The following is a 57,244-nucleotide window of genomic DNA, read 5'->3' on the forward strand; positions in this document are numbered from 1 at the left end:
TCCAGTCGAGCACGATCAAGTCGTAATCGACGGCGTAGCTTTCGTCCTCGCCTTCCTCGGCGCTATGCGCCACGTCGACCACAAAGCCTTCTTCCTGCAAGCCGCGCGCCAGCAGGCGCGCCGCCTTGCGGTCGTCTTCCACCAGGAGGATTCTCATGCCTGCCTTTCGTCGCGCCGTGCGTTTTCCATGCGCGCATTTTAACGCGCCGGGCCACGCTGCGACCGAACCTGAAGAATGATTCAGGCGTTCTTGGGAACTTCTTCAGGGCGACATTGCTATGCTTTCGGGGCGCTGCAACGACACCGCCGCAGCGCCCCTCTTACTGCCCGCTTGGGCACGGCATCCACGCATGCCCCTATCTACATCGACAAGAAGGAATCACAGGATGAACTCGACCACCCCTCTCAAGCGGGGCGCCTGCTGCGTCCTCGCTTTCGCCTGCACCGCCTTCGCGGGCTGTGCCAGACAGACCGAAGCGGCCGCACCCGCCGCCCAATCGACGCACCAGGACGACGGCACCATCACGGTGTCGAAAACGTCGCCGCTGCGCCAGCGCCTGCAGGTGGCCGCCGTGGCCGAGCAGCAGATTGCCGTGCAGACCAGCGCGCCGGGCAGCATCGAAGCCATGCCGGAAAAGCTGGTCAAGGTCACGCCGCCGCTACCGGGACGCATCACGCGCCTGCGGCGACAGCTGGGCGACAGCGTCAAGGCGGGCGAGGTGTTGTTCACGCTGGACTCGGCTGAACTGAGCGCCGCGCATGCGGACGACAGCAAGGCCAGGTCCGCCCTGCTGCAAGCACGCCAGGAACTTGAGCGCCAGAAGACCCTGTTCGAGGCGGACATCGCCGCGCGCAAGGATTACGAGGCGGCGCAGGCGGCCTTCGACCAGGCCGGCAGCGATGCGCATGCCAGCGCCGACAAGCTGGCCCAGTACGGTGCCGGCGCCGGCGCCGGCCGATCGCGCCGCGAGTATGCGCTGCGTTCGCCGATCGCCGGCACGGTGATCGAGATGAATGGCGCACAAGGCGGCTACTGGAACGATATCAACGAGCCTGTCATGACGGTGGCGGACCTGTCCAGCGTGTGGCTGTCTGCCAGCGTGGCCGAAAAAGACCTGGCGCAAATGGCCGTCGGCCAGCTTGCCCGTATCACGCTCGACGCCTGGCCTGGCCAGGCATTCGAGGGCAAGGTCGCCTACATCGGCGCCGTGCTCGATGGCGAGACACGCACGGTCAAGGTGCGCGTGGCCATCGACAACCGCAGCGGCAAGTTCAAGCCCGGCATGTTCGCGCACGCGGGCTTTGCCGGTGCCACCCGGCGCGCCGTGATGGTGCCGGCCACGGCCCTTCTGCAAAGCGGCCTGTCTACGAAAGTGATGGTCGAGCGCAGCCCGCTGCGCTTCGAGCCGCGCGTGGTGCAGGTCGGCGCCAGCCTGCAGGACCAGGTGGAAATCATCTCCGGCCTGAAGGCGGGCGAACGCATCATCGTCAAGGAAGGAGTGCTGCTCAATGATTGACCGTTTCATCGCCACCTGCTTCAAGCGCCGCGGCATCGTCTGGCTGGTGCTGCTGTTCGTCACCTTGTACGGCATCCATAGCTGGAGGCAGCTGCCCATCGAAGCGTACCCCGACATCGCCGACGTCACTTCGCAGATCGTCACGCAGGTGCCGGGCCTGGGCGCGGAAGAAATCGAGCAGCAGATCACGATTCCGCTGGAACGGGCCCTGCTCGGCACGCCCGGCATGCACGTGCTGCGCACGCGCAGCCTGTTCGCGCTGTCGCTGATCACCGTGGTCTTCGAGGACGGCAGCGACGGCTATTTCACGCGCGAGCGGCTGCAGGAACGCCTCGCCAGCGTGACCCTGCCGTACCAGGCCAAACCGGGGCTCGATCCCTACACTTCGCCCACGGGCGAGATCTACCGCTACACGCTGGAATCGAAAACGCGCAGCCTGCGCGAACTGTCCGAGCTGCAGTTCTGGACCGTCATCCCGCGCCTGCAGAAAGTGCGCGGCGTGGCCGACGTCAGCAATTTCGGCGGCCTGACGACGCAATTCATGCTGGAACTCGAGCCCGCAAAGCTGGACAGCTATGGCCTGTCGCTGGCGCAGGTGAAGGATGCCATCAACGCCAACAACGTCAGCGGCGGCGGCAGCATGATCGACCGCGGCCAGCAATCGTACGTGGTGCGCGGCGTGGGCCTGCTGCATACGCTCGACGACATGGGCAACGTGGTGGTGACGGCGAAGAATGGCGTGCCGGTGCTGGTGAAGGACCTGGGCAGGCTCGATTACGGCAACGTGGAGCGGCGCGGCATCCTCGGCAAGGACAGCAACCCCGACACCATCGAAGGCATCACCCTGCTGCTGAAGGATTTCAATCCGTCCGAGGCGCTGGCCGGCATCCATGCGGCCGTCAAGGAGCTGAACGAGAACCTGCTGCCGCAGGACGTCAAGGTGGTGCCCTACCTGGACCGCAGCTCGCTGATCGACGCCACCCTGCACACGGTCGGATTTACCCTCGGCGAAGGCATGCTGCTCGTCGCCCTGGTGCTGCTGCTGTTCCTGGGCAGCCCGCGCGCGGCCGCCATCGTCGCGCTGACGATCCCGCTGGCCCTGCTGATCGCCTTCATCTTCATGCACCATTTTAAAATTCCCGCCAATCTGCTGTCGCTGGGGGCGATCGACTTCGGCATCCTCGTCGACGGTTCCGTGGTGGTGCTGGAAAACATACTGCGCCGCCGCGAACGCGAGCAGGAGCGCCCGCTGAGCATGCACGACGCCATCGAGGCGACCCTGCAGGTGGCACGCCCCATCATGTTCGGCATGGCCGTCATCATCGCCGCCTACCTGCCCCTGTTCGCCTTCCAGCGCATCGAATACAAGCTGTTCTCGCCGATGGCCTATGCGGTGGGCGCGGCGCTGGCGGGGGCGCTGGTGGTGGCCCTGGTGCTGATACCGGGCCTGGCCTGGCTGGCCTTGCGCAAGCCGCGCCGCACCTTCCATAACCGCGCGCTGGACAAGCTGGCGGGCGCGTACGGCCGCTTCCTCGAGCGCATGGTGGGCAGGAAGCGCTGGGTGGCGATGGTGTGCGCCGCCTCGCTGGCGGGCCTGGCCCTGCTGGGCGGCAGCATCGGCCGCGATTTTTTACCCTACCTCGACGAGGGCTCGCTGTGGCTGCAGGTGCAGATGCCACCCGGCATCACGCTGGAAAAGGCGTCCGAGATGGCCAGCGACTTGCGCCGCGCCGCGCTGGAATTCCCGGAAGTGTCGACCATCGTCACGCAGACGGGGCGCAACGACGACGGCACCGACTACTGGACGCCATCGCACATCGAGGCCAGCGTGGGCCTGCATCCCTATGCAAGCTGGAAATCGGGCATGAACAAGCAGCAGCTGATCGCGAAAATGAACGCGCGCTTCGCGCGCATGCCCGGCCTCACGGTCGCCTTCATGCAGCCGATGATCGACGGCGTGCAGGATAAATTGTCGGGCGCACACAGCGACCTGACGGTAAAAGTGTTCGGCGACGACCTCGATGAAGTGCGGCGCATTGCCGGCAAGGTGGCGAATGTTCTGAAGACTGTCCCCGGCGCCTCCGACGTGGCGGTGGACGTCGAGCCGCCCCTGCCGAACCTGAAGGTGGAGCTGGACAGGGCCAAGGCGGCCCGCTACGGCATCAACGCGGCCGACGTGGCCGACCTGATTTCCACCGGCATCGGCGGCGCGCCCATCGGCCAGGTGTACGTGGGCGAGAAAAGCTACGACATCGCCGTGCGCTTCCCACATGAAGTGCGCTCCAGCCCGGATGCCATCGCCAACCTGATGCTGACGGCCGCCAACGGCGCCAAAGTGCCGCTGGCGCAGGTGGCGGCCATCAGCACCACCTCGGGCGAAAGCGTGATCGTGCGCGAGATGGGCCGGCGCCACATCATCGTGCGCCTGAATGCCAGGGGCCGCGACCTGGCCGGCTTCCTGGCCGAGGCGCGCCCGCTGCTGGAAGAGAAGGTCGGCTATGACCACCAGCGCATCGCCGTCGAATGGGGCGGCCAGTTCGAAAACCTGCAGCGCGCGCAAAGCCGATTGGCCCTGATCCTGCCGATGACCCTGGGCGCCATGTTTTTGCTGCTGTTCGGCCAGTTCCGCAACCTGCGCCAGCCCGCCCTGGTGCTGCTGGCCGTGCCGCTGGCCATGCTGGGCGGATTGGCGGCGCTGCACCTGCGCGGCATGACCCTGAACGTGTCGAGCGCGGTAGGCTTCATCGCCCTGTTCGGCGTGGCGGTGCTGAACGCCGTGCTGATGCTGGCGCAGATCAACCGCCTGCGCGCTGCGGAGGGCCGGAGCTTGCGCGACGCGGTGTTCGAAGGCGCGCGCGACCGCATGCGCCCCGTGCTGATGACGGCCACCGTCGCCGCCCTGGGCCTGACGCCGGCCATGCTGGCGACGGGCCTGGGCAGCGACGTGCAGCGCCCGCTCGCCACCGTCGTGGTGGGCGGGCTGGTCACGGCCACGGCGCTCACCCTGCTGCTGCTGCCGGCCCTGTATTACCTGATCGAGGCGCGCCAGGCCGCGCGCCGTGGCCCCCTGGATGGAGAAGCACATGACACGTTTTAATTTGTTCCTGGCGGCCTGGCTGCTTGCCCCATGCGCCATCGCCGCGCCCCTGAGCTTCGACGCCTACCTGGCTGCCGTGGAAACGCACAGCCTGGAACTGCAGGCGCAGCAGGAAAACATCGGTTCGGCCAAGGCCGGCATCGGCATCGCCGGCCTGCGCCCCGATCCCGAATTCACCTTGGGTGCCGCGCGCGAGACGCCGCGCTCGATCGAGCACCGCCCCGTCACCTGGACCCCGGCCATCAGCATGGCCATCGAGACGGGCGGCAAGCGCGCCGCACGGTTAAAAGCCGCGCACAGCAATGTCACGCTGGTCGAGGAAACCGTGGCAGGCTTCAGGAGCGAACTATATGGCGCCGCCGCGGCCGCGTTCACGCAAGCGTGCCGCACGCGCGAAGTCGTGCGGCGCAAGGAGCAGACCATGGCGGCCCTGTCGAAGGTGGTCGAGGCGAATGCCGTGCGGCGCAAGGCGGGCGACGTGGGCGGCATCGAACTGCTGCAGTCGCGCGTCGAACGCGACCAGTTCCAGGCCGAACTGGCGCAGGCGCGCAGCGAGGCCGACAGCGCCATGCTGGCGCTGTCGCCGCCGCTGGGACGCCAGTTCGACGCGCTGTTCCCCGACGCGCAGCTGGCCTGCGACCTGCGCGCCTTGGCGGGCGGCGACACGAGCATGCTGGTACCGCAGGCGCTGCGCGAGCGCAGCGACGTGCGCATCGCCCGCGCCACGCTGGACAATCTGCGCGACGGCGCCGCGCTGGTGCGCGCCAACCGCGCCGTCGATCCCACGGTCACGCTGGGCTTGTCCGCCGCGCGCGGCTACCGCGATGGCATCGATGCCCATGGCGACCCGGTGGATGGCTCGCCCCGGTCGCGCGCGCTCTCGATCTCGCTGGCCATCCCGCTTCCGCTGTCGCGGCGCGACCAGGGCGACGTGGTGCAGGCGGAAGCGGGCGTGACGCAGGCGATGCTGGCCTTGCGCCAGGCGGAACTGAAGGCGGAAACGGAAGTGCGCACGGCACAGTTGCAGCTGCGCTCGGCGCAGGAGCGGCTGGCGCGCTACCGCGACGGCGTGCTGGTCGATGCGCAAAAGGTGGTCGACGGCATGCGCCTGTCCTACGTCAAAGGCAATGCCTCGCTGCTGGAATGGCTGGCGGCGCAGCGTTCGGCCGACGACGCGTATCAGGGCTATCTGCAGGCGCGCGCCGATGTGGCGCTGGCCAGCACGCAGCTGCAACTGGCCATCGGCCAACGGCCGAGCTTATAAGGGGGAAGGTCAAATGAGGCAATGCCGGCGCGGCGAGGCCGCACCGGTCGTCAGGAACGGGGAACTACTGCGGCTGGGCAGGCGCGTCGCCTTCGGCGGCCGCATCAGGGTCGGCGTCGTCCGCTTCCGGCTCATCGCCCTCGCTGCCATCGGCCGGCTTGGGATTGTTCTTCGCTTCCAGCTTGCGCCTGGCTTTCTCTTCGGCCTTCTTCTTCTTTTCCAGCTCTTTTTGCCGTTTTTCGTATTGGAAATTTGTCTTGGCCATTAACTACCTCTTCAGTTTTTTGATGTTACAGATAAACGCATAACACATATTATGACGCAGTTGCGGCAAACGCCCTATGTTTAGCCTCGCGGATGGTGCTGTGCATGCAGCAATTTCAAGCGCTCGCGCGCCACATGCGTGTAGATCTGCGTGGTAGAGATATCTGAATGCCCAAGCAAAAGTTGCACGACACGCAAGTCCGCCCCATGGTTGAGCAAATGCGTGGCGAACGCATGGCGCAGGGTGTGCGGCGACAAGGGCGCCGTAATGCCCGCCTGCAGCGCGTGTTTCTTGATGATGACCCAGAACATTTGCCGCGTCATGGCGCCGCCGCGCCGCGTGACGAACAGCGCGTCATCCATCTGGCCGTCGAGGATGACGCCGCGCGCCTCCTTCAGGTAGCGTTCTATCCACAGCCGCGCCTGCTCGCCGAACGGCACCAGGCGCGTCTTGCTGCCCTTGCCCGTGATGCGCAGCACGCCGTCGTTCAGGCTCAGCTCCACGGATTGCAAGTCCACCAGTTCCGACACGCGCAAGCCGCTCGCATACATGAGTTCCAGCATCGTGCGCTCGCGCAGGCCCAGCGGCGTGCTTACGTCGGGCGCCGCCAGCAGCGCCTCCACCTGCGCCTCGCTCAGGGTGTGCACGAAGCGCGCCGGCTGCCTGGCCGAGACCATCTTCAGGCACGGGTCCGCCGCGATATGCCGGTGCCGCAAAGCCAGCTGGTAAAAGCGCTTGAGCACGGACAGCCGCCGGTTCGACGACGTCGCCTTGCTCTCGTCGTGGCGGGCCGCGAAATATGCTTCGATGTCGGCCGTGGACACCTCGTACAGGCCGTCGCGCCCGGGCCGCGCCACTTCCAGCCAGCGGGCGAACAATCGCATGTCGCGCCGGTAGGCATCGAGCGAGTTTTTCGACAGGCCGTCTTCCAGCCACAGGCTGTCGCAGAATTCATCGATCAGGGTCGCGTTGTCGGGCGCCAGCAGGCTGTTCATCATCGGTAGGCCGCCACGCCTTCATGCGCCAGCAGCCAGCGCTTGACGCCCAGGTGGAAACCGGTGGCGTCGTCGTGGTGGGCAAAGCCGCCCAGCCCGCCGGCGGCCGTCACGCGATGGCAGGGTATGAGCACCGGAAACCAGTTGGCGCCGCAGGCCTGGCCCACGGCGCGCGGCGCCGAGCCGATCAAGCGCGCCACGTCGCCATACGTACGCACCTGGCCGCGCGGGATGGCGGCGATCGCCGCCCATACGCGTTGCTGGAAGGCGCTGCCCGCTTCGGCCAGCGGCAAGTCGAATCGCGCGTCGGGATCGCGGAAATAGCGCGCCAGTTGCTGGCACGCTAGCTCGGAGACGGCATCCTGCGGCGCCTTCTCGTCGAAGTGCGGCGGCAGGTAGACCAGTTCGCATACCTGCCCGCCCTGCACGCGCACGCCCATGGCGCCGAACGGCGCGGCCACGATGGCACTGAACAGTTCACTGCCCTGTTGTTTTTTCATCAGCTAATCAATACTCAAGTGTGGCAAATATACAACCAGGAAGCGGCACCAGGGCGCTCCGGGAGGATTATGCACCGTCTGCCGGGTCGTCGGCGGACGTTTCGCGCGCACGAAAAAAAAGCGCACCAAGCGGTGCGCTTCAAATATTGCTTCACGTTCCCGGTCGTTTGGGTCCGCCGGTACCGGCTTGTGGCCGCACGCAGCGATGACTCAACAACTTCTGTGAAACGTGTGTCTCCTCAATATATCCCCGGTATCAATACCGTTTTTATGGACCACTCCCCCACCAACTCTGCAGCCAATCCGGTGTTTCAGCCTTGCTACCGGAGCACATATGCTTATGCGCGTTTCCCCGCAAGGCCGCCCATCATAGCGCATTTAATCGGCAGGATCGATTTTTTTTGCGCCATGACGGGGCCAGATACTTTAACTGTAAATTAAATTTGGCAGCCACAGCGAGATCTGTGGTACGTAGGTGATCAGGCCCAGGAAAGCGAGCATCGTCAGCAGCCATGGCATGACGGCCACGGTCAGTTCGGAAATGCCCATCTTCGTGATGCCGGACGCCACGTACAGGTTCAAACCCACGGGCGGATGGCACATGCCGACCTCCATGTTGACCACGATCAAGATGCCGAAGTGCACAGGGTCGATGCCCAGCTTCATGGCGACGGGGAACAAAATCGGTGCCATGATCAGCACGATGGACGATGGTTCCATGACGTTACCAGCCAACAACAACAGCACGTTGACCACCAGCAAGAAACTGATCACGCCCAGGCCCTTGCCCGTGATCCATTCGGCCATCGCTTGCGGGATGTTTTCACTGGTCATCAGGAACGAGAACAGCACGGCATTCGTGATGATGTACAACAGCATCGCCGACATGGCGGCCGAATCGAGCAAGACCTTGCCCACTTGCTTGATCTTCAAGTCCTTGTAGACGAAGACGGCGATGAAGAAGGCGTACACGGCAGCCATGGCGGCCGCTTCCGTGGGCGTGAAGGCGCCCGAATAGATGCCGCCCATGACGATGACGATCAGCAGCAGGCCCCAGGCGCTTTTCTTGAACGTGACGAAGCGCTCGCCCCAGCTGGCCTTCTGCATGCGCGGATAGTTGTGCTTGCGCGCCAGGAACCAGGTGGTCAGGCCCAGCAGCATGGCCAGCATCATGCCGGGAATCACGCCCGCCATGAACAGCTTGCCCACGGACGTATTCGTGCTGACGGAATACATCACCATCACGATCGACGGCGGAATCAAAATGCCCAGCGCGCCCGAAGTCGTGATGACGCCGGCGCCGAAACCGCGCGGATAGCCCTGCTTGACCATGGCCGGCAAGATGATGGAGCCGATCGCCACCACGGTGGCGGGGCTGGAGCCGGAAACGGCGGCAAACAGCGCGCACGCCATCACGCCGGCCAGCGCCAGGCCGCCATGCCAGTGGCCGACCATGGAGCTGGCGAAGTTGATCATGCGCCGCGCCACCCCGCCATGCGTGAGGAAGTTGCCCGCCAGAATGAAAAACGGGATGGCCATGATCTCGAATTTCTCGATGCCCGTGAATATCTTCAGGGCCACCGATTCGATGGGCACGCTGGTCATGGTGAACAGGAAGGTCAGTACCGTCAGGCCCAGCGAGATGGAGATCGGCATGCCGGTCAGCATCAGCGCCAGCAGCAGCACAAAAATAATCAGCGCGTTCATGCCTTGGCTCCTTTTTCTTCCGCCGTCAGTTCGTCTTCCAGGCCCTCGACGTGCGAGTGGTCGTGTTTTGGCAAGGCGCCCGTCTTGATGAAATGCACCATCACCTGCAGGAAACGGAAGCACATCAGGTAGGAACCGAGCGGCACGGCCAGATAGACCAGCCACATCGGCACTTCCATGTCGGCCGAGGTCTGGTCCGTGTGGCCGATCGACCACACGAAGCTGGCGCCCAGGGTACCCACGATGCCCGTAAACAGGGCGCCGGCGGCCAGGCCGAAGACGATGAAGCGGTCGCGCCAGCGCGGGTTCATGCGGTTGATCAGGACGTCGACGCCCACGTGGATGCCGGTGCGCACGCCGTAGGCGGCACCGAACTTGGCCATCCAGACGAACATGTAGATGCACAGTTCCTGGGCCCAGCTGGTATTGATTTGAATCAAGAAGTCTTGCAGGCCTGGGATGGGCAGACCCGCCAGGTAGCGGTGCACGACCGCCACGAAGATGATGAAGGTGGCGGCGCCCATCAGGGTCGCGATCAGCCACTCTTCCAGGTGATCCAGAAATTTCATGGTGGACTTTCAAAAAGCTGCAGGTACGCAACAGTCCCCGCGCAGGACGCGCCGGGACCAGTCATGCGAAACGACAGGGGCGTGGCCCCTGCCTGCTGCGCCCAATGGCGCAAGCAAACGCTTACTTCGGCCAGTGCTGGCTTACTTCGCGCTTTCCTTGTTGATGGCGGAAATGAGTTCCTTGCCGATGCGCGCTTCCATGGCTTTCTGCACGGGTGCCAGCGCACGGCGCCACTCGGCCTGCTCCTGCACCGTCAGCGTGTAGATCTGCGTCTTGCCCGCTTTCTTGATGGCCTCGAGGGCCTGGTCGTTGTCGCGCTGGGCGATGGCTTTTTCAAACGTGGTCGCCTCGCGCATGGCTTTTTCCAGCTGCGTGCGGATATCGGGCGGCAAGCCATCCCAGAATTTCTTGTTGACGATGACGGCATAGCCCAGGTAACCGTGGTTGGACACGGTCACGTGCTTTTGCACTTCATGCATCTTTTGCGTGTACATATTCGATGGCGGATTTTCCGTGCCGTCGACCACGCCCGTCTGCAGCGCCTGATACACTTCCGAGAAAGCCAGCACCTGCGGATTGGCGCCCAGCGCGCGCATCTGCGCATCGAGCACCTTGGACGACTGGATGCGCATTTTCAGGCCCTTGAAGTCGGCCGGGTTGTGCAGCGGCTTGTTGGCCGACATCACCTTGAAGCCATTGTCCCAGTAGGCCAGGCCCGTGATACCCTTGGGTTCCAGCTTTTTCAGCAGGCTCTTGCCGATCTCGCCTTCGGTGACGTTATACAGCGCCGTCTTGGTGGGGAAGATATAGGGCAGGTCGAACGCTTCGAATTCCTTCACGCCCAGCGGGCCGAATTTGGCCAGCGACGGCGCCAGCATCTGCACGGCGCCCAGCTGCAGGGCTTCGAGTTCTTCCTTGTCCTTGTACAGCTGGCTGTTCGGGTAGAGTTCGACCTTGACCTTGCCGTTGGTGGCTTTTTCGGCCAACTGCTTGAAGCGCTCGGCGGCCTGGCCTTTCGGCGTGTCGGTGGCGACGACGTGGCTGAACTTGATGACGATGGGGGCCTGTGCATAGGCGTGGACGCCGGCGGTGGCGCCGATGGCTGCGCACAGCGCGACGAACAGGGTTTTCATTTGCGGCAGTTGCATTTTTGTCTCCTCAGTGGTTTTTTAAAAAACTTTATTATTTGTCTATTTGGATATTGTGCCAAAGAAACTGTCCCGGCTATTGTGGTTAACCACAATAGCCCGCTCCCGATAAGGCGCTACCCTGCCAGCCATGACGACTCCCCCCACCCTTGCGCGCCGCTTCAAGCTCTCCAGTCCGATGCGCTGGCTGCTGCCCGTCATCCTGCTGCTGCTGTTCCTGTCCATCCTGTTCTGGCTGCCCTGGCAGGCGCGCCAGATGGAGAGCAACGAGCGCCAGGAGCAGCTGATCGCCGACACGCTGTGGGTGGAGCAGACCATCCGCTTCCAGCTGGCGCGCAACGAGGAAAGCCTGTTCAACCTGGGCGTGGACATCGCCAGCGGCGCCCTGTCGGCGGAAAAAGTACACGAACGGCTGCAGCAGATGCTGCGCAACGGCCGCGAACTGCAGCGCGTGCTGTGGCTCGACGCCAGCGGCAAGGTGCTGGCCACCAGCGACAGCAGCCTGCCGCATGCCCTGGCGTTTTCGCCCGCCTCGCTGACGGCGGCAGACAATGCCCGCCGCCTGCACCGGGGCCAGTACGCCCAGCCGTCGCAGCAGACGGGCTTTCCCGACGTGCCGCCGGGCGCCATGCTGATGGATTATCACCAGCCCGTGTTCGAGGGCCAGCGCTACGCGGGCAGCCTGGTGGCGACCTACCAGATCAGCAGCCTGCTCGATGAAATGGTACCGTGGTGGTTCGCGCAGGATAACCAGATTTCGCTGATCGACCGCGACGACAAGGTGCTGGCGCGGCGCGCCGCGGCCGGCCCAGGCCACGGCGTGTACACGCACAAGCGCGCGCTCGACGTGCCCGGCGCCAGCATCACCCTGTTTACCGACAGCGTGAAAAGCCAGCCCAAGCTGCTGCCCAATTTGCTGGTCGGCTCCGTCATCGCCCTGTCACTGGGCTTGCTATGGAGCTTGCTGGCCCTGTGGCGCCACATTTCGCGCCGCCTGGTGGCCGAAGGCGCGCTGCGCCAGCAGATGCTGTTTCGCACGGCGATGGAAAACTCGCTGGTGACGGGCATGCGCGCGCGCGACCTGGAAGGCCGCGTCACCTACGTGAATCCCGCGTTTTGCCAGATCGTCGGCTATCCGCCCGAGGAAATCCTGGGCCGCCTGCCGCCCATGCCCTACTGGGTGCCGGAGGCGCTGGAGGAATACCAGCAGCGCTTCGTCAAGGCCCTGGCCGGCAATCCCACGCCGCAGTTCGAAACCTATTTCCAGCGCCCGGACGGCACGCGCGTGCCGGTGCTGATCTTCGAGGCGCCGCTGGTGGACAAGAACGGCCAGCAGACGGGATGGATGGGTTCCGTGCTCGACATTTCGGACCGCAAGCGCGTCGAGGAACTGAATCGCCAGCAGCAGGAAAAGCTGCAAACCAGTTCGCGCCTGGCCACCATGGGCGAACTGGCCTCGATGCTGGCGCATGAACTGAACCAGCCGCTGGCGGCCATCTCCAGCTACACCACGGGTGCGCTGAACCTGATACGGCGCGCCATCGACAGCGGCGTGCCCGTCGAGCCGAATACATTGAAACCTGCGCTGGAACAGGCGGGCGCCCAGGCGCAGCGGGCTGGCCAGATCATCCGCAGCGTGCACGATTTCGTGCGCAAGAGCGAGCCGCAGCGCCAGGATATCGCCATCCGCACCCTGATCGACGGCATCCGTGCGCTGATCGACCTGCAGGCACGCAAATACTATGTCACCATCCAGGAAGAGCTGCCGCCGGACCTGCCGCTGCTGCGCGCCGACCCCGTGATGATCGAGCAGGTGCTGCTGAACCTGACGCGCAACGCCATCGAGGCGATGCAGGACGCGGCGCCGGGACGGCGTATCATGCGCCTGCGGGCCAGCCACGATGCGCAGCAGGGCATGGTGACGGTGGACGTGATCGACCATGGCCACGGCATCCCGGTGGACGTGGCCGAGCGGCTGTTTTCGCCGTTTTTCTCGACCAAGTCCGAAGGCATGGGCATGGGCCTGAACATCTGCCGCACCGCCATCGAATTTCACGGCGGCGCGCTGACCTTCGGCGCCAACCCCGCAGGCGGTACCATCTTTACCTTCAGCGTGCCGGCAGCGCCGCGCGCGCCGCACCAAGCCACAACGAATGACGGATAACAAAATGACAAGCCGGAGACATCATGCTGCATATCATTGACGACGAAGAGGTCGTGCGCGACTCCCTGTCCTGGCTGGCCGCCTCGCGCAGCATCGAGGCGCGCAGCTACGCCAGCGCGCAGCAATTCCTCGATAGCCTCGACGGCAGCTTCGACGCCGCCGGCGACTGCGTGCTGCTCGACGTGCGCATGCCCGACATGAACGGCATCGCCCTGTTCGACCAGCTGGTCAAGCGCGACCTGACGGCGCGCCTGCCGGTGATTTTCCTCACCGGCCACGGCGACGTGCCGATGGCCGTCGACAGCCTGAAACGGGGCGCCTTCGATTTCTTTGAGAAGCCGTTCAACGACAACGACCTGATGGACCGCGTGCAGCAGGGCCTGGCCAACTCGCGCCAGGCCGGCGAACTGGCCGCCGTGCACGCGCGCCTGGCCACCCTGTCGACGCGCGAACGCGAAGTGCTGGACCTGATTTTGGCGGGCAAGATGAACAAGGTGGTGGCCGACAAGCTGGGCATCAGCATGCGCACTGTGGAAGTCCACCGCGCGCATATCTTCGACAAGATGCAGGTCAAGACGGCGGTGGAGCTGGCGGGGTTGTTGAAGTAATTGCAGCAATGTTGGATTACGCCGTATATTGCAACGCAGGTCGGCGTAGGTCGGGTTAGCGCAAAGCGCGTAACCCGACACCACTACCCCCATCACGCATCGTGATGCTCATGGTGCTCCGCCGCCCCATGCTTCCAGTAGCTGGCCACATGCAGATGCTGCTTCGGCACCCCGGCTTCAATAAAGTATCCACGCAAGCCCTGCACCTGCGCGTGCTCGCACGCCACCCACACGTAGCCGTCGCCATCCTGCGGCAAGGCGAGCTGCGCCAACGCTTCCAGCAACAGCGGGCCCTTGCGGCCATTGCGCGGCACCCAGCGCACATCCAGCTGCGCCGCGCTGTCCAGCGCGACCCTTTCTCCATCGTCGACGGTCTCGATCACGGCGATGGCCCGCGCCGTGGCCGGCAACTGCTCCAGGCGGCGGGAAATCGCCGGCAAGGCCGTCTGGTCGCCCACCAGCACATACCAGTCGAAGTCGAGCGGCACCAGCATGGAACCGCGCGGCCCGCCCACGCCCAGGGTCTGGCCGGGCGCAGCCTGCGCCGCCCAGCTGGCGGCCGGGCCGTCGCCATGCAGCACGAAGTCGATGTCCAGCTCGCGCCGCGCGGCGTCGTAGCGGCGCGGCGTGTAGTTGCGGGCGATGGGACGCGGCCCTTCCGCGTACTGGATCGGGTTGGCGCCATTGCCCAGCACGGGGAACACGGGCGTGGTCTGGCCCGGGGCGGGGAAAAACAGCTTTACGTGGTCGTCGTGCGCCGGCGAGACAAAGCCTTCCAGATCATCGCCCGCCAGCGTGATGCGGCGCATGTGCGGCGTCAGCTGTTCGGTACGCACGACGGTGAGCACGCGCAGTTTCAAGTCATGCCGCACGCGCTCGATGGCATGCGGACGTGGTGTTGCAGGTGAGGCAGTAGTCATTGCGTATCCTTGTAAAGTGGGCTCAGTGGCCGTCGACGATGGCGTTCGCCGCCTGTTCCAGCACGGCGGACACGCGCTCGGCTTCCGCTTCGCTCCAATTGGTCTTGTTCAGCAGCAGCGCATGTTTCAAGGTGTGCATGGCCTGGCGCACGCGCTCGGGCAAGGCGTTGCGCGCCTGGACGCGGGCAAACATGTCGAGGCGGGCCAGGATGCCGTCGACCTGGGCGCGGTTCTCGTCGAGATAGGCGCGGCCCAGGTCCGTGATCGTGTAGAGTTTCTTGCCGCTGGCGCTTTCGGAGGACGTCACATGGTCCTGCTCTTCCAGCAAGGTCAAGGTCGGATACACGGCCCCGGGGCTGGGGGCGTAGGCGCCGCCGCAACGCTCCTCGATGGCCTTGATGATTTCATAACCGTGGCGGGGGCTGATTTCGATCAGCGCCAGCACGATCAGCGGCAGGTCGCCGCGGCCGAAGACGCGCTCGGCCCGTTCGCCGCGCCCTCGTCCACCTGGGCCACCGGGACCGCCATGGCCCATGCCGTCGCCGCGCTCGTCGAAGCCGCGCGGGCCGCGGCCGTGCATGAAGTATTCGTGACGGTGTTCGTGGCGATGCCCGCCGTGATGGTGATGGTGATGCTGGCCGCAATGGCCGTGTTCTGCGTGGTGTGAGTTTCTCATGTTTTCTCTTTAAAGATATATCGTTAGTAGGTATCGCCATTTTATAACGATATATCGATAAGTCAAGGAGAAATTTGTTATGCTTGTCCTTCCTCAATCCGCACGCCGATGCCATGCCCGACAAAACCGCCTTTGACAAAATGGTTGTGAAAAATGCCAAGGCCCTGGCCGTGCTCAATGACGGCGGCGAACATGCGGCCCTGCTGGCGCAGTTGCCGGCCGGGCGGCGGGTGAGTGAAGGAGAGCGCGCCGACTGGATCTTGCTGTTTGCGCGCAGCCGCGCGGAACTGGAGCAGTTCCTGCCAGCGGCGCAGGCGCGCCTGGCGCCCGGCGGCGCGCTCTGGGTGGCCTACCGCAAGGGCGGCATGAAGGCGGGCAGCGATATCCACCGCGACGATATTCGCCTGTATGCGCAGGAAACAGGGCTGGCCAGCGTGGCCATGGTCGCCATCGACGCCGCCTGGTCGGCGCTGCGCTTGAAGCAGGCGTAAACCGGCGCTAATCGATGCCGTGCAGGGCCAGCGCCCATTCGACGTGTTCGCGCACGATGGCCGACGGGTGCTCGCGGCGCGACAGCAGGGCCGCGACGAGGTCGGCCTGGCCCCGGGCCTTGGCGGCAGCGTTGCCCATGCCGACGGCCAGGTTGCGCAGCCAGCGCTCGTGGCCGATGCGGCGGATCGCGCTGCCTTCCATGCGGCGGTTGAATTCCTCTTCCGTCCAGGCGAACAGCTCGACCATGCCGGCGCTGCCCAGGCCGTGGCGCTCGTCGAAGTCGGGCACGACGGCGCGCTGGGCGAACTTGTTCCACGGGCAGACGGTCTGGCAATCGTCGCAGCCGTACACCTTGTTGCCGATCAAGGGGCGCATCTCGACGGGAATCGCGCCCTTCAGCTCGATCGTCAGGTAGGAGATGCAGCGGCGCGCATCGAGCCGGTACGGCCCCAGGATGGCTTGCGTCGGGCACACCGTGATGCAGGCCGAGCACTGGCCGCAGCGCGGGGTCTCCGGCGGGTCGACGGGCAGCGGCACGTCGACCAGGATCTCGCCGAGGAAAAAGAAGGAACCGCCCTGGCGGTTGATCAGCAAGGTATGCTTGCCGCGCCAGCCCAAGCCGCCTTTTTGCGCCAGTTCGACCTCCATCACGGGCGCCGAATCGCTGAAGACGCGGTAGCCGAAGTCGCCAATCTCGCCCTTGATCCGCTCGGCCAGCTGCTGCAGGCGCGAACGCATCACCTTGTGGTAATCGCGGCCGCGCGCATACACGGAGATCACGGCCGCCGCAGGGTCGGCGTCGCGCGCCGCCTCGTGCGCGCGCCAGTCCTGGCCCAGCGCGGGCGGCAAATAATTCATGCGTGCGCTGATGGCGCGCACCGTGCCCGGCACCAGCTCGGCCGGGCGCGCGCGCTTCATGCCATGGCTGGCCATGTAATCCATTTCGCCGTGGTACCCTGCATCTAGCCACGCTTGCAGGGGCGCCTCCATGTGCGACAGGTCCACGTCGGCGATGCGCACCTCGGCAAAACCCAGCTCGCGCCCCCATTGCTTGATGGAGCGCGCAAGGAGGTCAAGATCGGTGGCGATGGCGGACATAAGGGACTTTACGGAAAACGGCAGGGGCGCGGGCGGTTACAATGACAGCAGCCTCCATTTTATGCGATACCGAAGATAATGACCGAACACTTCAAAGCCCACCTCCACGACGAAGCCGGCACCGCCGCGCTGGGCGCCGCGCTGGCGCGCGCGCTGGCGCCGGGCCTGGCGATCTACCTGCACGGCGACCTGGGCGCCGGCAAGACGGCCCTCACGCGCGCCCTGCTGCATGCGGCCGGCCATGCGGGCCACGTGAAAAGCCCCACCTACACCTTGTCCGAACCGTACACGGTACAACTCGGCGGCCAGAGCGTCAACGTCATCCACTTCGACCTGTACCGCATGGGCAGTGCCGAGGAATTCCTCGACGCCGGTTTTCGCGAAGACTTCGACGGCCGCAATATCTGCATCGTCGAATGGCCGGAAAAGGCCGAACCGGTGCTGCCGCCGGCGGACCTGAATATTTATTTGAGCGTTGCGGGTACAGGACGTGATGTAGAATTGCAAGCGTCTTCTGAATTGGGTCTGTCATGCCTTCACCGTCTCAAATTCGCCCCGAACCTTTGATCTCCTCGCCTATCACCCGGCGCACGGTACTCAAGGCCGGCGGCACCCTGCTGTTGTCCGTGTTCGCACCGATGTCGGCGATGGCGGCGCAAATTCTCGCCGTGCGCGTCTGGCCCGCCGAAGACTACACGCGCGTCACCCTGGAAAACGACAGCATCCTCAAGGCGACCCACTTCATCGTCAAGGACCCGGAGCGCCTGGTGGTCGACATCGAAGGCCTGGAACTCAACCCCACCTTGAAAGGCCTGGTGGCGAAGATCCAGTCGAACGACCCGTACATCAAGCAGGTGCGCGTGGGCCAGAACCGGCCCAACGTCGTGCGCCTGGTGTTCGACCTGAAAGAGGAAGTCACGCCGCAGCTGTTTACCCTGCCGCCGGCCGGCTCCTACAATCACCGCCTGATCTTCGACCTGTATCCCGTGCGCGAGCCGGATCTGATCGCGCAGATGATCGAGAAGGGCGACTGGTCGAGCGACCCGGCCAAGCCCTTGATGTCCGATACGCACACGCCGCCGCCCGCGCTGCCCCTGCCCGACAGCGGCAAGCCGCCCGTGGCCGTCGCCCCGGCAAAGCCCATCGTGCCGCCCGTGCCGGAACTGCGTCCGGAACAGCGCCCGGAAGCGCGCCCCCTGCCCGGTCAGAAAGTGCTGCGCATGATTACCATCGCGCTCGACCCCGGCCACGGCGGCGAAGATCCTGGCGCCATGGGCAGCCGTGGCAGCCGCGAAAAAGACGTGGTGCTGGCCATTGCCAAGCGCCTCAAGACCAAGCTGGAGCTGCAGCCGAACATGCGCGTCATGCTCACGCGCGACGCCGATTTCTTCGTCCCGCTGGGCATGCGCGTGGAAAAGGCGCGCAAGGTGCAGGCCGACCTGTTCGTCTCCATCCACGCCGATGCGTTTATCCAGCCGACGGCGCGCGGCTCTTCCGTCTTCGTGCTGTCCGAAAAAGGTGCCACCTCGACGGCCGCGCGCTGGCTGGCCAACAAGGAAAACCAGGCCGACCTGATCGGCGGCGTGAACGTGAAGAACCACGACAAGCAGCTGGCCAGCGTGCTGCTCGACCTGTCGACGACGGCGCAGATCAATGACAGCATGAAGCTGGGCAAGGCCGTCCTGCGCGAAATCGGCGGCATCAACCGCCTGCACAAGGGTTCCGTCGAACAGGCCGGCTTCGCCGTGCTGAAAGCACCCGACATTCCCTCCATCCTGATCGAAACGGCCTTCATCTCGAATCCGGAGGAAGAAGCCAAGCTGACCGACAACGCCTACCAGGACCAGATGGCCGACGCCATCGTCACCGGCATCAAGAATTACTTTGCCAAGAATCCGCCGCTGGCGAAAAGCCGTTTGACCTGACATGAAAGCCTAGCATGAGCAACAGCACCTTTGGCCAGCTGCCGGCCATGACCATCCGCGCCGCCGACGGCGCGCAGGCGACCGTCACCCTGTACGGCGGCCACCTGGTCTCGTGGCAAACCAGCGATGGCCAGGAACGCCTGTTCTGCAGCCGCGACTCCGCCCTCGACGGCAGCCGCGCCATCCGGGGCGGCGTGCCCGTGATCTTCCCCCAGTTCGGCGCGCGCGGCACGGGCATGCGCCACGGCTTTGCGCGCGTGGCGACCTGGCAGCTGGAATCGACGGGCGACGCCGATGGCGCCGCATGGGCGCAATTCATCCTGCATCACACGGACCTGCCCGAGGCGATCGCCGCCAGTTGGCCCTGGGCCTTCACCCTGCGCCTGCGCGTGGCGCTGCAAGGCCAGTCGCTGGAATTGCAGCTGTCCGTGCACAACACGGGCGAACAGGCATTTCCGTTCTCGGCCGCCCTGCACAGCTATTTTGCGATCGATCAATTGAGCGAGGCGCGCGTTGGCGGCCTGCAGCGCGTGCGCTATTCGGACGAGACGCCGCAGGACGCCCTGCAGGCGGAAGAATGGCTGCAGTTTGCGGACAAGCTGGACCGCATCTATTACCAGTTGCCGGGCGCCCTGACCCTGCAGTCCGGCGGCCACACCTTGCGCCTGGAGCAGCAGGGCTTCACGGATGCCGTCGTGTGGAACCCCGGCGCGCAGGACGCGGCCGCCCTGCCCGACCTGGCCGACGACGAATACCAGCGCTTCATCTGCATCGAGCCTGCCCTGATCCAGCCCGACCTGCTGGCCGCCGGCGCCGAATGGACCGGCCGCCAGCACCTGGAATTCGCTTAGTTGGATTCCTTGATGATGCGTCCGTTACCGGATTGCACCGGCCGCGCATTGAGCGGATACAAACGGCTGAACAGCGCCATCTGCGCCGGCGACGCCTGCACCGGCTGCTTCATCACCAGCCACAGCACGCCCTCGCTGCAGGGCGGCGAAGTGAGCGATCCCATATACGTGTAGTAATCGCGCCGAGCCGGCAGCATCTCGGCCGGATCGAGCAAAATGGTCGGCTGCATGGTCTCGAATTTTTCCAGCGGCAGGTTGTTCCATACGGTCTGGATGGTCGATTGCGGCGCTCCCCGCTCCAGCAGCAGCGCCAGCACGGCCAGCTTGCCCTCGCCATCGCGGTGTACCAGGTGCACCACCATTTCAAAGGACTTGCCATTGATGCGCTCTTCCGACGGGCGGTGGAAGTGGAATTGCTGCAATTCGAACATGCGGTTCTGCACCGTGATGTAGTTGCCGCCGCTCACACCCACCTGCACCGTGTGGCCATTGTCGACCACACTGAACGAGGAAGGATGGTAATCAAAACTGATCTGTTCGAGCTCCACCTTCATGCCGTCGCGGATGTCGATGGGCGACTGGCGGTTGCCGTTGCCGCATTTGGCCCAGTCGACATTGATCTTGCTCCAGTTCGCGGGTCCGCTTTCCCCTTCGTAAGACCAGTGCGTGCCGCGCGGCACGGGCGGCGGCGGTGGCGGCGCCGCCTTCACCACGGCCGCGCGCTTGGCCCTGGCCGCGGCGCGGGCCGCCTGCGTGGCGCGCATTTCCGCCAGGCGCGCCGCGATGCGTTCGGACAAGTCGACTTCGGCAGCCTCTTCCTTGTCGCGCGCCGAACTGGCCGTGGGCGCGACCGTCACGGGCGCCTTGCCCTTGACCGACTCGGTCAGGGTTTTCATGGCGGCGGCTCGCGCCGAGGCGGACACTGGCGCGCTGAGCGGGCCGGGGGCCGCATGGGGCGATGCAGCAGTCGCCGAAGCGGGGGCATCTTTGGCGCTGGCCATGGCCGCCAGGGCGGCAAGGCTGCAAGCTAACAGGGCGCTCAAATGTCGCATGGAAATCCAGAAAGTGAGAATACCCTCTGGTTTACGGCTGTAAAGCAATAAAACTTGAATCGAAGCAGGAGTGCAGGAAGGAAATACTTAAGCCAGGGCAGGCTGCGGACAGTGCCGCAGCGCATCAGCCCTGGCTCAATGGTGGACTCAGGCCGACTTGGCCGTCATCTTCTTGTAGAGTTTCCAGATGCCGCCCAGCGCAATCGGAACGACCGCCGCGCCGACACCGATCAGCACGATCAAGGTCAGGTGGTCGCGGATCCATGGGATATTGCCGAAGAAGTAGCCGGCCGTCACCAGGCCCACCACCCACAGCAGGGCGCCCGTCACGTTATACATCTGGAAGCGCGCATGCGTCATGTCGGAAATACCGGCGACGAATGGGGCAAAGGTGCGCACCACCGGTACGAAGCGGGCCAGGATGATGGTCTTGCCGCCATGCTTTTCAAAGAATTCATGCGTGCGGCGCATGGCATCCTTGTTGATCCAGCGGTAATCGTGGGTAAACACCCTCTGCCCGATGGCTTCGCCTATCCAGTAGTTGAGCGTGTTGCCGGTCACGGCGGCCGTCACCAGCAAGCCGATCAGCAAGCCCAGGTGCATCTGCCCCGTCGCGCAAAACGCGCCGGCGATAAACAATAAAGTATCCCCGGGAAAGAAAAACAGGACCACGAGGCCTGTCTCGCAAAAAATAATGGCAAACAGCACCGCATACACGAGGGTGCCATACTGTTCGATCAAGATACCCAGCGTCTTGTCGACATGGACAATCATGTCGAGGAATTGCACAAAATCCATATATTTTTCCCTAAAGGTAGCGCCGGAATCATACACCACCGCGCCCATGCGGCGGCAGTCCGCGGCCCGATTTTTCGGGATTAATTTTGCCACGCCCCTGGGTGCGTGGCATTTTAAGTAAAGGTTAAGGAAAGGAGGCGCTCCAGCTCCGCCAGCCCGGCCTGCACGCCCGTTTTCCGCCATGAGCATGCGGCCGGCATGAAAAGTTTATTCATCGAAATATTGCCATTTAGGTATACACTTTCCATATGGCGCACCCCGCGCCGCTCAGGAGAACACATGCATCTGACATCATTAAGCGGCCTCGGCATGGCCGCCGTGCTGGGCATGGCCTTGCTGCCCGCCCACGCGGCTCCCATCAGCATCAAGCCGCCTGCCGAACTGCCCGTCCAGAAGACAATCGCCGACGCCATCAAGGCGTCAACGCCAGCGGACTGGCGTCCGCTGGATCCGGCCAACACGCTGTACCTGGAGATTCCCGCCGGCCGCGTGGTGATGGAACTGGCGCCCGAATTCGCGCCGCAGCACGTGGCCAACATCAAGGCGCTGGTAGCCGAACAGTATTACGACGGCCTGGCCATCACGCGCGCGCAGGACAACTGGGTAGTGCAATGGGGTGATCCGAACGAGAAACATCCCAAGCCGATCCAGCATGCGCGGCGCACCCTGCCCGGCGAATTCACGGTGCCTTTGACAAATATCAAGAGCTTCACGCGCCTGCCTGACGTCGATGGCTATGCGCCGCAAGTGGGGCATTCGAACGGCTTCCCCTCCGCGCGCGATCCGAAGAGCGGCACGGCCTGGCTCACGCATTGCTATGCGACCGTCGGTGTCGGGCGCGACAATGGCAGCGACAGCGGCGGCGGCACGGAGCTGTATGCCGTCATCGGCCAGTCGCCCCGGCACCTGGACCGCGACATCACGGTGATCGGCCGGGTCGTCGCCGGCATGCCCCTGTTGTCGACCTTGCCACGGGGCACGGCGCCCATGGGCTTTTATGACAGTCCCGAGAAAAACGTGCCGATCAAGGCTATCCGCCTGGCCGCCGACCTGCCGCCGGAGCAGCGCAGCCAGCTGGAAGTGATGCGCACCGACAGCGCCGCCTACCAGGCCGTGCTGTCGGCCCAGCGCCACCGCGGCGGCCCGTGGAGCAAGGTCGCCGCCGGCCATGTCGACCTGTGCAATGCGCCGATACCGGTGCGGGAAGTGGGGAAGTAAATAGGGACCAAGACTGGGGTCAGACCCCCGGGTACGTTGGCGCCAAATTTTGTGTTAACGGTGTTGAGGGTCTGACCCCAAGAACGTTGGCGCTACGCTTTGCGTTGGCGGCGTTGCAGGTCTGACCCCGGTATAATTACCGCATGAACGCTCCCATCACGCCCCACCGCCCGATCCAGGCCCTGCCTGACCAGTTGATTTCGCAAATCGCCGCCGGCGAGGTGGTCGAGCGGCCATCGGCCGTGGTCAAGGAGCTGCTGGAAAACGCGCTCGACTCGGGCGCCACGCAGATCACCGTGCGGCTCGAGGAAGGGGGCGTGAAACGCATCGCGATTACCGATAACGGCCGCGGCATTGATAAAGACCAGCTGCCGCTGGCCCTGGCGCGCCACGCCACCTCGAAGATCGCCTCCCTGCACGACCTGGAAAACGTGGGCACGCTGGGCTTCCGGGGCGAGGCGCTGGCCTCGATCGCTTCGGTGGCCGCCGTCACCGTGACCTCGCGCACGGCCGACGCGGCCCACGCCTGGGAAATCGTCGGCTCGCACAATGGCAGCGTTTCGCCATCGTCGGGCGCGCACGGCACCACGGTCGACGTGCAAGACCTGTATTTCAACACGCCCGCGCGGCGCAAATTCCTCAAATCCGAGCAGACGGAGTACGGACACTGCGCCGAGGTCGTGCGCCGCATCGCCCTGGCGCGGCCCGATGTGTCGTTCTCGCTGTCGCACAATGGCCGCACCATCGACCAGTGGAATATCAGCGAACTGGCCAAGCGCAGCGCCCACATCCTGGGTAACGACTTCGCCGAGGCGCGCCTGGCGCTGGACGAATCGGCCGGCAGCCTGCGCATTCACGGCTTTGCCGGCTTGCCGACGGCGTCCAAGGCGCGCGCCGACGGCCAGTTCTTTTATGTCAACGGGCGCTTCGTGCGCGACAAGCTGCTGGTGCATGCCGTGCGCATGGCGTATCAAGACGTGCTGCACGGCGACCGTTTTCCATCCTACGTGCTGGCGCTCGACCTCGACCCGGCCCTGGTCGACGTCAACGTGCACCCGTCGAAGATCGAAGTGCGCTTCCGCGACAGCCGCTCCGTGCACCAGTTCGTCTTCCACGCGGTGCAGCGCGCGCTGGCGCAGACGTCGGCCACGGCCTTCGGCAGCGTGCCGGCACCGCTGCCGGCCGCTTCCACCCTGGGCGGCGACGCCGGCTCAGCTAACGGTGGCCCCGGCATCTGGCGCCGCGAACAGACGCAAACCTCGTTCGGTGCGCAATTTACGAATACCTTCGCGCCCGCCTCGCCCGGCGCGGCCCGCCCCTTCTTTGCCGACGCGCCAGGCGTGGCCCAGGATACGGCGGCCTACGGCGCCCTGTTCGGCGGCGGCAGCGCATCCTCGCCAATCACGCAGGTGGAGCCCTACATCGCCTCGCCCGAAGCGATGGCGCGCGAAGAATATCCGCTGGGCTTTGCCCTGGCCCAGCTGCACGGCATCTACATCCTGGCGCAGAACACCAAGGGCCTGGTACTGGTCGACATGCACGCCGCGCACGAGCGCATCCTGTACGAACAGCTGAAAAACGCGCTGCAGGCGCAGGTGTCGGGCCAGGACATGCAGGTGCAATCCTTGCTGATCCCCGTGACGTTCTATGCGGACGCCATCGAAGTGTCGACGGCGAATGAAAACCAGGACACCTTGAAAGCGCTGGGCTTCGATATCGCCGCCCTGTCGCCCACCACCCTGGCCGTGCGCTCCGTGCCAACCCTGCTCAAGAACGCCGACGCGCAGACGCTGGCGCGCGACGTGCTGCGCGACGTGCGCGAATACGGCGGCTCGCGCGTGCTGATCGAGCGCCAGAACGAATTGCTGGGCACTCTGGCCTGCCATACGGCCGTGCGCGCCAACCGCATCCTGTCGGCACAGGAAATGAACGCCCTGCTGCGCCAGATGGAAAGCACGGAACGCGCCGACCAGTGCAACCATGGACGCCCGACGTGGGTCCAGGTCGAGATCAACGCGCTCGATAAACTATTCCTGCGCGGCCAGTAAACGGTAGGTCGGATTAGCGCAGCGTAGTCCGACACTGCAGCGGCGTCATCACGTCGGCTTACGCTTGCGCTAAGCCGACCTACGCATCACCTTACACGAGTCAACATGCAAAACACCCCACACCTCCCCCTGGCCGTCGCCATCATGGGCCCCACGGCCAGCGGCAAGACGGCCAGTGCGCTGGCCATCGCGCAAGCCATCCCGTCCGAGATCATTTCCGTCGATTCCGCCCTCGTCTACCGGGGCATGGATATCGGCACGGCCAAGCCCTCGCAAGACGAGCTGGCCCAGGTACCGCATCATTTGATCGACATCATCGACCCGCTCGATGCGTATTCCGTGGCCCAGTTCCGCAATGACACCCTGCGCCTGGTGGCCGAGATTGCCGCACGCGGCAAGCTGCCGCTGCTCGTCGGCGGCACCATGCTGTACTTCAAGGGCCTGGCCGATGGCCTCGACGACCTGCCCGGCGCCGATCCTGCCTTGCGCGCCCAACTGGAAGAAGACGCGGCCGCCATCGGCTGGCCCGCCATGCATGCGCGCCTGGCCGAGCAGGACCCCGTCACGGCGGCGCGCCTGGCGCCGCAGGATGCGCAGCGCATCGGCCGCGCGCTGGAAATCATCGCCCTGTCGGGCCAGCCCATGTCGGCCTTGCTGGACCGGCGCGAAAAGACCGTGCTGCCTTTCCGGCTGCAATCGTTCGCGCTGGAGCCGTCCGACCGCGCCGTGCTGCACGCGCGCATCGCCACGCGCTTCGACCTGATGCTGAAGAACGACGCCCTGCTCGATGAGGTGGAGCAGCTGCGCCGCCGTGGCGACCTGCATCCGGGCCTGCCCTCGATGCGCTGCGTCGGCTACCGCCAGGCCTGGGAATACCTCGATGGCCGCATCGACCGCGCCACCCTGCGCGAGACGGGCATCATCGCCACGCGCCAGCTGGCCAAGCGGCAGCTCACCTGGCTGCGTTCGATGCCGGAGCGCAGCGTCGTCGATTGCCTGGGAGCGGATCCGGCCAGCGCCATGCTGGCACAAATCTTCCCTTTGCTGACATAAGCGTCGCCACACAACAACTGGCCAAGCGCTAGGCTCGACTTAGGCTGCGTTCGATGCCGGAACGCAGCGTCGTCGATTGCCTGGGAGCTGATCCGGCCAGCGCCATGCTGGCGCAAATCCGGCCGTTGCTGAAATAATCATCAACGCTGCAGCACGCAAAAAAACCGCACATTTTTTTGCGCCAGCATTGACAAGGAAATGCGAAGACTGGATAATGCTCGGCTGTTGGGTGATATAGCTCAGTTGGTTAGAGCACAGCATTCATAATGCTGGGGTCGGTGGTTCAAGTCCACCTATCACCACCAAAGAACATCGATCAGGTTTCCCCTGGTCAAAACCAGCATCCGGTCTGACCGGTCTGTTTGGTGATATAGCTCAGTTGGTTAGAGCACAGCATTCATAATGCTGGGGTCGGTGGTTCAAGTCCACCTATCACCACCAAGAATTTGCAGCATTGAAAAACCCGCCCTGCCCCGTGCAGCGGCGGGTTTTTTCATTACCGGCTGCCGCGCATGCGGCCTGCGCGCAACACCTGCCCCTTCCGCATGCAATCGGGGATTGTGGCGAGACGCTGCTGGCGCTTACAATGAGAATAATTCTCATTTATATTATTCATACCCCATGTCCGCCATCCAACCCAGCCTGCAACAGCAAGTGCAGTCGCTCTACAGCGAGCATCATGGCTGGCTGGTGGGCTGGCTGCGCAAGAAACTCAGCTGCCCGCATGGCGCGGCCGACGTGGCGCAAGACACGTTCGTGCGCATCATCGCCTCGCGCGACGCCCTGTTCGGCATGCGCGAGCCGCGCGCCTACCTGTCCACGACGGCCAAGCGCTTGCTGCTCGACCGCGCGCGCCGGCAAGTGCTCGAGCGCAGCTACCTGGCGGAGCTGGCCCTGCTGGCCGACAGCCTGCCCGGCGCGCCCTCGCCGGACGAGGTCCTGATGGCCGTGCAGGCGCTCGGGCAGATCGCCACGGCGCTGGCGGGCCTGTCCGCCAGGGCGCGCGACGCCTTCTTGCTGCACTACCTGGAAGAACAGCCGCAGGCCGCCGTCGCCGCGCAGCTGAACGTTTCCACGCGCATGGTGCAAAAATACCTGGTGCAAGCCTTGCTGGCCTGCCGCCACGCCTGCCCGGCCATGGCGGCATGAGCAGCGCGCGCACGGATATCGTCGCCGAACAGGCCGCCCGCTGGATCGTGCAGCTCAGCGCGGACGACCCGGCCGAGCGCGAACAGGCACGCTCCGGCTACGCCGCGTGGAAGGCGGCCGACCCGCTGCATGCGACGGCGGCGGCCGGCATGGAAAACCTGCTGCGCCAATTGCACGCCGTGCGCGAACCGGCGGGCGGCGACCACCGCCCCGCGCGCGCCGCGCTGGCGGCCATCGCCCCCGATCGTCCCCGCCAGCGTCTGCGCCAGCTGGCCGCCGCCGGCACCGTCGCCATGCTGATACTGACAACTACCATGGTGGCCAGCGAACGCCCCGCCTACCTGCTGGCCGACCTGCGCAGTCCCACGGGACAGTGGCGCACGCATGCCCTGGCCGACGGCAGCCGGATCACCCTGGCCGGCGACAGCGCCGTCAACGTGCATTTCAGCGCGGGCGAGCGGCACGTGGAGCTGGTGCGTGGCGACATCCTCGTCGACGTGGCCAAGGATGCGCAGCGCCCCTTCATCGTCGACAGCGGCCAGGCGGCGATCCGCGCGCTGGGTACGCGCTTCACCGTGCGCAGGGAAGACGGCGCCACCATCCTGAACATGCTGGAATCGAAAGTATCCGCGCAGGTGCCGCAACATCCGGCCGTCGTGGTCCGGGCGGGCCAGCGCGCGCGCATCACGGGCGATGGCGTGGGACCGCTAACAACCATCGATGCGGACAGCGTGCAGGACGCGTGGCGCGCGCGCCAGCTGGTGGTCGACGACCAGCCGCTGGCCGAGGTGCTCGACGAGCTGGCCCGCCACCGCCCCGGCCAGCTGCATTACGACCGCGCGCAGATCGCCGGCATCCGCGTGGCCGCCGTGCTGCCGCTGGACGACACGGACAAGGCGCTGCAGCTGCTGATCGACAATTTCCCGCAGCTGCGCATCCGCATGCTGACGCGCTACCTGGTGATGGTCGACGCCCCCGCCACAAAATAGATAATTAATTTTGTGTTCGCGGTTCCGTTTTGCGCGTCTCGTGCGTCAAGGCAGCTGAGATCATTCAAAAAAGGCTGTCACCATGTCCGCTCCAGTTGTTGCCGTTTCCTCCCCGACCACCCTGCGCACGCGTCTGCGCCCGCTGGCCCTGGCGGCCATGCTGCTCGCTGGCACCGGCCTGCACGCCCAGGCTACCGCCCAGGCCGTGCCGGCTGTCGCCAGCTACAGCATCCCCGCCGGCCCGCTGGCCGGCGCCCTGAACCGCTATGCGCAGCAGGCGGGCGTATCCATCGTCATCGACGCGGCCAAGGTGCAGGGGCTGCAGACGGCGGGCCTGCAAGGCAGCTACGCCATCGACGACGGCTTTGCCGCGCTGCTGCGCGGCAGCGGCTACGCCATCGGCAAGACGCCCACCGGCTATGTGCTGGTGGCCGCGCCGGCTGCCGCGCCCACGGCCGCCGCCACAGCCGCATCCGCGGCCGAGCGCACCATGCCCTCGATTACCATCGTCGGCCAGGCCGAGCAAGGCGCCACCACGGAAGGCAGCGGCTCCTACACGGCGCGCAGAATCACCCTCGGCAAGGGCGAGCAAGCGATGAAGGACATCCCGCAATCGGTGAGCGTGCTGACGCGCCAGCGCCTGGACGACCAGGGCATCACGGACTTGCGCGAAGCCGTCAACAACGTCACCGGCGTGGTGGGCGTGCATGGCGTGGGCCCGGGCGTGGTCATCACGGCGCGCGGCTTCCAGATCGACCAGTGGCAGTACGACGGCGTGCCGATCGACCGCAACACCTATGCGCTGGGGAACTGGGGCCAGGAAAACATGGTGATCTACGACCGCCTGGAAGTGCTGCGCGGCGCCTCCGGCATGCTGGTCGGCACGGGCAGCCCCGGCGGTTCCGTCAACCTGGTGCGCAAGCGCCCGCTGGCCACGCACGCGATCACGCTGACGGGACGCGCCGGTTCCTGGGACCACTATGGCGCCCAGCTCGACATCAGCACGCCCCTGAACGCGGAAGCTACCCTGCGCGGACGCGCCATCGTAGATGAAGACGACAGCCACTCCTTCATCGACCAGGTATGGAGCAAGAACCGCACCCTGTACGCGGCGCTCGACTACGACCTGGCGCCCGCCACCACCGTGGGCCTGGCCGCCAGCCACGTCAAGGCCCACGGCCGCCCCACCTTCATCGGCCTGCCCCGCTACGTCGACGGCAGCGCACTGCCGCTGCCGCGCTCCACCTTCACGGGTGCCGATTGGAACCGCAGCCAGGTGGAACAGAGCACCGTCTACCTGGACCTGGAACACCACTTCAATACGCAATGGAGCCTGAAAGCCTCGGCCCTGGGCATGAATGAAAGCACCAGCTCCACGCACCAGCGCACGGCCTTCGCCATCAAACCCGATGGCAGCGGCGCGCGCTATGGCGACTTTTCCACCGATTTCGACAACCGCAAGCGCGGCATCGACGCCTTCGTGCGCGGCAAATTCGATGGCCTGGGCATGGCGCAGGAAGTCGTCGTCGGCGCCAGCTATGTCAGCATGACGTCGAACGACCGCTATGCGCGCGCATGGGAAACAGGCGCGGATATCTTCAACATCAAGCACCATCGCCCGTGGCAGGACTTCGACACCATCGCCGCGCGCCCGGCAGGCGTCACCAGCTACAGCACCTACGACATGCGCCAGAAAGGGCTGTACGCCACCTGGAATGGCCAGCTGACGGGCAAGCTGAAAGCCCTGCTGGGCGGGCGCTTCAGCTGGTACGACTTCCTGTATGCCACGCCGGACGGCTACCGCGACGCCACCCGCGCCACGGCCAAGTTCACGCCATCGGTAGGCCTGATCTATGCCTTGACGCCGCAATGGTCGGCCTACGCCAGCTATGCGGACGTGTTCCAGCCGCAGACGAACCACGATGTGGCTGGCCGGACCCTCAAGCCGATCACGGGCAGCAGCTACGAGGGCGGCATCAAGGGCGAACTGGTGGACGGCAAGGTCAACACCTCGCTGGCCGTGTTCCGCTATGACCACAAGGACCGCGCCGTCACCGACTACGCTGCCGGTTTCGCCTGCGACGGCTGGTACTGCTCGCGCGCCTCGGGCAAGGTGCGCAGCCAGGGCCTGGAAGCTGAAGTGTCGGGCGAAGTGGCAAGCGGCCTGCAGCTGTCGGCCGGCTACGCCTACACGACGACGACCTACCTCGACGATCCGGACAACAAGGGCCAGGTCTTTTCCACCTGGACGCCGAAGCACATGCTGCGCCTCTGGTCCAGCTATACCCTGCCCGGCGCGTGGGACAAGTTCAGCGTGGGCGCCGGCAGCAGCCTGCAAAGCCATACGCTCGATACCGAGCGCACGTTCAAGGTTGCCGGTTTTTCAATCTGGAATGCACGCCTGGGCTGGCAAGCCACGCCGCAAGTGGCCCTGTCGGTCAACGTCAACAATCTGTTCGACAAGCGCTACATCATCCCGGCCTACAACACCACCGGGTCGAACAACTATTATGGCGACCCGCGCAACGTGCAGTTCACCCTGAAGTACACGCCGAAGTGGTAAGACGATTGAAAAGCTGAGGGCCGGCACGCTGGCCGCGCCGCGTGACTGATAGTGCAACCGGCATTCAGTTCGCGCCGCGGCCGGGATTTTCGGCTAAGATGATGGCGCGGCATTGCGCCGCACCGCATCGTGCATCGGCCTCTCATTCATCTACACCGTCAATGGAACAAAAAGACAAGTCCTGGGTCACTTCGGTGGACGTCGCCAAACGGGCCGGCGTCTCGCGTTCCGCCGTCTCGCGCACGTTCACGCCCGGCGCCAGCGTGGCGCCCGAAACGCGGGCCCGCGTAATGGAAGCGGCGCAGTCGCTGGGCTACCAGGTCAACATCCTGGCGCGCAGCATGAACCAGGGCCAGAGCAACCTGGTGGGCGTCGTCATCACGGGCTTCACGGACCCGTTCCGCGTGGCCCTGCTGGGCGAAGTCACGCGCAGCCTGAGCGAACATGCGCTGGTGCCGCTGCTGATGAATGCGGAAGATCCCGAGCGCCTGAGCGAATTGCTGCGCATCCTCCTCAGCTACAAGATTTCCGGCGTCATCATGACGTCCGGCTCGCCGCCGTCCGCCGTGGCGACGGAATACCTGCAGCGGCAAGTGCCCGTGGCCATGATCAACCGCGCGCGCGACCTGAAAGGCGTGGACGTGGTCAACAGCGACAACCTCCACGGCGGCGAACTGGCGGCCAGCACCCTGCTCGACAGCGGCGCCAGACGGCTAGCCTTCGTCAACACGCGCGCCAGCAGTTTCAGCGGCATCGCGCGCGGCAAGGCCTTCCTCGACCACCTGGCGCCGGCCGTGGCGAAGAAGCGCTGCACGGCCGGCGAATACCTGGCCGACGCCACCGGCTACCAGGCGGGCCAGGAAGCGGCCGACGCCCTGCTCGCATCAAGCAAGCTGCCGGACGGCGTCTTTTGCGCGACCGACCTGATTGCCTGCGGCTTCATCGACGCGGCGCGCAGCAAGTACGGCATCGACGTGCCCGCGCAATTGCAGGTGATCGGCTTCGACGACATTCCCATGGCGGCGCTCGACGCCTACCAGCTGACCACCATCCGCCAGGATGCGGGCGAACTGGCGCGCCGCGCCGTCAAGAGCCTGGTCGAGCGCATGGAAAAATTCGCCATGCCGGGCCGCCTGAAGGAAGTGCCCGTCACGCTGGTGCGGCGCGGCACGACGCGCTAAGCGACTCAATACGGCAGATGGCGCAACGCCGTCTGCCCGCCCCCACCGCCCCGCAGTGCCCGCCGTTCCCCGTTTTCCACACTTTGTCTTCCCCCGCCTGTACTTGTTGACATCAAAAAAAATCCGGGTTACTGTTTGCACACGCGTGCTGCACACGTGTGCAATTTCTTCAAAAAGCCTGTTCTGGCCACACCACTAAAAAAAGCGCCCCGTCCACGGAGGCGCCATCAAGGAGACTGTTATGTTGAACCACGTTCTAAGAATCGCCCTGTTCGGCGCCGGGGCCATCGGCCTGGCGGCCTGCACCACCCCCGCCGGCACCCAGCAAACTACGGCTGCCACAGCCGCCGCCGATCCGAAGCTGGCGAAGATCGGCCAGATCGTCGTCGTGTACATGGAAAACCGCAGCTTCGACCACCTGTTCGGCACCTTCCCGGGCGCCGACGGCATCGCCAATGGCCGCTCGCCCGACACCACCACGCAGACCGGCCCCGATGGCAAGCCGTATGCAATGCTGCCCGCCGTGGCGCTCGACAAGGGCGGCCTGGACCAGCGCTTCAAGGGCGACATCGCCAACGCGCCCTTCCACATGGAGCCGAGCGTGTCGCTGGGCGACAAGACGGCCAGTCCCGTGCACGCGTTCTGGACGCACAAACGCCAGATCAACGACGGCAAGAACGACCGTTTCGTCGTCGAGGGCAATACGGGCGCCCTGCCCATGGGCTATTTCGACGGCAGCAAGCTCAAACTGTGGGCCTTGGCGCAGCGCTACACCCTGGCCGACCGCTTCTTCCAGTCCGCCTACGGCGGCTCCTTCCTCAACCACATGTGGCTGACCTGCGCCTGCACGCCCGTCTTCCCGAACGCGCCCAAGTCCATCGTCGCCCAGGATGAGCGCGGCACGGGCCACAAGAAGGGCGAGGAAGCGGAAGTGACGCAGGACGGCTATGCCGTCAACACCATGCAGGGCCCGCTGCTGTTCGACCCGACCAAGAAGCAGACCTTTTTGCCGCCGCAAACCATGCCCACCATCGGCGACCGCCTGACGGACAAGGGCATCTCCTGGGTCTATTATGCGGACGGCTACGACATCGCCGTCGCCTCGACCAAGTCGGGCAAGAAGGCCGACGATTTCTCGTATCACCACCAGCCGTTCACCTACTTCAAGCGCTTCATCGACAGCCCGCAGCAGCGCGCCACGCACCTGAAGGACCGCTCCGACATGATCGCCGACGTCCAGGCGGGCAAGCTGCCGCCCGTCTCGTTCTACAAGCCCATGGGCAAGAAGAACATGCATCCGGGGATGGACAAATCGAGCGTGGCGGCCGGCGACGACGAAGGCGTGGCCATCATCAACGCCATCATGGAAGGCCCACAATGGAAGGACACCGTCATCATCGTCACCACCGATGAAAACGGCGGCTTCTGGGACCACGTGGCGCCGCCCAAAGGCGACCGCTTCGGCCCGGCCACGCGCATCCCCGCCCTCGTCATCTCGCCCTTCAGCGAAGGCGGGCATATCGACCATACCGAGTATGAAACCGTGTCGATCCTGAAGTTCATCGAGGAACGCCATGGCCTGGCGCCATTGAGCGAGCGCGATGCGCGCGCCAACAGCCTGGCCAAGGCCCTCAAGCTGTAATCTGCAATACCTCCTCCTGCCTGTCTACCCTGGGTGCGCCGTCCTGTGCAGCGCGCCCGGGCAACTCACATCCAAAGGAAACGCCATGCTGCACGCACGCCATCTTCCGCTGCCCCTCCTGATGCTCTGCCTGGCCGCCTGTGGCGGCGGCGATACGCCGCCCGTCCCTGTCACGCCGCCGGTGACACCTCCTGTCACGCCGCCCGTCGCCGCCACCTACTACCAGACCAAGACGCCATACACGCCGCAGCAGGATGCGTCCACATATGAAGCCGCGCCGGCCGGCTACGCGCCCGTGTTCACCGAACTGGTGGCGCGCCACGGTTCGCGCGGCCTGTCGAGCATGAAGTACGACGCCGCCTTCTACAACGTCTGGCAAAGGGCCGCCGCCGACGATGCGCTCACGCCGCTGGGGCAAAAGCTGGGCGCCGACATCCTGAAACTGATGAAGGCCAACGCGCTGCTCGGCTACGGCGTGGACGGCATCACGGCGCCCGGCTACGGCAACCTGTCGCAGACGGGCATCAATGAGCACAAGCAGCTGGCCGTGCGCATGCTGGCGCGCCTGCCCGCCCTGTTCACGCAACTGGGCGCGAACGCCGCCAGCGCGCCGCGCCAGATCGTCACCATCAGTTCCGGCGTGGACCGCGCCAAGGACAGCGCCGCGTATTTTGCGCAGTCGCTGGCCGCCACGGCACCCAACGTCGCGCCGCTCATTACCCTGCCGCCCGCACCGGCCGGCTACCCGGCCGGCAAGCCCGTGGCGCAGCCAGCTGGCACCAACCGCTTCCTGCTGTATGCACACAAGCTGGTGCCGAAGACGGACCTGGTCACCGATGCCCTCGACAGCCATTACCAGACTTACCAGGACAGCCAGGCTTACCAGGCCTACCTGGAAAGCCCCGGTTTCCTGGCCAAGTACACGGCCATCGACACGGATGCCACGGCGCGCACCCTGGGCCGCGAGGTGCTGGAGCGGCTGTTCACCAAGGCCTTCGTCGACAAGATCGACAACGGCACCTACCGCTTCGCCAATACGGGCACCTACAGTTTCACCAGCGACGACGGCAAGTTCACCAACACCGTCACGGGCGATGGCGGCACCACCATCAAGGGCCTGGCCGATGCCGCATCGGTGCTGTACAACCTGTACGCCATCATGGCCGGCATGACGAACGAGGTCAAAGCCGATTTCGTGCAGTACATGCCGTCGGACGCAGCCAAGTACCAGGCCTTCGTGCAGGATTACCAGGATTTCTACAACAAGGGTCCCGGCACCACGGAGAGCGCCGGCGTCACCTGGAACTACGTGCGCGCGCTGCGCGACGACTTCTTCACGGAAGTCGATGCCATCGCGCGCGGCGACCTGTCGCACGGCGCCAAGCTGCGCTTCACGCATGCGGAAGCCATCATCCCGCTGGCCACGGCCATGGGCCTGAAGAGCGTCGTCGGCGCGCTGCCGGCGGCGCAGACCTACAGCTATGACAACAGTACCTGGCGTGGCCTGTACGTGGCGCCGATGGCGGCCAACATGCAGTGGGACGTGTACCGCGACGCCAGCGGCAATGTGCTGGTAAAAATGCTGTACAACGAAAAGGAAACCGACTTCCAGGCCGGCTGCGACGGCGCCCGCCATGCGGCCGGCAGCCATTTCTATGTGTATGCGAAGCTGAAGACCTGCTACGGCCACGTGGCGCAGTAATCACGGAGTGCAGGCGGGCCGGCTCCCAGCCGTGCCCGCCAGTTTGGCGTTTGATGCTAGGCTTGCGCCCAGGAACTCATCACGTCACGGACTCCCATGCCTCCATCGCTTTCCCTGGCCAGCATCCCGCTGGCCCTGGCCATCGCCATATACGCCGATCCCACGCTGGCCGTCGAAGGCCATTACCAGACCAAGACGCCGTATGCGCCACAGCAGGACCCGGCCACCTACGCCGCGCCGCCTGCCGGCTTCCAGCCCATTTTCACGCAACTGGTGGCGCGCCACGGTTCGCGCGGGCTCACCAGCATGAAGAACGACGCGGCCCTGTATGCGATGTGGCAGCAGGCCGCCGCGCAGGATGCGCTCACGCCCCTGGGCCGCGAACTCGGCCCCGACATCCTGGCGCTGATGAAGGCCAATGCCTTGCTCGGTTATGGCGTGGCCGGCATCGAGCGGCCCGGCTACGGCAATCTGTCGCAGACGGGCATCGACGAACACCGGCAGCTGGCCGTACGCATGCTGGCGCGCCTGCCCGCCCTGTTCGCGCAGGTGGGGCAAGACGCGGCGACGGCGCCGCGCCAGTTCGTCACCATCCATTCCGGCGTGGACCGCGCGCGCGACAGCGCACGCTTTTTCACGCAGTCGCTGCTCGAGCACGCGCCAGCGCTGACACCCTTGGTATATCTGCCGCCCGCGCCGGCGCCATATCCGCAAGGGCGCAAGCCTGCGGTACAGACGATATTGCAGCCCGATGGCGTCAACCGCTTCCTGCTGTACGCGCACAAGCTGGCGCCGCAGACAGACCGCGTCACCGACACGGCCAATCCGTATTACACCACCTATGCCGCCAGCCAGGCCTACCAATACTATGAACGAAGCAAGCAGCTGGATGCGCTGATGGGCGCCCCGGCCAGGCTGCCTGCGGCGACAGCGCATGCGCGCCACGTGCTCGAACGGCTGTTTTCTCCCGCCTTCCTCGACCAGTTTGAAGGCGGCCGCGCCAGCTATGCGGACACGGGAAGCTACACCTTCACCAGCGCCGACGGCAAACTCACGCGCACCATGACGGGCAGCGGCAAGACCGTGATCCGCAGCCTGAATGCGGCCGCGACGAAACTGTATGAGTTGTATGCGATCGCCGCCGGCATGCGGCATGAAGTGCCGGCCGATTTCAGCCGCTACATGCCCGCCGAGGACGCGCGCTACTACGCCTATGTCGCGGACCATGAGGATTTTTACCAGAAGGGGCCGGCCACCACGGAAAGCAGCGGCGTGACCTGGCGCTTTGCGCTAGCCTTGCGCAACGATTTTTTCAATGAGGTCGACGCACTGGCCAGGGGAGATTTGCGCCATGGGGCCAAGCTGCGCTTCACGCACGCCGAGATGATCATTCCGCTCGCGTCGGCCATAGGCTTGCAGCAGGCGCTGGCCCCCTTGCCGGCATCGGTCAGTTACAGTTATGAAAACAATCCATGGCGCGGCCAGAACGTCTCGCCGCTGGCGGCCAATATGCAGTGGGATGTGTACCGCAACGAGGCAGGGCAGCTCATCGTGCGCCTGCTGTACAACGAAAAGGAAACGGACTTCCAGGCCGCTTGCGACGGCGCCCGCATCGCGCCGGGCAGCGTCTTTTACGACTATGTGAAACTGAAAACCTGCTACGGACACGTGGCGGCGCGCTGACGCGCTGATACTGCGCGCCGCCAGCACGCTTTACTTCAAGGTCGGCATGGCAAACTCGGCCCCGGCCGCCGTCGAGGCCGGCCAGCGCTGCGTCACCGCCTTCTGTTTCGTGTAGAAGCGCACCGCTTCCGGGCCGTGCGCATGGTGGTCACCGAACAGGCTGCGCTTCCAGCCGCCGAAGCTGTGGAAGGCCATCGGCACGGGGATCGGCACGTTCACGCCCACCATGCCGACCTGCACCCGGTGCGTGTATTCGCGCGCCGTGTTGCCGTCGCGCGTGTAGATCGCCGTGCCATTGCCATACTCATGCGCATTGACCAGGTCCAGCGCGGTGGCAAAATCGGGCACGCGCACGATGCACAGCACGGGGCCAAAGATTTCCTCTTTATAAATCGTCATCTCGGGCGTGACGTGGTCGAACAGGCTGCCGCCGAGGAAAAAGCCATGCTCGTAGCCGGGCAGCACGAAACCGCGCCCGTCGGCCACCAGTTTGGCGCCTTCCTTGACGCCCGTGGCGATGTAGCCGGCGATCTTCTCCTTGTGTACCTGCGTCACCACGGGGCCCATCTCGGCCGACAGATCCATGCCCTGCGTGATCTTTAACGCCGCGATGCGCGGCACCAGTGCTTCCACCAATTGATCCGCCACATTGCCGACCGCCACGACGACGGAAATGGCCATGCAGCGCTCGCCGGCCGAACCGAACGCCGCACCCATCAGGGCGTCCACCGTCTGGGGAATATCCGCATCCGGCATGACCACCATGTGGTTTTTCGCGCCGCCGAGCGCCTGCACGCGCTTGCCCTGGGCGCAGCCCGTCGCATAGATATACTCGGCAATCGGCGTGGAACCGACGAAGCTGACGGCGCGCACGTCCGGGTGGTGCAATAAGCCATCCACGGCTTCCTTGTCTCCCTGCACCACGTTGAAGACGCCGTCGGGCAAGCCCGCGTCCGTCAGCAGCTGCGCCAGCAGCAGGCTGGCCGACGGGTCGCGCTCCGACGGTTTCAGTACAAACGTATTGCCGCAGGCAATGGCCATCGGGAACATCCACATCGGCACCATCACGGGAAAGTTGAACGGCGTGATGCCGACGCAGACGCCGAGCGCCTGGCGGATCGACCAGGCGTCGATGCCGCCGGCCACCTGTTCCGAATACTCTCCCTTCATCAGTTGCGGGATGCCGCAGGCAAATTCCACCACTTCGATGCCGCGCGTGACTTCCCCTTTCGCATCCGTCAACACTTTGCCGTGTTCACGCGTGATCAGCTCGGCCAGCCTGTCGGCGTTTTGCTCCAGCAATTCCTTGAATTTGAACATGACACGGGCGCGGCGCAATGGCGAGGTCTGCGACCAGGCGGGAAAGGCCGCATAGGCGGCGGCCACGGCCGCGTTCAGTTCGGCAGGCGTGGCCAGCGCCACCTTGGCGGTCACCTCGCCCGTGGCGGGATTGAACACGTCGCTCGTGCGCTCCGAGCGCGAGGCCATCGGGTTGCCACCAATAAAGTGGCCGATCTGTTGCGTTGTCATAGCGGATTCCTTGATTATTTGGTATGCATCAGCCACTCATGGGCCGGGTCGTTTTTGAAGTGCCACACGCGTTTCGGGCCGGCCATCACGTTCAGGTAATAGCCGTCATAGCCATACGGCACGGTGACGGGGTGGTAGCCCCTGGGCACCATCACCACGTCGTGGTTTTCCACGGCCATGGCTTCGTCGATGGAACGGTCATCCGTGTAGACGCGCTGGTAGGCAAAGCCCTGTTCGGGATTGAGCCGGTGGTAATACGTTTCCTCCAGCGAACTCTCGGTTGGAATATTGTCGCTGTCGTGCTTGTGCGGCGGATAGCTCGAGGAATGGCCGGACGGCGTGACGACTTCCACCACCAGCAAGCCGTCCGCTTCTGCCGTCTGCGGCAGGATGTCGCACACATAGCGCGTGTTGGCACCCTGGCCGCGCACGGAGCGCGTCATGCTGGCCGGTTCGATCAGGCGCGCCGGGCGCTGGTGGGTGGCCGGCGCGCTGCACAGGGCGACCTCGGCGGCGCTCACGGCCGTGATGCTGACCATGGTTTCCAGCGGCACATACACGGCGTACGGCGAGACGTCTTCAAAAACGCTGGCGCGCTTGCCGATGGCTTCCCAGGTTTGCTCGCCCGCCTGCACCGTGACCGTGCCCGTCAGCACGACGAGGCACAGCTCGCGGCTGCCCGTCTCCAGCGTCAAGCCCTCGCCGGCCTGCAACCTGTGCGCGGCAAAGCCCACATGCGTCCAGCCGGCCGATGCCGGTGTCACCTCGACGATGGTGGAACCGGACTTTGCCTTGACTAACAGCGGGCTCATGCCGCCTCCCGGCCCAGGCGAGGGATGGCCTCGACCAATTGCGCCAGGTAATCGTGGCCCATCTTCGCGTATGCGTAGCTGGGGGCGACGGCCGGGTCCTGTTCCGCTTCCACCACCAGCCAGCCCGCATAGCCGTGCAGGTACAGCCGCGTCAAAATGGCCGGAAAGTCGATGCAGCCATCGCCCGGTACGCTGAAGGCGCCATTGATGACGGCCTGCAAAAAACTCCAGTGGCCATTGCGGGCCAGTTTCACGACGTTCGGACGCACGTCCTTGCAATGCACGTGGCAGATGCGATCGATATGCTTATTTAAAACCGCCAGTGCGTCGCCGCCGGCAAACGTGATATGACCCGTATCGAACAACAAGCCCACTTCCGGCCCCGTCAGGGCCATCAATTGATCCACATCAGCCGGTGTTTCCACGTAGGCGCCCATGTGGTGGTGGTAGGCGAGGCGCACGCCGTTGTCGAGCAAATGCTTGGCAAACGCCGTGAGTTTATCGGCGTAGTCCTGCCATTGCTGGGCGGACTGGAAACGCGGGCGTTTATACAGGGGGCGCGCTTCGCCCTGGATGGCGTCGGCCACTTCGCCGTAGACCATGACGGTGGCGCCGCTGTCGGCAAGTAAACGTAAATGCGATGCCACGGAAGCGATCTCTTCTTCCACCGAGCGGTGCGCCAGGCGGCCCGAATACCAGCCCGAGACGCATGCCAGGCCATATTTGCCCAGCACGGCATTCAGGGACGGGGCATCTTTCGGAAACTTGTTGCCCAGCTCAAAACCCACGTAGCCGATCTCGGCGCCTTCCTTCAGCGCCGTTTCCAGGGGCGTTTCGCCGCCCAGGCTCGGTAAATCGTCGTTCATCCACGAGATCGGGTTGATGCCGATCTTGACATTCCAGGTAGTCATTTCAATTCCTTTGTTTCAGGCGATCGTTTTCATAACGGGCACGCGCAGCTTGCACGCCGGCTTGCGTGGAAACCTCGGGCACGGCCACTTCCCACCAGCACCCCCCCTCTTGCGTCGTGCGCGTGGCGTCCGTATTGATGCAGATCAGATACGTGCGGGAAGCTCCCCGGGCGCGCAGCATCGCTTGCTCCAGTTCTGCGATACTGGCCACGTGCTCGCTCAAGGCGCCCAAGGATTGCGCATGCAGGGCGAAGTCGATGGCCGGTGCGCTATCGGGCAACATATTGTTGAACGAGGCATTGCCGCAGGCCTGCTGCAGGCGGTTGATGCAGCCGTAGCCCCGGTTGTCGAGCACGACGATGATGAGTTTTTTATCGAGCATGACGGAGGTGGCGATTTCCGAATTCATCATCAGATAGCTGCCGTCGCCCACCATGACGATGACTTCCGAGTCCGGCTTGGCCATCTTGACGCCGAGGCCGCCGGCGATTTCATAGCCCATGCACGAATAGCCGTATTCCATGTGGTAGCCGCCCGGCGTCGATGTTCGCCACAGTTTATGCAGTTCGGCCGGCAAGGTACCGGCCGCGCAGACGACGATGTCGCGGGTGGTGGAGTCCGGTGAAGAGCGCTGCACGGCGCCGATGACTTCGCCGTCGTACGGCAAGCCGGCGACCTCGCGTTTTCCCGTGATCGCCAGCACCGTGTCTCGCCAGGCCTTGCCTGCCTGCTGCGCGCGGTCCAGCCACTGGCCGGCGCTATTCCAGTGCGCCAGCCTTTGCGACAGGCCCTGCAAGCCCAAGGTCGCGTCCGCCTGCAGGCCCAGGCCGCGGCGTTTCAGCGCATCGAAAGCGTTGACGTTCAGGCTGAGCAGTTGCGCCTGCGCAAACAGGGAATTCGACCCCGTCGTGAAATCCTGCAGGCGCGTGCCGACGGCCAGCACGACGTCGGCCTGCGCCGCCAGCGCGTTCGCGGCGGGCGAACCGGTGACGCCGATGGCGCCCAGTTGCAGCGGGTGGTCCCACGGCAAGCTGCTCTTGCCCGCCTGGGTTTCCGCCACGGGAATGCCGTGCCGTTCGGCAAACGCCCGCAGGGCGGCGCCGGCCTGGCCGTACAATACCCCGCCACCGGCCACGATCAGCGGCTGTTTCGCATTTTTCAACAGCAACGCCGCCTCTTCCAGCTCCTGCTCGACGGGCGGTACGGCGCGGAAACGCACGACTCTCGGTTCGAAAAAGTCGGCCGGATAGTCATATGCCATCGTCTGCACGTCTTGCGGCAGGGACAAGGTGACGGGACCGCAGGCGGCCGCGTCCGTCAAGGCGGCAATCGCCCTTGGCAAGGCCGTCAGCAATTGCTCCGGATACACGATGCGGTCGAAATAGCGCGACAGCGGTTTGAAGGCATCGTTGACCGAGACGCTGCCATCGCTTCCATCTTCCAGCTGCTGCAAGACGGGATCGGGTGCGCGCGAGACAAACACGTCGCCGGGCAGGAGCAAGACCGGCAGGCGATTCACGTGCGCCAGCGCGGCGGCCGTCAGCAGGTTGGTGGCGCCGGGGCCGATGGAACTGGTGACGGCCATCATGCGCCAGCGCATGTGGGCTTTCGCATAGGCGATGGCCGAGTGCGCCATCGCCTGCTCGTTATGGGCGCGGTAGGTGGAAAAGGCATCCCGATACTGGTACAGCGCCTCGCCCAGGCCCGCCACGTTGCCGTGGCCAAAGATGGCGAAGGCGCCGCCGAACAAAGGCTGGCCATCCTCGGTGCGCAGCACGGACAGGTAGCGGATCAAGGCCTGCGCCATGGTCAGGCGGATCGTGGTGGTGGTCATGCCGCACGCTCCAGGTGCTGGCGCGTGCGCTGCCACAAGCTGATCAGCTGTTCGAAGTTGGCGCGCACGGCGGCGATCAGGCCCGCGTCGTCAAGTTCTCCGGCCAGCCAGCGGCGGCTCGGTTCCTGGAAGATGGTGCGGCCCACCATGAAACCCTTGCAGGTGGTGCTGGCACTGGCCTGTTCAAAACTGGCGGCCAGTTTGTCGATCGGCGCGTTCAAACCGAGCAGGACGACGCCACGGCAATACGGATCGCGCTCGTGCACGAGGGCGTCGATGGCTTGCCATTGCGCAGCTGTCATGCTTTCCAGCTTCCACCATTCCGGGTAAATGCCGAGGTTGTACAGGCGTTTCACCGCGCGATACACTGTATCGTGGTGCTGGGGCAAGGACTTGGCAGGAATAATTTCCAGCAACAATTCATGGCCAGTGATTTGCGCGGCGTCATACAAACCCTTGATTTGCGCTTCCTGTTCCAGGCGGTTTTCCGGCGTATCATCGGGATGCAGTTGCACCAGGCATTTGATCACGTGCTCTTTCGGCCACTGCGTCAAGCGCGATGCCAGCGAACGGCCCCAGTCGAATTGCAAGGGATTCGAACCCGGCATCTCGACGGGACGGCCTATCCACCAGCCGCGTCCCGTCGCATCGTTGAGCGCGTCGACGCCATAGCGGTCATCGATCAGCACGCCTGTGCCGCCCTGCAAGCCACGTGCCGCCTCCGTCTGGCCCACGGCTTGCACGAACAGTTGCTTGAGCCGTGCAATCTTTGCCTCGTCGGCACCGCCCTGCTGGGCCAGCTCAAAGAATTGCGTGCGGTGATCGAAGGCGAACACGCACAGCTCATCCCACTGCCTGCGCGCCACCGTCGTGCGGTGCAGGCGCGCCAGGGTCGCATCCTGGTCAGGACGGGTCAGTTTGGCCGCATTGGCCAGGAAATAGTCGAGCTCGACTGGCGACGGCATGGCCGGGGCGCAGCCGTGGCGCGACACGACGAGGGCGCCGCAGCCGTTCGCATAGCGGCAGCACGCCTCGTAATCCTCGCCGCGCAGCCAGCCCTTCAGGAAACCGGAAAGAAAAGCGTCGCCCGCGCCCAGCACGTTCAGCACTTCCACGCGCACGCCACGGTAGTTATACGCGTCATCCAAACTGGCGGGCACCACATTGTCGATGACGGCGCTGCCCAGCGGCCCGCGCTTGACGACGAGAGTGGCCAGGGTAGCGGCCCGCACGGCGCGCAGGGACGCCATGATATCGGCGCCACCGCCGGCGATCATGAATTCCTCTTCCGTGCCGACGATCAGGTCGAATTGCGGCAAGATCGCCTGCAAGTGGCGGGTGACGCCGTCGTTCGAGACGAAACGCGTTTCGCCGTCCGCCTTGCCCGACAAACCCCACAGCACAGGCCGGTAATCGATGTCGAGCACGGTGCGCACATCATTGGCGCGGGCCAGCTGCAATGCCTGCGTGCTGACGGCGTGCATGGCGGCGGTGGAAAAATGCGTGCCGGTGATCAAGAGCGCTTTGCTGGAAGCGATAAAGGCGGCGTCGACGCTGGACGCTTCGATGGCCATGTCGGCGCAGTTTTCCCTGTAAAAGATCAGCGGGAAGGTGTGCTTATCCTTGATGCCCAGCATGACGAGGGCCGTGAGCCGGTCGCGGTCGATGCCGACGTGGCTGACGTCGCAGCCCTCCTGCGCCAAGGTGTCCGTCAAGAAGCGGCCCATGTGATCGTCGCCCACTTTCGACAGCATGGCCGACTTCAAGCCCAGCCGGGCCGTGCCGAAGGCGATATTGGCGGAAGAGCCGCCCAGGTATTTGGCAAAACTGCTCGCGTCTTCCAGGGTGCTGCCGATCTGCTGCGCGTACAGGTCCACCGCCAGGCGGCCCAGGCAGATCACGTCCAGCGCGCGGCCCTGGGCAAATTCAGTCGTATTCTTCATGGCATTGTTTCCTTATGACAGTTGCACGATGCGCTGCTCACGCCACGACACGGTGGCCGCTTCGGCCAGTTCCAAGGCTTTCAAGCCATCGTGGACGGTGGTGCGCAGCGCTGCGCCATGGGCAAAGGCGTCGAAAAAGTGCGCCATTTCGCTGGCGTAGGCGGCGCGGTAGCGTTCCAGGAAAAAGTCTTCCGGCTTGTCCACGCTGACGTTCACGGCGCCATAGGCCGTCACTTCCGTCGGCTTGTGGTTGCCCGCCTGCAGCATGCCGGCGCTGCCCAGCACTTCGAAACGCTGGTCGTAGCCGTAGGCGGCGCGGCGCGTGGTGTTGATCTGGCACAAGCGTCCCTTCGCCGTGCGGATGGTCACAGCCGTGCAGTCGAGATCGCCCGCCGCGCCGATGGCCGGATCGACGAGGCAGCTGCCCGTGGCGTGCACGCTGACGGCTTCATCATCGAGTATCCAGCGGAAGATGTCGAAATCGTGGATCAGCATATCCTTGAAGATGCCGCCCGAGACCTGGATATAGCTGACGGGCGGCGGGCCCGGATCGCGGCTGGTGACGATGAGCATCTCCGGCGTGCCGATCTCGCCCGCTGCGATGCGCTGCTTGACGGCGGCAAACGTGGGATCGTAGCGGCGCTGGAAGCCGATCATGCACAGCACGCCCGCGTCCTGGACGGCAGCGGCCGCGGCGCGCGCCCGCTCGAGGGTCAGGTCGACGGGCTTTTCGCAAAAGATGGCCTTGCCGGCGGCGGCCGCGCGCACGATCAGGTCCGCGTGCGTATCCGTGCTCGAGGCGATCAGCACGGCTTTGACTGCCGGGTCGGCCAGCACAGTGTCCACGCTGGCGACGCTGGCGCCGTGCAGGGCAGCCACTTCCGCCGCCGCGCCCGCATGCACGTCGACCACGTATTTCAGGCGCACGCCGGGCTGGCGTACCAGATTGCCGGCGTGAATGCGGCCGATGCGCCCGGCGCCGAACAATGCCACTTGAATCATTTCCATCTCCTTGATAGTCGGTAATACGCGGCCCGAATTTGCACACGTGTGCAAATCCGGGCCAAAAAAGTTAAAACAGGTGGATGACGCCCAGCATTACACCGCTGAGCTTGGCACCCTTCTTGGTGGCGGCGAAGGCATTGCCGCCAAACGTGTAGTTGGCATTCTTGTCGTTATTGGTTTGCGTGTAATAGGCGTAGACGGTACTGCGCTTGGACAAGTAATACTCGTAGCCCAGGGTTGCCTGCTTGGCGCCGCTGTCGTCGCCGCGCACCAGGGTGGTGGCCTTGATGGTCACGCTGCTGCCGTTGGGCGCGCTGCCCGACACGTCGCCTGCCACGCCGAAACGGCCGATGAAGGCACCGCCGCCTGCTTTGTAGGCGCCCGTGATGGTGAAGTAGTCGCGCTGCAAGTCGCCGCCGGCCACGTCATACACCATGCGGTTCCAGGCCACGCCCACGTCGCCGCCGCCGAAGTTGTAATTACCCACGGCGCGGAACATCTTTTCGCTGAAGCCGGGACGCAAGTCCTTGTGCTTTTCATAGCCGACGGCGCCCTTCACGGGACCGTTTGCGTATTGCACGATGCCCGAATAGATGCGGTCGCCGTTCGATGCCTCGTTTTCGCTGGCGCGGTAAATCGTGGCACTGAAGCCTTGCACCACGGGCGTGCGATAGCTGACGGCGTTCGAACTGCGGCGGTTGAAGCCTTCGCCGCCCAGCTGCGAAATATTGGCGTCATCCTGGATGCCTTCGCCCACGAAACGGTTGGTGTAGCCGTTGATCTGGCGGATCGGCGTGGCGAAGCGGCCCAGCGCGATGCGGCCATAGGCGGGGTTTTCCAGCCCGACAAAGGTATCCTTGCTATTGATGGCGCCCGTGCCATCGTCGAGCTTGGCATTGCCTTCGATCTGGAAGAAGGCCGTGTTGCCATTGCCCAAGTCTTCTCTTCCCCGAAAGCCGATCTTCGAAGAGTTGTCCGACACGCGCGAGACCGACTCGCCATTCGGCGCCGTGGCCGAGCTCGACGTTTCGATACGGTCGAAGCCCGCGTGGATGCGGCCGTACACGACGACGCTCGATTCGGCCAGCACGCAGCCTGGTGCGACCAGCAACAGTACGGCGGCGATCTTGTTCAACTGCGTGGTGCTCTTTTTCATCCCGTTTTTCATTTTGTCTCCTGCTTGTTTTTATGGTGGTGGATTACTCATGATGCTCAACAGCGTGTTGCCACTACATGCGTCCCTCGCCGGACGCCTGCCCTCCCTTTCCAGTCAATGTGCTCAGGTACAACGCGGCAAGGCCAGCGCCGCCAGTTGCGGATACAGGCGGGGGCCGCCCACCAGGATGGGGTTGCCCTTTTCCAGGCCGTTATCGGCGAGGAAATCATTGCAGCGCCCGCCCGCCTCGTTGACGAGCACGATGCCCGCCAGGCAATCCCAGGAATTGATGTGCGGCTCGAAATAGCCGATCAGGCGCCCGGCCGCCACGTAGGCGATCATCAGCGCGCCGGAACCGTTGCGGATGAACATGCCGCCCTCTTCCAGCACGTCGAGCAGGAAGGGCAAAAAGGTATCGGTGCCCACGCGGTGCGAAAAGCCCACGCCCAGCACGCCGCCCTGCAGGCTGGCCACGTCGTTGATGTGCAGCCGCGTTTCGCCGGCCTTCGCCGTCACATGCGCGCCTTGCCCCAGGCAGGCGTGGAACAGCTCGTCCGCATTCGGGTCGTACACGGCGCCGATGGCGGGCTGGCCGTCAACCAGCACGCCGATCGACACGCACCAGGCCAGCATGCCGTTGACGAAACAGGCCGTGCCGTCGATGGGGTCGATGACCCACACGCAGCGCGCGTCGGACGCGCCGCCGCCACGCTCCTCGCCCACCACGGCGTCTTCCGGAAAACGCTCGGCAATCTGCGCGCGCAGGAAATCCTCGACCATGCGGTCGGCGATGCTGACCATGTCCTGCAAGCCCTTTTCCTCGATCACCAGTTCCGTGCGGCGCTGGAACATGCCCAGCGCAATCTCGCCCGCCTGGCCGATGATGTGCCGGGCGTAGGCATAGCGTTCCAGGGTGGCCGCGTCGGCCAGTACCGCTGCCTGTGTCATATCTGTCATGCTTGTCCTCCAATGATGGCTGCGCCATGTTCGTGTACGGTCATGGCGACCGATGTGCCTTGCGTGAAAACCTGGCTCAAGTCGTGCGAGACGGCAAACAGTTCGCCGACGGGCGTCTCGAGCGTGTATTGCATTTCGCGTCCCAGGTAAGTGGCGCGCGCCACGCGCACCACCATGGCGCTGTCGGGCTGTGCGGGCGACAGCAGGATCGCTTCCGGACGCACGGCGAAACTCGCTTCACCGCTGCGCTGGCTGCGGCATGGCAGGCGCAGCCGCAGCTTGCCCATGACGCAGACGGCCTTGCCGTCGGCCACCGATTCGATCACGCCATCGACGATGTTCGCGTTGCAGATGAAGTCGGCGACGAACTTGTCGGCCGGCGACTCGAACAGCTCGTGCGGCGTGCCCTTTTGCGCGATCACCTGGCGGTTCATGACGATGATCTGGTCGGAAATGGCCAGCGCCTCTTCCTGGTCATGCGTGACGTACACGGCCGTCAAGCCCAGCTTGACCTGGATGTCGCGGATCTCGTCGCGCACGCGGCGGCGCAGTTTCGTGTCGAGGTTCGACAACGGCTCGTCCAGCAGCAAGACCTTGGGCTGTAACACCAGCGAACGGGCCACGGCCACCCTCTGCTGCTGGCCGCCCGACAACTCGTTGGGGAAGCGCGCGGCAAAGTCGGCCAGGCCCACCAGGCGCAGGCTTTCCTGTGCCCGTTCCACGGCGCGCGGCTTGGTTTCACCGGAGACGGTCAAGCCGTAGCACACGTTGTCGAGCACCGTCATGTGCGGAAACAGCGCATACGACTGGAACACCATGCTGACGTCGCGCTCGGCGGCGGACGTCAGGGTGACGTCCTCGCCGGCCAGCAGGATGCGCCCGGCGCTGACGCGTTCCAGGCCCGCGATCAGGCGCAGGGTGGACGTCTTGCCGCAGCCGCTGGGGCCCAGCAGGGTGACCATGGTGCGCGGGGCGATCGTGAACGACACATCGTTCACGGCCAGGGCCTTGCCGTAGCGCTTGGTAACACCATCGAATTGCAGCGCGGCAAGCTCTGTTGCTTGGGTAGTAAAGTGGTTCATGCGTAGCTCTTTTCCAGGTTGGGAACGGCGGCCGGCAGCGTTTTTTCGGCGCTGACGCGGCGAAGGCGGCGCTTGCCGACCAGCAAATGGATCAATTGGATGCACAGCAGGATGATGACGATCAACACCGTGGCATAGGCAATCGCCGTGCCGTAGTTGCCGTTCGACACCAGGCCGATGATGTAGGACGTGGCCATGTCGTAGTCGGCGCTGACGAGGAAGACGACGGCCGAGATCGACGTGATCGAACGCACGAAGCCATACACGAGGGCCGAGGCAATGGCCGGGCGCAGCAGCGGCAGGATGACCTTGCGCATGGTGGTCCAGCTGCTGGCGCCCAGGGTGATCGAGGCCTCGTCCAGGCTGCCGTCGAGCTGGCGCATGGCGGCGATGCCCGTGCGCAAGCCCATCGGCATGTTGCGGAAGACAAAGCACAGGATCAGAATCGTTGCCGTGCCCGTCAACTCGATCGGCGCCGAGTTGAACGCCAGGATGTAGCTGATGCCGATGACGGTGCCGGGAATGGCAAAGCTGAGCATGGTGCCGAACTCGAACGCGCTCTTCAGGGCGAATTGCTGGCGCACCAGCAGCCAGGCCGACAGGATGCCGACAAAGGCCGTCAAGGGCGCGGCGATGGCCGAAATCGTCAGCGTGGTGAACAGCGACGGCCAGGCCTGGCCCGTCCAGTGCCAGCCGGCAGCGCCCGCCGTGATGCCGAAGGCGTCGATGTAATGGCGCAAGGTGAAGGCATTGTCCTGGCCCCAGTTGTTCACGAAGCCGCCCGCCACCACGGTGCCGTAGATCAGGGCCGTGAAGGCGAACCATGGCAGGGCGATGGTCCACAAGGTGGTTTTCAGGCGCGGGTTGAGCGAGGCGTGGCCGCCGTGGTCGGCCTTGCCCGTCACCGTCACATATGATTTCTTGCCCAGCCACAGGTTCTGGATGAAGAAGGCGCCCACGGCAAACGTCAGCAGCACGATGGCCAAAGTCGCCGCGCGGCCCTGATCGTTCGAGGCGCCCACCACGGAAAAGAAGATTTCCGTCGACAGCACGTGGAAGTTGCCGCCCAAGACCATCGGATTGCCGAAATCGGCCATGCTTTCGATAAAGCACAGCAAGAAGGCATTGGCGATGCCGGGACGCATCAAGGGCAGCGACACCTTGACGAAGGTTTGCCAGCTGCTCGCGCCCAGGGTGCCCGACGCTTCTTCCAGCGAGGGGCTGACGCCTTCCACCACGCCGATCAATGTCATGAAGGCGATCGGCGCAAAGGCCAGCATCTGCGACAGCCATACGCCCGTCATGCCGTACAGCCAGCGGCTTTGCTCGATGCCAAACAGGTCGCCGACGAGGCCCGTGATGGCGCCGTTGCGGCCGAACAGCAGAATCAGCGCAAGGCCCAGCACGAACGGCGGCGTGACGATCGGCAAGATGGTAATGGCGCGCATGGGGCGTACCCAGCGGCCATTCGTGCGCGTCACCAGCAGGGCGAAGACGAGACCGAGGAAGGTGGCCGACACGCCCGTCAACAAGGCCAGCGCCAGGGTGTTCCAGGCCACGCCGCAGCGGCCGGGACCGGCCACGCAATTGAGGCTCCAGATGCCGGGGTCGGCCAGGCGGCGCGCCAGGGCGGCGGCGCCCGTGCCGCCATCGTCCAGGGGCTGGCCGGCGCTGACCAGGATCAGCGCGACGGGGAACAGCACGAACAGGGAAATCAGGCAGATGATGAGGCCGATGGCACCGGCCACGAAGGCGTCGCCGCGGCACACGCCGCAGGCGGCGGCGCCCGAGGTCAGCAGGAACAGCAGGCACAGCGCCAACAGCAGCGCGCCGAAACCGAGGCCGGTGCCGGCGGCCAGCGGCCCCCAGCCCAGCCATGCCAGCCATAGCAGGCCCGCGCCACCGAGGGCGATCTGGCCCAGGCCCAGGGTCTTGCGGTGGGGATTGCCGGCCACCAGCGCGGCGCTGGCGGCGATCAGGGCAAAGAACACGCCCAGCGGCCAGGCGCCGAACGACAGCACGTGCAGCACGGCCGGTGCGCCACGTTCACTGAAGAACTGGCCGTCGCGCAGCCATTCGCCGGCGAACAGGCCCGCTTCCTGCTGCTGCCAGGGCAACAGGCACAACGCTGCCAAAGCGGCCAGCAGCCAGCCGTAAAATATCTTTTTCATGAGTTTCATCCAACTATGAACGTCTGAAATTCTGTTGCGCGGTGCGCTCTGTTTTCCAGACGTTTTGAACAATTTATATAGGTTTAACGCCTGCCAAAACTGTCGCGAGCGGCAGTGAGTTGCGGCCGAGACGCGCAGCTGTGCGCTAGCACAGTGAGCATCGCAGGCTGCAAATCGCGACGCGCAGTAAGTTTTGGCGCGCCTTAATTGCCGGCAGAATAAATCTGCGTGGTCCAGCGTTGCAGCAGGCGCTTGCGCGTGTCCGAGGCGCCATACTTGGCGAAGTCGTAGTTGATGGTCTTGATGTTTTCCAGGCGCGGCGAGGCGGCGGGAATGGTGGCGGCCGTGTTGGACGGGATCTGGAAGGCCAGCGCTTTGACGGCTTCGCTCTGCACATCGGCACGCAAGGCGAACTCATAGAATTTCTTGGCCTGCTCCATGTTCTTCGATCCCTTGACGATGCTCATCGAGCCGATCTCGTAGCCCGTGCCTTCGCAGGGCGGCAAGACTTTCACGGGAAAGCCGGCCACGGTGAGTTTCATCAGGTCATGCATGAAGCCGATGGCCACGCCCGCTTCGCCGCGGCCCACGTCCTCGCCCGGCGCCACGCCCGCGTTCGGATACTTGCTGACGTTCTGGCCCATTTTCGCCAGGAAATCGAAGGCGTCTTCTTCACCGAACAGCTGCACCACGGTGGCCAGCGCGTTGTAGGCGGCGCCCGAGGAGTTCGGGTTGGCCATCTCGATCTCGCCCTTGTAGGCGGGCTTGACGAGGTCTTTCCAGCATTGCGGCGGCGGCAGGTTTTTCTTCTTCAGCACGTTTTCGTTGTAGGCCAGGCCCAGGATGCCGATGTAGATGCCGACCGTGCGGTACTTGGCCGTCTCGGCCTGCTTGAGCGCCCACGGCTGCAGCTTGGGCAGCGTGGGCGACTTGTATTCTTCCGTATAGCCTTCGGCGGCCGCCTGCAGGTGGGGGTCGCCCGTGCCGCCCCACCAGATGTCCGATTTCGGGTTCGACGCTTCGGCGCGGATCTTCGCGTAGGCTTCCCCGGCGCTCTTCCTGATCATCGACACCTTGATCTTGCTTTCCGCCTCGAAGCGGTTCTTCATCAGCTGGCACCATTCCATGTCGGCCGAGCACAGCACGGACAGGCGTTCCTCGGCGGCCATGGCCGTCATCGGCAGGGCCAGGCTTATAGCAATCGCAACATTGCGCATCTTCATCGTCTCACTCCAAGTTCGTTATCGTTGTGGTACTTCAGACCGCACCGCTATCTTGCGGTGTCACTGTCCCGGGATGTGCTTTTTCAAGGCTTGCACTGCATTGCACACGTGTGCACACCTTACCACCAGCCGATTTTGACTGTCAACAAGAATCTCGGCAGGCGTGCGGCGTGGCGTTTTACCGACAAAAAAAGCCGCCAGCTGTGCGTACAGCTGGCGGCTTTCGGGTGCTCCAGGATCAGGGGCGTGTTACTGCCACGCTTCCTTGCCCGCGCGCGGCTTGCCCACCATCAGCAAGGCGCCCAGGGTCAGCACGGCCGCCAGCGACAGGTAATAGCCGACGTACTGCAAGCCGTAGTTGGTGGCCAGCCAGGTGGCGATGTACGGCGCCAGCGAGGCGCCCAGGATGCCCGCCAGGTTGAACGTCAGCGAGGCGCCCGTGTAGCGCACTTCGGGCGGGAACAGCTCGGACAGCATCGTGCCCAGCGGTCCGTAGGTCATGCCCATCAAGCCCAGGCCGACGGCCATGAAGACGGTCACTTCCCACGTCACGCCCGAGCCGAACATCGGTGCGAGCACCAGGCCGAAGATGGCGATGGCGACGGAGACCCAGATCAGGGTGGCGCGGCGGCCGCGGCGGTCGGCCAGCACGGCCGAGAATGGAATCGTCAGGGCGAAGAACAGCACGGCAAACAGTTGCACGACGAGGAATTCCTTGCGCGTGAAGCCCAGCTTGGTCGTCCCCCAGCTCAATGCGAACACCGTCATCAGATAGAACAGCACGAAGGTGGCCAGGGCGATGATGGTGCCCAGGAACAACATGCGACCATGCTGGCGGAACACGGTGGCCACGGGCAGCTTGACGACTTCGTTCTTGTCGATGACTTTCTGGAAGTCCGGTGTTTCCGTGATCTTCAGGCGCACGTACAGGCCGACGATGACCAGCAGCGCGCTGGCGAGGAAGGGGATGCGCCAGCCGTAGCTGAAGAATTGCTCATCGGTCATGGTTTCGCTGAGCAGCAGGAAGATGCCGCCCGACAGGAAGAAGCCGATCGGCGCGCCCAGCTGCGGGAACATGCCGTACCAGGCGCGCTTGCCCGGTGGCGCGTTCTCGGTTGCCAGCAGCACCGCGCCGCCCCACTCGCCGCCCAGGCCCAGGCCCTGGCCGAAACGGCACAGCGCCAGCAGCAGCGGCGCCAGGGTGCCGATGGCGGCATACGTCGGCAGCAAGCCGATGATGACGGTGGAGATACCCATGGTCAGCAAGGCCGCCACCAGGGTGGCCTTGCGGCCGATGCGGTCGCCGAAGTGGCCAAACACGGCCGAACCGATGGGGCGGGCGAAGAAGGCGATGGCGAACGTGGCCAGCGACTGCAGCACGGCGGCCGACGGGTCGCCGGCGGGGAAGAACAGTTTCGGGAACACCAGCACGGCGGCGGTGGCGTAGATATAAAAGTCAAAGAACTCGATGGTGGTGCCGATCAGGCTGGCGAACAGCACCGTGCCGGGGGAATTTTTCTTGGGGGGGGTGCTCATTTACTGCGCTCCTTGGGGAGGGTGTCTAAAGGCCATTCTCTGGATGTTTTTTCAGGCAGCAGCACAGCACGTTGTCTAGGCGCGCGGTTCACCTATCATAGCTGTGCGCGGACGTATTTGCTGCGCATTTGCTATTAAATTCGCAAACAAATTCCACGCCGCAACACGCCGTTGTTAACGGCAGACAACGGTGTACCAACGCGCGCCATCGCGCCGTGATCAGTGCTGATTTAGAGAAACAACGGTCGTGCGCCATCCGGTTACCCGGGGCACGGCAGGAAAGGCGTCAGGGGATGGGCGACGTGTATCAGGCCCGGCGTATCGCCAGGCATTCCGTACCAGACCCGCGCGTCGGCATCGCGGCATCGGTCATTTGTGGTGAATCCTTGCCTGCGGCCCCTCCGGGTGGAGCGGGCCGGCGATGATCGCGCTGCATCCCGAGGGATGCGGTTGATCTTGCTGTAAGCGGCTTATGATACGCGCAGTGCTGCGGTGCGGCAAGAAGTTGTGATGGAGCATGTCCGGTGGTGTCGGCTTACGCTGCGCTAAGCCGACCTACGCCGACCTACGCCGGCCTGCGCCGGCCTGCGCCGACCTATGCATCGATCAATGCAAAAGTCTGCTCGATCTCGCGGCTGTCGAGCGGGCGCACGAGGCGCGCCACTTCCTGGCCATCCTTGAGGAAAATCAAGGTCGGCCACAGCTTGACGCGGAACGAGCGCCCCAGCGCGCGGCCGGGGCCGTCTTCCACGCGCAGATGCGGCACCCCGGGGTGCTGCGCCAACGCGGCGGCCAGCGGCGCGTCGGTGGCGCGGCAGTGGCCGCACCAGCCCGTGCCGAATTCCAGCAGGGCCGGCCCCTTCAAGCCGTCGATCTCGGCGCGCGCCGGTTGCGCTACGCAATATGTGTCGCTCATCATGCCGCTCTCCTTGTCCGCTCAGACCACTTGCACGCGCAGTTCGCCCAGGCCATCGATGGCGCCCAGCAGTTCGTCGCCGCGCTGCACGGCCGCCACGCCGGCCGGCGTGCCCGTGTAGATCAGGTCGCCCGGCTGCAGGGTGAAATAGGTCGACAGGTCGGCGATGGTTTCGGCCACGTTCCAGATCAACAGTTCGATAGTGCTGCTTTGACGCAGATCACCATTGACGCGCAGGGTGATGGCAGCATGGCTGATATCGCCCGCCTGCGCGGCCGGCGTGATGGGGCCGATGGGCGCCGAGTGCTCGAAGGCCTTGCCCGTCTCCCACGGACGGCCCAGTTTTTTCGCTGCGCCCTGCACGTCGCGGCGCGTCATGTCCAGGCCGATCGCATAACCCCACACGTGGCTCAGCGCATCGGCCACGCCGATATCGCTGCCGCCCTTGCCGATGGCCACCACCAGCTCCATCTCATGCTGGAAATCCTGCGTCTGCGCCGGATACGGCAGCTCGCCCGTCGTGCCGGCTGGCACGGGCAGCACGGCGTCGGCCGGCTTCATGAAGAAGAATGGCGCTTCGCGGCCCGTATGGCCCATTTCCTTGGCGTGATCGACGTAGTTGCGGCCCACGCAATAGATGCGGTGAACAGGGAAAGTATCGACGCTGCCGGTGACGGGAACGCTGGGCTGGATGGCTGCGGGAATAACATACGACATGACAACTCCTGATCGGCACGATAAAAAGGCGGCGATGAAAAAGGGACACCGCAGTGTCCCCCCATTTTACGACAACGTTACTTCAGCAGTCCCGAGCGGCTCGGGTCCGGCATGCGGATGGCGACGATGAAGGAAATCAGGCACATGATGGAAACGTACCAATAGAAATACTCTTCCACGTGCCAGGCCTTGAATTGCAGCGCCACGTATTCGGCCGAGCCGCCGAAGACGGCATTGGCCACGGCATACGACAGGCCCACGCCCAGCGCGCGCACTTCGACGGGGAACATTTCCGCCTTGATCAGGCCGCTGATCGAGGTATAAAAACTGATCACGGCCAGCGCGATGACGATCAGGCCAAACGCCGCATACGGGCTGCTGACGTCCTTCAAGGCATGCATGATCGGCAGCACGCACAGGGTGGCCAGGCCGCCGAAGAACAGCATCGAGGTGCGGCGGCCGATGCGGTCGGACAGAGCGCCGAACACGGGCTGCAGCACCATGTAGACAAGCAAGGCGCAGGTCATGACGGCGCTGGCCGTCTTGGTATCCATGCCGGCCGTATTGACCAGGTATTTCTGCATGTAGGTGGTGAACGTGTAGAACACGAGCGAGCCGCCGGCCGTAAAGCCCAGCACGGTAATAAATGCGCGCTTGTGCTTGAGCAAGCCGCGCAGGCTGCCCGCATCCTTGTCCTTGCGCTCGCTGGCGGTGGTCGTTTCCGTCAGGGATTTACGCAGGTTCAGCGACACCAGGGCCGCCAGCGCGCCGCAGACGAAGGGGATGCGCCAGCCCCAGGCGCGCAGTTCCTCCAGGGTCAGGAGTTGCTGCAAGACCACCAGCACCAGCAGCGCCAGCAACTGGCCGCCGATCAGGGTCACGTACTGGAACGAGGCAAAAAAGCCGCGCTTGCCCGATTCCGACACTTCGCTCATGTAGGTGGCGCTGGTGCCGTATTCGCCGCCCACGGACAGGCCCTGGAACAGCCGCGCCACCAGCAGCAGGAAGGGTGCGAAGGCGCCGATCGTTTCATAGGTAGGCAGCACGGCAATCATCAAGGAGCCGCCGCACATCATCAGCACGGAAATCATCATCGACTGGCGGCGGCCGTATTTGTCGGCGATGCGGCCGAACAGCCAGCCGCCCACGGGGCGCATCAGGAAGCCGGCGGCAAAGATGCCGGCCGTCTGCAGCAGCTGCGTGGTGGGGTTACCGGAAGGGAAGAAGGCGTGCGAGAAGTACAGCGCGCAGAAGGAGTAAATGTAGAAGTCGAACCATTCGACCAGGTTACCGGAAGAGGCGCCAATGATGGCCTTGATGCGCTGCTGGGAAGTCAGCTGCGCAACGTCATGCGGAGTATCGTGGGATGTCATATCAATCTTCTTGTTCGTGAAAAAGCCAACGCCAGCCGGGTTGCCCGGGCTGGTTTTGCATCATACGCCCTTGATCAGGGTCAAAAAGCCGGCCGGCATACGGGTTAATACGTATCGCCGGCAACTATTTTTCGCCCTCGGCCGCGTGGAATCAGACCCGTTCCAGCACCAGCGCGATGCCCTGGCCTACGCCGATGCACATGGTACAGAGCGCATAGCGCCCGCCCGTGCGGTGCAGCTGGTTGACGGCCGTCATGGCCAGGCGCGCGCCGGAGGCGCCCAGCGGGTGCCCGAGGGCGATGGCGCCGCCGTTCGGGTTCACGCGCGCATCGTCGTCGGGCACACCCAGCTGGCGCAGCACGGCCAGGCCCTGGGCGGCAAATGCTTCGTTCAATTCGATGACGTCGAAGTCGGCCAGGCTCAAGCCCGTCATGGCCAGCACTTTCAGGGTGGCGGGCGCGGGGCCGATGCCCATGATGCGCGGCGCCACGCCGGCCGTCGCCATGGCCACGACGCGGGCGCGCGGCGTCAAGCCAAAGCGGGCCGCGTTCGCCTCGTCGGCCAGCAGCAGGGCCGCCGCGCCATCGTTGACGCCGGATGCGTTGCCGGCCGTAATCGTGCCATCGGCGCGCACGACGGGTTTCAGTTTGGCCAGGGTATCGAGGGTGGTGGCGCGCGGATGCTCGTCGCGGCTGACCACGATGGGCTCGCCCTTCTTCTGTGCGATGCTGACGGGACAGATTTCGCTGTCGAACACGCCCGCCTGCTGCGCCGCCAGCGCCTTGACCTGGCTGGCCAGCGCGAACGCATCCTGGTCCGCGCGGCTGATGCCGAAGTCGCTGGCCACGTTTTCCGCCGTTTCCGGCATCGAATCGACGCCATACCGCGCCTTCATCAGCGGGTTGATGAAGCGCCAGCCGATGGTCGTGTCTTCCATTTTCATGCCGCGCGAAAAGGCACTGTCGGCCTTGCCCATGACAAACGGTGCGCGGCTCATGCTTTCCACGCCGCCGGCGATCAGCAAGCCCGCTTCGCCGCTCTTGATGAAGCGCGCAGCGCTGCCGATGGCGTCCAGGCCCGAGCCGCACAGGCGGTTCAGGGTGGCGCCCGGCACGCTGTCGGGCAATCCCGCCAGCAAGGCGGCCATGCGCGCCACGTTGCGGTTGTCCTCGCCCGCCTGGTTGGCGCAGCCGTACAGCACGT

At 64.8% G+C, this 57,244-nt stretch carries 47 protein-coding genes and 2 tRNA genes (2 of these 49 running past the window's edge); 21 read left to right on the plus strand and 28 right to left on the minus strand.

Annotated elements, in window-relative coordinates; all coding sequences use genetic code 11:
* Positions 1-157: the 5' portion of a response regulator transcription factor gene (locus AC3RCJ_RS25110; RefSeq protein ID WP_492959650.1), read on the minus strand. 524 nt of this gene lie to the left of the window's left edge; only the first 157 of its 681 coding nucleotides appear in the window; it begins with the start codon at positions 155-157; its stop codon lies beyond the left edge, outside the window.
* 229 nt (positions 158-386) lie between these two features.
* Between AC3RCJ_RS25110 and AC3RCJ_RS25115 the strand changes: the two genes are divergently transcribed.
* From AC3RCJ_RS25115 to AC3RCJ_RS25125, 3 genes are read left to right on the plus strand one after another with little or no spacing between them, the layout of a single operon-like run.
* Positions 387-1,517, plus strand: coding sequence for an efflux RND transporter periplasmic adaptor subunit (locus AC3RCJ_RS25115; protein ID WP_492959652.1), 1,131 nt, complete (start codon positions 387-389; stop codon positions 1,515-1,517).
* Positions 1,510-4,614: an efflux RND transporter permease subunit gene (locus AC3RCJ_RS25120; protein ID WP_492959654.1), complete on the plus strand. Its 3,105-nt coding sequence runs from the start codon at positions 1,510-1,512 to the stop codon at positions 4,612-4,614. Before AC3RCJ_RS25115 ends, AC3RCJ_RS25120 begins: the two co-directional genes overlap by 8 nt.
* Positions 4,601-5,878, plus strand: coding sequence for a TolC family protein (locus tag AC3RCJ_RS25125; protein WP_492959656.1), 1,278 nt, complete (start codon positions 4,601-4,603; stop codon positions 5,876-5,878). Before AC3RCJ_RS25120 ends, AC3RCJ_RS25125 begins: the two co-directional genes overlap by 14 nt.
* 64 nt (positions 5,879-5,942) lie before the next feature.
* On the opposite strand, the gene AC3RCJ_RS25130 is transcribed toward AC3RCJ_RS25125, so the two are convergent.
* The 6 genes from AC3RCJ_RS25130 to AC3RCJ_RS25155 all read right to left on the minus strand — a co-directional run bounded on the left by AC3RCJ_RS25130 (position 5,943) and on the right by AC3RCJ_RS25155 (position 11,048).
* Complete coding sequence (locus AC3RCJ_RS25130) at positions 5,943-6,143, minus strand: hypothetical protein (RefSeq protein ID WP_492959658.1); 201 nt, start codon at positions 6,141-6,143, stop codon at positions 5,943-5,945.
* A gap of 80 nt (positions 6,144-6,223) precedes the next feature.
* Complete coding sequence (xerD, locus tag AC3RCJ_RS25135) at positions 6,224-7,141, minus strand: site-specific tyrosine recombinase XerD (RefSeq protein WP_492959660.1); 918 nt, start codon at positions 7,139-7,141, stop codon at positions 6,224-6,226.
* On the minus strand, positions 7,138-7,638 hold the full coding sequence (locus AC3RCJ_RS25140) for a methylated-DNA--[protein]-cysteine S-methyltransferase (protein ID WP_492959662.1): 501 nt from the start codon (positions 7,636-7,638) through the stop codon (positions 7,138-7,140). The genes xerD and AC3RCJ_RS25140 overlap by 4 nt, the downstream gene beginning before the upstream one ends.
* Positions 7,639-8,064: 426 nt before the next feature.
* Positions 8,065-9,345, minus strand: coding sequence for a TRAP transporter large permease (locus AC3RCJ_RS25145; protein WP_492959664.1), 1,281 nt, complete (start codon positions 9,343-9,345; stop codon positions 8,065-8,067).
* On the minus strand, positions 9,342-9,914 hold the full coding sequence (locus tag AC3RCJ_RS25150; protein WP_099409695.1) for a TRAP transporter small permease: 573 nt from the start codon (positions 9,912-9,914) through the stop codon (positions 9,342-9,344). Before AC3RCJ_RS25150 ends, AC3RCJ_RS25145 begins: the two co-directional genes overlap by 4 nt.
* Before the next feature lie 141 nt (positions 9,915-10,055).
* Positions 10,056-11,048: a TRAP transporter substrate-binding protein gene (locus AC3RCJ_RS25155; RefSeq protein ID WP_492959715.1), complete on the minus strand. Its 993-nt coding sequence runs from the start codon at positions 11,046-11,048 to the stop codon at positions 10,056-10,058.
* A gap of 145 nt (positions 11,049-11,193) precedes the next feature.
* Here AC3RCJ_RS25155 and AC3RCJ_RS25160 point away from each other — a divergent pair, with 145 nt between their 5' ends.
* Positions 11,194-13,227: a PAS domain S-box protein gene (locus AC3RCJ_RS25160; protein WP_492959667.1), complete on the plus strand. Its 2,034-nt coding sequence runs from the start codon at positions 11,194-11,196 to the stop codon at positions 13,225-13,227.
* A gap of 23 nt (positions 13,228-13,250) precedes the next feature.
* Positions 13,251-13,835, plus strand: coding sequence for a response regulator transcription factor (locus AC3RCJ_RS25165; protein WP_086143832.1), 585 nt, complete (start codon positions 13,251-13,253; stop codon positions 13,833-13,835).
* Between the two features lie 92 nt (positions 13,836-13,927).
* Here the strand turns inward: AC3RCJ_RS25165 and AC3RCJ_RS25170 are convergent, their stop codons facing one another.
* Together AC3RCJ_RS25170 and AC3RCJ_RS25175 are read right to left on the minus strand one after the other, a co-directional pair.
* Positions 13,928-14,755 carry a siderophore-interacting protein gene (locus AC3RCJ_RS25170; RefSeq protein ID WP_492959669.1) on the minus strand — a complete coding sequence of 276 codons (828 nt, stop codon included), beginning with the start codon at positions 14,753-14,755 and terminating at the stop codon, positions 13,928-13,930.
* 22 nt (positions 14,756-14,777) lie between these two features.
* Positions 14,778-15,335, minus strand: a complete 558-nt coding sequence (locus AC3RCJ_RS25175; RefSeq protein WP_492959671.1) for a PadR family transcriptional regulator — start codon at positions 15,333-15,335, stop codon at positions 14,778-14,780.
* A 170-nt stretch (positions 15,336-15,505) separates the two neighbouring features.
* Here AC3RCJ_RS25175 and AC3RCJ_RS25180 point away from each other — a divergent pair, with 170 nt between their 5' ends.
* On the plus strand, positions 15,506-15,922 hold the full coding sequence (locus AC3RCJ_RS25180; protein ID WP_492959673.1) for a DUF3052 family protein: 417 nt from the start codon (positions 15,506-15,508) through the stop codon (positions 15,920-15,922).
* A 7-nt stretch (positions 15,923-15,929) separates the two neighbouring features.
* Here the strand turns inward: AC3RCJ_RS25180 and queG are convergent, their stop codons facing one another.
* A complete protein-coding gene (gene queG / locus AC3RCJ_RS25185; RefSeq protein ID WP_492959675.1) occupies positions 15,930-17,021 on the minus strand; it encodes a tRNA epoxyqueuosine(34) reductase QueG in 1,092 nt (363 codons plus the stop codon).
* A gap of 78 nt (positions 17,022-17,099) precedes the next feature.
* Between queG and tsaE the strand changes: the two genes are divergently transcribed.
* The 3 genes from tsaE to AC3RCJ_RS25200 are packed head-to-tail and all read left to right on the plus strand — an operon-like array spanning position 17,100 to position 19,797.
* Positions 17,100-17,588, plus strand: coding sequence for a tRNA (adenosine(37)-N6)-threonylcarbamoyltransferase complex ATPase subunit type 1 TsaE (gene tsaE / locus AC3RCJ_RS25190; protein ID WP_492959677.1), 489 nt, complete (start codon positions 17,100-17,102; stop codon positions 17,586-17,588).
* Complete coding sequence (locus AC3RCJ_RS25195; protein WP_492959679.1) at positions 17,552-18,946, plus strand: N-acetylmuramoyl-L-alanine amidase; 1,395 nt, start codon at positions 17,552-17,554, stop codon at positions 18,944-18,946. The genes tsaE and AC3RCJ_RS25195 overlap by 37 nt, the downstream gene beginning before the upstream one ends.
* A gap of 14 nt (positions 18,947-18,960) precedes the next feature.
* Positions 18,961-19,797 (plus strand): D-hexose-6-phosphate mutarotase, encoded by an 837-nt coding sequence (locus tag AC3RCJ_RS25200; RefSeq protein ID WP_492959681.1) that lies wholly within the window; start codon positions 18,961-18,963, stop codon positions 19,795-19,797.
* On the opposite strand, the gene AC3RCJ_RS25205 is transcribed toward AC3RCJ_RS25200, so the two are convergent.
* Both AC3RCJ_RS25205 and AC3RCJ_RS25210 read right to left on the minus strand, forming a co-directional pair.
* Complete coding sequence (locus tag AC3RCJ_RS25205; protein ID WP_492959683.1) at positions 19,794-20,849, minus strand: carbonic anhydrase; 1,056 nt, start codon at positions 20,847-20,849, stop codon at positions 19,794-19,796. The genes AC3RCJ_RS25200 and AC3RCJ_RS25205 overlap by 4 nt on opposite strands.
* A gap of 147 nt (positions 20,850-20,996) precedes the next feature.
* The gene (locus tag AC3RCJ_RS25210) at positions 20,997-21,647 is read right to left on the minus strand and encodes a VTT domain-containing protein (protein ID WP_492959685.1); all 651 of its coding nucleotides are present in this window, start codon (positions 21,645-21,647) and stop codon (positions 20,997-20,999) included.
* A 279-nt stretch (positions 21,648-21,926) separates the two neighbouring features.
* On the opposite strand from AC3RCJ_RS25210, the gene AC3RCJ_RS25215 reads away from it, so the two are divergent.
* The 12 genes from AC3RCJ_RS25215 (at position 21,927) to AC3RCJ_RS25270 (ending at position 36,875) form a co-directional block, all read left to right on the plus strand.
* Positions 21,927-22,865, plus strand: coding sequence for a peptidylprolyl isomerase (locus AC3RCJ_RS25215; protein ID WP_492959687.1), 939 nt, complete (start codon positions 21,927-21,929; stop codon positions 22,863-22,865).
* Positions 22,866-23,008: 143 nt separating this feature from the next.
* Complete coding sequence (mutL, locus tag AC3RCJ_RS25220; protein ID WP_492959689.1) at positions 23,009-24,913, plus strand: DNA mismatch repair endonuclease MutL; 1,905 nt, start codon at positions 23,009-23,011, stop codon at positions 24,911-24,913.
* 105 nt (positions 24,914-25,018) lie between these two features.
* Positions 25,019-25,966: a tRNA (adenosine(37)-N6)-dimethylallyltransferase MiaA gene (gene miaA, locus AC3RCJ_RS25225; protein ID WP_492959691.1), complete on the plus strand. Its 948-nt coding sequence runs from the start codon at positions 25,019-25,021 to the stop codon at positions 25,964-25,966.
* A 228-nt stretch (positions 25,967-26,194) separates the two neighbouring features.
* A tRNA-Met gene (locus AC3RCJ_RS25230) sits at positions 26,195-26,271 on the plus strand.
* Between the two features lie 59 nt (positions 26,272-26,330).
* A tRNA-Met gene (locus tag AC3RCJ_RS25235) sits at positions 26,331-26,407 on the plus strand.
* Positions 26,408-26,587: 180 nt separating this feature from the next.
* Positions 26,588-27,115, plus strand: a complete 528-nt coding sequence (locus AC3RCJ_RS25240; protein WP_492959693.1) for a sigma-70 family RNA polymerase sigma factor — start codon at positions 26,588-26,590, stop codon at positions 27,113-27,115.
* Complete coding sequence (locus AC3RCJ_RS25245; protein ID WP_492959695.1) at positions 27,112-28,104, plus strand: FecR family protein; 993 nt, start codon at positions 27,112-27,114, stop codon at positions 28,102-28,104. The genes AC3RCJ_RS25240 and AC3RCJ_RS25245 overlap by 4 nt, the downstream gene beginning before the upstream one ends.
* Positions 28,105-28,186: 82 nt before the next feature.
* The gene (locus tag AC3RCJ_RS25250) at positions 28,187-30,667 is read left to right on the plus strand and encodes a TonB-dependent siderophore receptor (protein WP_492959697.1); all 2,481 of its coding nucleotides are present in this window, start codon (positions 28,187-28,189) and stop codon (positions 30,665-30,667) included.
* Positions 30,668-30,828: 161 nt separating this feature from the next.
* On the plus strand, positions 30,829-31,848 hold the full coding sequence (locus AC3RCJ_RS25255; protein WP_492959699.1) for a LacI family DNA-binding transcriptional regulator: 1,020 nt from the start codon (positions 30,829-30,831) through the stop codon (positions 31,846-31,848).
* 241 nt (positions 31,849-32,089) lie between these two features.
* Positions 32,090-33,490: an alkaline phosphatase family protein gene (locus AC3RCJ_RS25260; protein ID WP_492959701.1), complete on the plus strand. Its 1,401-nt coding sequence runs from the start codon at positions 32,090-32,092 to the stop codon at positions 33,488-33,490.
* Positions 33,491-33,575: 85 nt separating this feature from the next.
* On the plus strand, positions 33,576-35,192 hold the full coding sequence (locus AC3RCJ_RS25265) for a histidine-type phosphatase (protein WP_492959703.1): 1,617 nt from the start codon (positions 33,576-33,578) through the stop codon (positions 35,190-35,192).
* A 96-nt stretch (positions 35,193-35,288) separates the two neighbouring features.
* Positions 35,289-36,875, plus strand: a complete 1,587-nt coding sequence (locus AC3RCJ_RS25270) for a histidine-type phosphatase (RefSeq protein WP_492959705.1) — start codon at positions 35,289-35,291, stop codon at positions 36,873-36,875.
* Between the two features lie 30 nt (positions 36,876-36,905).
* On the opposite strand, the gene AC3RCJ_RS25275 is transcribed toward AC3RCJ_RS25270, so the two are convergent.
* The 16 genes from AC3RCJ_RS25275 to pcaF all read right to left on the minus strand — a co-directional run.
* Positions 36,906-38,405, minus strand: coding sequence for a CoA-acylating methylmalonate-semialdehyde dehydrogenase (locus AC3RCJ_RS25275; RefSeq protein WP_492965252.1), 1,500 nt, complete (start codon positions 38,403-38,405; stop codon positions 36,906-36,908).
* A gap of 14 nt (positions 38,406-38,419) precedes the next feature.
* Positions 38,420-39,217 (minus strand): 5-deoxy-glucuronate isomerase, encoded by a 798-nt coding sequence (gene iolB, locus AC3RCJ_RS25280; protein WP_492965253.1) that lies wholly within the window; start codon positions 39,215-39,217, stop codon positions 38,420-38,422.
* Complete coding sequence (iolE, locus tag AC3RCJ_RS25285) at positions 39,214-40,128, minus strand: myo-inosose-2 dehydratase (protein ID WP_492965254.1); 915 nt, start codon at positions 40,126-40,128, stop codon at positions 39,214-39,216. Before iolE ends, iolB begins: the two co-directional genes overlap by 4 nt.
* 1 nt (position 40,129) lies before the next feature.
* Positions 40,130-41,962, minus strand: a complete 1,833-nt coding sequence (iolD, locus tag AC3RCJ_RS25290; protein ID WP_492965255.1) for a 3D-(3,5/4)-trihydroxycyclohexane-1,2-dione acylhydrolase (decyclizing) — start codon at positions 41,960-41,962, stop codon at positions 40,130-40,132.
* Positions 41,959-43,905: a bifunctional 5-dehydro-2-deoxygluconokinase/5-dehydro-2-deoxyphosphogluconate aldolase gene (locus tag AC3RCJ_RS25295; RefSeq protein ID WP_492957025.1), complete on the minus strand. Its 1,947-nt coding sequence runs from the start codon at positions 43,903-43,905 to the stop codon at positions 41,959-41,961. The genes iolD and AC3RCJ_RS25295 overlap by 4 nt, the downstream gene beginning before the upstream one ends.
* Positions 43,906-43,917: 12 nt before the next feature.
* On the minus strand, positions 43,918-44,907 hold the full coding sequence (gene iolG / locus AC3RCJ_RS25300) for an inositol 2-dehydrogenase (protein WP_492957026.1): 990 nt from the start codon (positions 44,905-44,907) through the stop codon (positions 43,918-43,920).
* A 70-nt stretch (positions 44,908-44,977) separates the two neighbouring features.
* Positions 44,978-46,078: a porin gene (locus AC3RCJ_RS25305; protein ID WP_492965256.1), complete on the minus strand. Its 1,101-nt coding sequence runs from the start codon at positions 46,076-46,078 to the stop codon at positions 44,978-44,980.
* Positions 46,079-46,189: 111 nt separating this feature from the next.
* Positions 46,190-47,023 carry an inositol monophosphatase family protein gene (locus AC3RCJ_RS25310; RefSeq protein ID WP_492957028.1) on the minus strand — a complete coding sequence of 278 codons (834 nt, stop codon included), beginning with the start codon at positions 47,021-47,023 and terminating at the stop codon, positions 46,190-46,192.
* Complete coding sequence (locus AC3RCJ_RS25315; protein ID WP_492957029.1) at positions 47,020-48,105, minus strand: ABC transporter ATP-binding protein; 1,086 nt, start codon at positions 48,103-48,105, stop codon at positions 47,020-47,022. The genes AC3RCJ_RS25310 and AC3RCJ_RS25315 overlap by 4 nt, the downstream gene beginning before the upstream one ends.
* Complete coding sequence (locus tag AC3RCJ_RS25320) at positions 48,102-50,276, minus strand: ABC transporter permease (RefSeq protein ID WP_492957030.1); 2,175 nt, start codon at positions 50,274-50,276, stop codon at positions 48,102-48,104. Before AC3RCJ_RS25320 ends, AC3RCJ_RS25315 begins: the two co-directional genes overlap by 4 nt.
* A gap of 203 nt (positions 50,277-50,479) precedes the next feature.
* Positions 50,480-51,499, minus strand: coding sequence for an ABC transporter substrate-binding protein (locus AC3RCJ_RS25325; protein ID WP_492957031.1), 1,020 nt, complete (start codon positions 51,497-51,499; stop codon positions 50,480-50,482).
* Between the two features lie 249 nt (positions 51,500-51,748).
* Positions 51,749-53,035, minus strand: coding sequence for an MFS transporter (locus AC3RCJ_RS25330; protein ID WP_070290424.1), 1,287 nt, complete (start codon positions 53,033-53,035; stop codon positions 51,749-51,751).
* A gap of 595 nt (positions 53,036-53,630) precedes the next feature.
* A complete protein-coding gene (locus tag AC3RCJ_RS25335; protein WP_492957032.1) occupies positions 53,631-53,954 on the minus strand; it encodes a thioredoxin family protein in 324 nt (107 codons plus the stop codon).
* 18 nt (positions 53,955-53,972) lie between these two features.
* The gene (locus tag AC3RCJ_RS25340) at positions 53,973-54,668 is read right to left on the minus strand and encodes a fumarylacetoacetate hydrolase family protein (RefSeq protein WP_492957033.1); all 696 of its coding nucleotides are present in this window, start codon (positions 54,666-54,668) and stop codon (positions 53,973-53,975) included.
* Positions 54,669-54,745: 77 nt separating this feature from the next.
* Positions 54,746-56,041, minus strand: a complete 1,296-nt coding sequence (locus AC3RCJ_RS25345; RefSeq protein WP_492957034.1) for an MFS family transporter — start codon at positions 56,039-56,041, stop codon at positions 54,746-54,748.
* A 151-nt stretch (positions 56,042-56,192) separates the two neighbouring features.
* A protein-coding gene (gene pcaF / locus AC3RCJ_RS25350; RefSeq protein WP_492957035.1) for a 3-oxoadipyl-CoA thiolase crosses the window boundary here: on the minus strand, positions 56,193-57,244 show its 3' portion. 151 nt of this gene lie beyond the right edge of the window; only the last 1,052 of its 1,203 coding nucleotides appear in the window; its start codon lies beyond the right edge, outside the window; it ends in the stop codon at positions 56,193-56,195.

Source organism: Janthinobacterium sp. GW822-FHT07H11 (assembly GCF_058798615.1).

What these genes read in the sequence shown, in the direction of transcription:
- AC3RCJ_RS25130 (WP_492959658.1), bottom strand. Translation starts at nt 6,143, where the DNA reads ATGGCCAAGACAAATTTCCAATACGAAAAACGGCAAAAAGAGCTGGAA.
- AC3RCJ_RS25125 (WP_492959656.1), top strand. Translation starts at nt 4,601, where the DNA reads ATGACACGTTTTAATTTGTTCCTGGCGGCCTGGCTGCTTGCCCCATGC.
- AC3RCJ_RS25215 (WP_492959687.1), top strand. Translation starts at nt 21,927, where the DNA reads ATGCATCTGACATCATTAAGCGGCCTCGGCATGGCCGCCGTGCTGGGC.
- AC3RCJ_RS25255 (WP_492959699.1), top strand. Translation starts at nt 30,829, where the DNA reads ATGGAACAAAAAGACAAGTCCTGGGTCACTTCGGTGGACGTCGCCAAA.
- AC3RCJ_RS25270 (WP_492959705.1), top strand. Translation starts at nt 35,289, where the DNA reads ATGCCTCCATCGCTTTCCCTGGCCAGCATCCCGCTGGCCCTGGCCATC.
- AC3RCJ_RS25260 (WP_492959701.1), top strand. Translation starts at nt 32,090, where the DNA reads ATGTTGAACCACGTTCTAAGAATCGCCCTGTTCGGCGCCGGGGCCATC.
- AC3RCJ_RS25320 (WP_492957030.1), bottom strand. Translation starts at nt 50,276, where the DNA reads ATGAAAAAGATATTTTACGGCTGGCTGCTGGCCGCTTTGGCAGCGTTG.
- AC3RCJ_RS25175 (WP_492959671.1), bottom strand. Translation starts at nt 15,335, where the DNA reads ATGCACGGCCGCGGCCCGCGCGGCTTCGACGAGCGCGGCGACGGCATG.
- AC3RCJ_RS25155 (WP_492959715.1), bottom strand. Translation starts at nt 11,048, where the DNA reads ATGAAAACCCTGTTCGTCGCGCTGTGCGCAGCCATCGGCGCCACCGCC.
- AC3RCJ_RS25345 (WP_492957034.1), bottom strand. Translation starts at nt 56,041, where the DNA reads ATGACATCCCACGATACTCCGCATGACGTTGCGCAGCTGACTTCCCAG.
- AC3RCJ_RS25295 (WP_492957025.1), bottom strand. Translation starts at nt 43,905, where the DNA reads ATGAAGAATACGACTGAATTTGCCCAGGGCCGCGCGCTGGACGTGATC.
- AC3RCJ_RS25335 (WP_492957032.1), bottom strand. Translation starts at nt 53,954, where the DNA reads ATGATGAGCGACACATATTGCGTAGCGCAACCGGCGCGCGCCGAGATC.
- AC3RCJ_RS25145 (WP_492959664.1), bottom strand. Translation starts at nt 9,345, where the DNA reads ATGAACGCGCTGATTATTTTTGTGCTGCTGCTGGCGCTGATGCTGACC.
- AC3RCJ_RS25150 (WP_099409695.1), bottom strand. Translation starts at nt 9,914, where the DNA reads ATGAAATTTCTGGATCACCTGGAAGAGTGGCTGATCGCGACCCTGATG.
- AC3RCJ_RS25115 (WP_492959652.1), top strand. Translation starts at nt 387, where the DNA reads ATGAACTCGACCACCCCTCTCAAGCGGGGCGCCTGCTGCGTCCTCGCT.
- miaA (WP_492959691.1), top strand. Translation starts at nt 25,019, where the DNA reads ATGCAAAACACCCCACACCTCCCCCTGGCCGTCGCCATCATGGGCCCC.
- iolE (WP_492965254.1), bottom strand. Translation starts at nt 40,128, where the DNA reads ATGACTACCTGGAATGTCAAGATCGGCATCAACCCGATCTCGTGGATG.
- AC3RCJ_RS25140 (WP_492959662.1), bottom strand. Translation starts at nt 7,638, where the DNA reads ATGAAAAAACAACAGGGCAGTGAACTGTTCAGTGCCATCGTGGCCGCG.
- queG (WP_492959675.1), bottom strand. Translation starts at nt 17,021, where the DNA reads ATGTCCGCCATCGCCACCGATCTTGACCTCCTTGCGCGCTCCATCAAG.
- xerD (WP_492959660.1), bottom strand. Translation starts at nt 7,141, where the DNA reads ATGATGAACAGCCTGCTGGCGCCCGACAACGCGACCCTGATCGATGAA.
- AC3RCJ_RS25330 (WP_070290424.1), bottom strand. Translation starts at nt 53,035, where the DNA reads ATGAGCACCCCCCCCAAGAAAAATTCCCCCGGCACGGTGCTGTTCGCC.
- AC3RCJ_RS25165 (WP_086143832.1), top strand. Translation starts at nt 13,251, where the DNA reads ATGCTGCATATCATTGACGACGAAGAGGTCGTGCGCGACTCCCTGTCC.
- AC3RCJ_RS25305 (WP_492965256.1), bottom strand. Translation starts at nt 46,078, where the DNA reads ATGAAAAACGGGATGAAAAAGAGCACCACGCAGTTGAACAAGATCGCC.
- AC3RCJ_RS25195 (WP_492959679.1), top strand. Translation starts at nt 17,552, where the DNA reads ATGCCTTCACCGTCTCAAATTCGCCCCGAACCTTTGATCTCCTCGCCT.
- AC3RCJ_RS25275 (WP_492965252.1), bottom strand. Translation starts at nt 38,405, where the DNA reads ATGACAACGCAACAGATCGGCCACTTTATTGGTGGCAACCCGATGGCC.
- AC3RCJ_RS25120 (WP_492959654.1), top strand. Translation starts at nt 1,510, where the DNA reads ATGATTGACCGTTTCATCGCCACCTGCTTCAAGCGCCGCGGCATCGTC.
- AC3RCJ_RS25310 (WP_492957028.1), bottom strand. Translation starts at nt 47,023, where the DNA reads ATGACAGATATGACACAGGCAGCGGTACTGGCCGACGCGGCCACCCTG.
- iolD (WP_492965255.1), bottom strand. Translation starts at nt 41,962, where the DNA reads ATGACCACCACCACGATCCGCCTGACCATGGCGCAGGCCTTGATCCGC.
- AC3RCJ_RS25200 (WP_492959681.1), top strand. Translation starts at nt 18,961, where the DNA reads ATGAGCAACAGCACCTTTGGCCAGCTGCCGGCCATGACCATCCGCGCC.
- AC3RCJ_RS25325 (WP_492957031.1), bottom strand. Translation starts at nt 51,499, where the DNA reads ATGAAGATGCGCAATGTTGCGATTGCTATAAGCCTGGCCCTGCCGATG.
- mutL (WP_492959689.1), top strand. Translation starts at nt 23,009, where the DNA reads ATGAACGCTCCCATCACGCCCCACCGCCCGATCCAGGCCCTGCCTGAC.
- AC3RCJ_RS25245 (WP_492959695.1), top strand. Translation starts at nt 27,112, where the DNA reads ATGAGCAGCGCGCGCACGGATATCGTCGCCGAACAGGCCGCCCGCTGG.
- iolB (WP_492965253.1), bottom strand. Translation starts at nt 39,217, where the DNA reads ATGAGCCCGCTGTTAGTCAAGGCAAAGTCCGGTTCCACCATCGTCGAG.
- AC3RCJ_RS25240 (WP_492959693.1), top strand. Translation starts at nt 26,588, where the DNA reads ATGTCCGCCATCCAACCCAGCCTGCAACAGCAAGTGCAGTCGCTCTAC.
- tsaE (WP_492959677.1), top strand. Translation starts at nt 17,100, where the DNA reads ATGACCGAACACTTCAAAGCCCACCTCCACGACGAAGCCGGCACCGCC.
- AC3RCJ_RS25340 (WP_492957033.1), bottom strand. Translation starts at nt 54,668, where the DNA reads ATGTCGTATGTTATTCCCGCAGCCATCCAGCCCAGCGTTCCCGTCACC.
- AC3RCJ_RS25170 (WP_492959669.1), bottom strand. Translation starts at nt 14,755, where the DNA reads ATGACTACTGCCTCACCTGCAACACCACGTCCGCATGCCATCGAGCGC.
- AC3RCJ_RS25210 (WP_492959685.1), bottom strand. Translation starts at nt 21,647, where the DNA reads ATGGATTTTGTGCAATTCCTCGACATGATTGTCCATGTCGACAAGACG.
- AC3RCJ_RS25160 (WP_492959667.1), top strand. Translation starts at nt 11,194, where the DNA reads ATGACGACTCCCCCCACCCTTGCGCGCCGCTTCAAGCTCTCCAGTCCG.
- AC3RCJ_RS25205 (WP_492959683.1), bottom strand. Translation starts at nt 20,849, where the DNA reads ATGCGACATTTGAGCGCCCTGTTAGCTTGCAGCCTTGCCGCCCTGGCG.
- AC3RCJ_RS25265 (WP_492959703.1), top strand. Translation starts at nt 33,576, where the DNA reads ATGCTGCACGCACGCCATCTTCCGCTGCCCCTCCTGATGCTCTGCCTG.
- AC3RCJ_RS25250 (WP_492959697.1), top strand. Translation starts at nt 28,187, where the DNA reads ATGTCCGCTCCAGTTGTTGCCGTTTCCTCCCCGACCACCCTGCGCACG.
- iolG (WP_492957026.1), bottom strand. Translation starts at nt 44,907, where the DNA reads ATGATTCAAGTGGCATTGTTCGGCGCCGGGCGCATCGGCCGCATTCAC.
- AC3RCJ_RS25315 (WP_492957029.1), bottom strand. Translation starts at nt 48,105, where the DNA reads ATGAACCACTTTACTACCCAAGCAACAGAGCTTGCCGCGCTGCAATTC.